Annotated in this window: 43 protein-coding genes, 1 tRNA gene and 3 pseudogenes (1 of these 47 running past the window's edge); 32 read left to right on the top strand and 15 right to left on the bottom strand. The window is 71.7% G+C overall.

All coding sequences use genetic code 11. The features are described 5' to 3' along the window. Positions 1–799 (top strand): annotated as a pseudogene (locus ALMP_RS08920) (rhamnogalacturonan lyase); the annotation flags it as partial. Positions 800–880: 81 nt separating this feature from the next. On the opposite strand, the gene ALMP_RS08925 reads toward ALMP_RS08920, so the two are convergent. Then, on the bottom strand, positions 881–3,535 hold the full coding sequence (locus tag ALMP_RS08925; protein WP_264925736.1) for a cellulose binding domain-containing protein: 2,655 nt from the start codon (positions 3,533–3,535) through the stop codon (positions 881–883). Positions 3,536–3,670: 135 nt separating this feature from the next. Further along, entirely contained in the window at positions 3,671–6,586 is a 2,916-nt protein-coding gene (locus tag ALMP_RS08930; RefSeq protein WP_264925737.1) for a glycoside hydrolase family 48 protein, read from the bottom strand. An 801-nt stretch (positions 6,587–7,387) separates the two neighbouring features. Between ALMP_RS08930 and ALMP_RS08935 the strand changes: the two genes are divergently transcribed. The 3 genes from ALMP_RS08935 to ALMP_RS08945 all read left to right on the top strand — a co-directional run bounded on the left by ALMP_RS08935 (position 7,388) and on the right by ALMP_RS08945 (position 11,237). Continuing rightward, positions 7,388–9,103 carry a glycoside hydrolase family 6 protein gene (locus tag ALMP_RS08935; RefSeq protein ID WP_264925738.1) on the top strand — a complete coding sequence of 572 codons (1,716 nt, stop codon included), beginning with the start codon at positions 7,388–7,390 and terminating at the stop codon, positions 9,101–9,103. A gap of 350 nt (positions 9,104–9,453) precedes the next feature. Then, the gene (locus ALMP_RS08940; protein WP_264925739.1) at positions 9,454–10,428 is read left to right on the top strand and encodes a trans-aconitate 2-methyltransferase; all 975 of its coding nucleotides are present in this window, start codon (positions 9,454–9,456) and stop codon (positions 10,426–10,428) included. A gap of 89 nt (positions 10,429–10,517) precedes the next feature. Next, the gene (locus tag ALMP_RS08945; protein WP_264925740.1) at positions 10,518–11,237 is read left to right on the top strand and encodes an SDR family oxidoreductase; all 720 of its coding nucleotides are present in this window, start codon (positions 10,518–10,520) and stop codon (positions 11,235–11,237) included. Positions 11,238–11,293: 56 nt separating this feature from the next. Here ALMP_RS08945 and ALMP_RS08950 read toward each other — a convergent pair whose 3' ends face one another. From ALMP_RS08950 to ALMP_RS08960, 3 genes are all read right to left on the bottom strand, one after another. Beyond that, entirely contained in the window at positions 11,294–12,130 is an 837-nt protein-coding gene (locus ALMP_RS08950) for an aldo/keto reductase (protein ID WP_309299446.1), read from the bottom strand. 109 nt (positions 12,131–12,239) lie between these two features. Then, positions 12,240–14,066 carry a long-chain fatty acid--CoA ligase gene (locus ALMP_RS08955; protein WP_264925741.1) on the bottom strand — a complete coding sequence of 609 codons (1,827 nt, stop codon included), beginning with the start codon at positions 14,064–14,066 and terminating at the stop codon, positions 12,240–12,242. Between the two features lie 250 nt (positions 14,067–14,316). Continuing rightward, a complete protein-coding gene (locus tag ALMP_RS08960; RefSeq protein ID WP_264925743.1) occupies positions 14,317–15,834 on the bottom strand; it encodes an MFS transporter in 1,518 nt (505 codons plus the stop codon). Between the two features lie 112 nt (positions 15,835–15,946). On the opposite strand from ALMP_RS08960, the gene ALMP_RS08965 reads away from it, so the two are divergent. After that, positions 15,947–16,927: an Lrp/AsnC family transcriptional regulator gene (locus tag ALMP_RS08965; RefSeq protein WP_264925744.1), complete on the top strand. Its 981-nt coding sequence runs from the start codon at positions 15,947–15,949 to the stop codon at positions 16,925–16,927. Between the two features lie 219 nt (positions 16,928–17,146). On the opposite strand, the gene ALMP_RS08970 is transcribed toward ALMP_RS08965, so the two are convergent. Continuing rightward, complete coding sequence (locus ALMP_RS08970; RefSeq protein ID WP_264925745.1) at positions 17,147–18,046, bottom strand: LysR substrate-binding domain-containing protein; 900 nt, start codon at positions 18,044–18,046, stop codon at positions 17,147–17,149. Between the two features lie 180 nt (positions 18,047–18,226). Here ALMP_RS08970 and ALMP_RS08975 point away from each other — a divergent pair, with 180 nt between their 5' ends. Together ALMP_RS08975 and ALMP_RS08980 are read left to right on the top strand one after the other, a co-directional pair. Then, entirely contained in the window at positions 18,227–19,276 is a 1,050-nt protein-coding gene (locus tag ALMP_RS08975; RefSeq protein WP_264925746.1) for a bile acid:sodium symporter family protein, read from the top strand. Between the two features lie 107 nt (positions 19,277–19,383). After that, a complete protein-coding gene (locus ALMP_RS08980) occupies positions 19,384–19,929 on the top strand; it encodes an isochorismatase family protein (RefSeq protein WP_264925747.1) in 546 nt (181 codons plus the stop codon). Positions 19,930–20,030: 101 nt separating this feature from the next. Here the strand turns inward: ALMP_RS08980 and fdhD are convergent, their stop codons facing one another. Beyond that, positions 20,031–20,879: a formate dehydrogenase accessory sulfurtransferase FdhD gene (gene fdhD, locus ALMP_RS08985; protein WP_264925748.1), complete on the bottom strand. Its 849-nt coding sequence runs from the start codon at positions 20,877–20,879 to the stop codon at positions 20,031–20,033. 7 nt (positions 20,880–20,886) lie between these two features. Continuing rightward, positions 20,887–21,033, bottom strand: a pseudogene (locus ALMP_RS08990) (Fe-S-binding domain-containing protein); the annotation flags it as partial. 134 nt (positions 21,034–21,167) lie between these two features. Here ALMP_RS08990 and ALMP_RS08995 point away from each other — a divergent pair. The 25 genes and pseudogenes from ALMP_RS08995 to ALMP_RS09115 all read left to right on the top strand — a co-directional run bounded on the left by ALMP_RS08995 (position 21,168) and on the right by ALMP_RS09115 (position 50,467). Continuing rightward, entirely contained in the window at positions 21,168–22,514 is a 1,347-nt protein-coding gene (locus ALMP_RS08995; RefSeq protein WP_264925749.1) for an OFA family MFS transporter, read from the top strand. Between the two features lie 300 nt (positions 22,515–22,814). Further along, positions 22,815–23,753, top strand: coding sequence for a beta-ketoacyl-ACP synthase III (locus tag ALMP_RS09000; RefSeq protein WP_264925750.1), 939 nt, complete (start codon positions 22,815–22,817; stop codon positions 23,751–23,753). Between the two features lie 143 nt (positions 23,754–23,896). Next, a complete protein-coding gene (locus ALMP_RS09005; protein ID WP_264925751.1) occupies positions 23,897–24,574 on the top strand; it encodes a GntR family transcriptional regulator in 678 nt (225 codons plus the stop codon). Positions 24,575–24,768: 194 nt separating this feature from the next. Then, positions 24,769–25,950, top strand: coding sequence for an ROK family protein (locus tag ALMP_RS09010; protein ID WP_264925752.1), 1,182 nt, complete (start codon positions 24,769–24,771; stop codon positions 25,948–25,950). A 223-nt stretch (positions 25,951–26,173) separates the two neighbouring features. Beyond that, positions 26,174–27,697: a sugar ABC transporter ATP-binding protein gene (locus ALMP_RS09015; RefSeq protein WP_264925753.1), complete on the top strand. Its 1,524-nt coding sequence runs from the start codon at positions 26,174–26,176 to the stop codon at positions 27,695–27,697. Continuing rightward, positions 27,694–28,713 carry an ABC transporter permease gene (locus ALMP_RS09020; protein WP_264925754.1) on the top strand — a complete coding sequence of 340 codons (1,020 nt, stop codon included), beginning with the start codon at positions 27,694–27,696 and terminating at the stop codon, positions 28,711–28,713. The genes ALMP_RS09015 and ALMP_RS09020 overlap by 4 nt, the downstream gene beginning before the upstream one ends. Before the next feature lie 17 nt (positions 28,714–28,730). Next, complete coding sequence (locus ALMP_RS09025; RefSeq protein ID WP_264925755.1) at positions 28,731–29,771, top strand: substrate-binding domain-containing protein; 1,041 nt, start codon at positions 28,731–28,733, stop codon at positions 29,769–29,771. A 221-nt stretch (positions 29,772–29,992) separates the two neighbouring features. After that, positions 29,993–31,204 (top strand): Gfo/Idh/MocA family protein, encoded by a 1,212-nt coding sequence (locus ALMP_RS09030; protein ID WP_264925756.1) that lies wholly within the window; start codon positions 29,993–29,995, stop codon positions 31,202–31,204. Positions 31,205–31,219: 15 nt separating this feature from the next. Next, a complete protein-coding gene (locus ALMP_RS09035; protein WP_264925757.1) occupies positions 31,220–32,218 on the top strand; it encodes a sugar phosphate isomerase/epimerase in 999 nt (332 codons plus the stop codon). Positions 32,219–32,310: 92 nt separating this feature from the next. Further along, positions 32,311–34,842 carry a PQQ-dependent sugar dehydrogenase gene (locus ALMP_RS09040; RefSeq protein WP_264925758.1) on the top strand — a complete coding sequence of 844 codons (2,532 nt, stop codon included), beginning with the start codon at positions 32,311–32,313 and terminating at the stop codon, positions 34,840–34,842. Between the two features lie 12 nt (positions 34,843–34,854). Continuing rightward, positions 34,855–36,198 carry a ThuA domain-containing protein gene (locus ALMP_RS09045; RefSeq protein WP_264925759.1) on the top strand — a complete coding sequence of 448 codons (1,344 nt, stop codon included), beginning with the start codon at positions 34,855–34,857 and terminating at the stop codon, positions 36,196–36,198. 88 nt (positions 36,199–36,286) lie between these two features. Further along, positions 36,287–37,417 (top strand): inositol-3-phosphate synthase, encoded by a 1,131-nt coding sequence (locus ALMP_RS09050; protein ID WP_264925760.1) that lies wholly within the window; start codon positions 36,287–36,289, stop codon positions 37,415–37,417. Between the two features lie 395 nt (positions 37,418–37,812). Then, positions 37,813–38,721: pseudogene (locus ALMP_RS09055) on the top strand (sugar phosphate isomerase/epimerase family protein); the annotation flags it as partial. An 18-nt stretch (positions 38,722–38,739) separates the two neighbouring features. Then, the gene (locus ALMP_RS09060; RefSeq protein WP_264925781.1) at positions 38,740–39,486 is read left to right on the top strand and encodes an EboA domain-containing protein; all 747 of its coding nucleotides are present in this window, start codon (positions 38,740–38,742) and stop codon (positions 39,484–39,486) included. After that, complete coding sequence (locus ALMP_RS09065) at positions 39,486–40,334, top strand: TatD family hydrolase (protein WP_264925761.1); 849 nt, start codon at positions 39,486–39,488, stop codon at positions 40,332–40,334. Before ALMP_RS09060 ends, ALMP_RS09065 begins: the two co-directional genes overlap by 1 nt. 3 nt (positions 40,335–40,337) lie before the next feature. Then, on the top strand, positions 40,338–41,507 hold the full coding sequence (gene eboE, locus ALMP_RS09070; protein WP_264925762.1) for a metabolite traffic protein EboE: 1,170 nt from the start codon (positions 40,338–40,340) through the stop codon (positions 41,505–41,507). A 229-nt stretch (positions 41,508–41,736) separates the two neighbouring features. After that, the gene (locus ALMP_RS09075; protein WP_264925763.1) at positions 41,737–42,783 is read left to right on the top strand and encodes a sugar phosphate isomerase/epimerase; all 1,047 of its coding nucleotides are present in this window, start codon (positions 41,737–41,739) and stop codon (positions 42,781–42,783) included. A 294-nt stretch (positions 42,784–43,077) separates the two neighbouring features. After that, positions 43,078–44,262 carry a serine hydrolase gene (locus ALMP_RS09080; protein WP_264925764.1) on the top strand — a complete coding sequence of 395 codons (1,185 nt, stop codon included), beginning with the start codon at positions 43,078–43,080 and terminating at the stop codon, positions 44,260–44,262. A 386-nt stretch (positions 44,263–44,648) separates the two neighbouring features. Continuing rightward, positions 44,649–44,733, top strand: a tRNA-Leu gene (locus tag ALMP_RS09085). A gap of 449 nt (positions 44,734–45,182) precedes the next feature. Further along, on the top strand, positions 45,183–46,373 hold the full coding sequence (locus ALMP_RS09090; protein ID WP_264925765.1) for an ATP-binding protein: 1,191 nt from the start codon (positions 45,183–45,185) through the stop codon (positions 46,371–46,373). Beyond that, positions 46,370–46,771 carry a roadblock/LC7 domain-containing protein gene (locus tag ALMP_RS09095; protein ID WP_264925766.1) on the top strand — a complete coding sequence of 134 codons (402 nt, stop codon included), beginning with the start codon at positions 46,370–46,372 and terminating at the stop codon, positions 46,769–46,771. Before ALMP_RS09090 ends, ALMP_RS09095 begins: the two co-directional genes overlap by 4 nt. Next, entirely contained in the window at positions 46,768–47,145 is a 378-nt protein-coding gene (locus tag ALMP_RS09100; RefSeq protein ID WP_264925767.1) for a DUF742 domain-containing protein, read from the top strand. Before ALMP_RS09095 ends, ALMP_RS09100 begins: the two co-directional genes overlap by 4 nt. Next, positions 47,120–47,713, top strand: a complete 594-nt coding sequence (locus ALMP_RS09105) for an ATP/GTP-binding protein (RefSeq protein WP_264925768.1) — start codon at positions 47,120–47,122, stop codon at positions 47,711–47,713. Before ALMP_RS09100 ends, ALMP_RS09105 begins: the two co-directional genes overlap by 26 nt. Before the next feature lie 8 nt (positions 47,714–47,721). After that, positions 47,722–49,065, top strand: coding sequence for a cytochrome P450 (locus ALMP_RS09110; protein WP_264925769.1), 1,344 nt, complete (start codon positions 47,722–47,724; stop codon positions 49,063–49,065). Between the two features lie 220 nt (positions 49,066–49,285). Further along, on the top strand, positions 49,286–50,467 hold the full coding sequence (locus ALMP_RS09115) for a tryptophan dimethylallyltransferase family protein (RefSeq protein WP_264925770.1): 1,182 nt from the start codon (positions 49,286–49,288) through the stop codon (positions 50,465–50,467). Positions 50,468–50,580: 113 nt separating this feature from the next. Here the strand turns inward: ALMP_RS09115 and ALMP_RS09120 are convergent, their stop codons facing one another. The 7 genes from ALMP_RS09120 to ALMP_RS09150 all read right to left on the bottom strand — a co-directional run. Further along, the gene (locus ALMP_RS09120) at positions 50,581–51,867 is read right to left on the bottom strand and encodes an NAD(P)/FAD-dependent oxidoreductase (RefSeq protein ID WP_264925771.1); all 1,287 of its coding nucleotides are present in this window, start codon (positions 51,865–51,867) and stop codon (positions 50,581–50,583) included. Between the two features lie 114 nt (positions 51,868–51,981). Further along, positions 51,982–52,692, bottom strand: a complete 711-nt coding sequence (locus tag ALMP_RS09125; protein ID WP_264925772.1) for a GntR family transcriptional regulator — start codon at positions 52,690–52,692, stop codon at positions 51,982–51,984. Positions 52,693–52,919: 227 nt separating this feature from the next. Continuing rightward, complete coding sequence (locus ALMP_RS09130) at positions 52,920–53,921, bottom strand: proline racemase family protein (protein ID WP_264925774.1); 1,002 nt, start codon at positions 53,919–53,921, stop codon at positions 52,920–52,922. 63 nt (positions 53,922–53,984) lie between these two features. After that, positions 53,985–54,881: a dihydrodipicolinate synthase family protein gene (locus ALMP_RS09135; protein WP_264925775.1), complete on the bottom strand. Its 897-nt coding sequence runs from the start codon at positions 54,879–54,881 to the stop codon at positions 53,985–53,987. Beyond that, a complete protein-coding gene (locus ALMP_RS09140) occupies positions 54,878–56,446 on the bottom strand; it encodes an FAD-dependent oxidoreductase (protein WP_264925776.1) in 1,569 nt (522 codons plus the stop codon). Before ALMP_RS09140 ends, ALMP_RS09135 begins: the two co-directional genes overlap by 4 nt. Further along, positions 56,439–56,738, bottom strand: coding sequence for a (2Fe-2S)-binding protein (locus tag ALMP_RS09145; protein WP_264925777.1), 300 nt, complete (start codon positions 56,736–56,738; stop codon positions 56,439–56,441). The genes ALMP_RS09140 and ALMP_RS09145 overlap by 8 nt, the downstream gene beginning before the upstream one ends. Beyond that, positions 56,735–57,671, bottom strand: partial view of an FAD-binding oxidoreductase gene (locus tag ALMP_RS09150; protein WP_264925778.1) — the 3' portion only. 218 nt of this gene lie beyond the right edge of the window; only the last 937 of its 1,155 coding nucleotides appear in the window; the start codon falls outside the window, past its right edge — the gene reads right to left on this strand; the stop codon is at positions 56,735–56,737. The genes ALMP_RS09145 and ALMP_RS09150 overlap by 4 nt, the downstream gene beginning before the upstream one ends.

The raw sequence follows: 57,671 nt of genomic DNA on the forward strand, positions 1-57,671 counted from the left end.
CGGCAAGGGCTACGACGGCCAGGGCAACCACAGCCTGTCCGTCGCGGACGTCGACGCCGACGGCAAGGACGAGATCGTGTACGGCGCGATGACCGTCGACGACAACGGCGGCGGCCTGTGGACGACGAAACTCGGCCACGGCGACGCGGGCCACGTGGGCGACCTCAACCCGTCGAGGGCGGGCCTGGAGTACTTCAAGGTGTCCGAGGACTCCAGCAAGCCCGGCTCCTGGATGGCGGACGCGCGCACCGGCCAGGTCCTGTGGCAGACCGCCTCCGGCGCCGACAACGGCCGGGGCGTCGCGGCCGACGTCTACGCCGGCAGCGCGGGCGCCGAGGCCTGGTCCGCCTCCGACACCACCCTGCGCTCCGCGACCGGCGCCTCCCTCGGCCGGGAGCCGTCCAGCGTCAACTTCGTCAACTGGTGGGACGGCGACCCCGTCCGTGAACTCCTCGACGGCACCCGCGTCGACAAGTACGGCACCTCCGGCGACACCCGCCTGCTGACCGGCTCCGGCGTCCACTCCAACAACGGCACCAAGTCCACGCCGTCCCTGTCCGGGGACATCCTCGGCGACTGGCGCGAGGAGGTCGTCTGGCCGACCTCGAACAACACGGCCCTGCGCGTCTACTCCACCCCGGTCGAAACCACCACCAAGATCACCACCCTCCTCCACGACACCCAGTACCGCACGGCCCTGGCCTGGCAGAACACCGCCTACAACCAGCCCCCGCACCCGAGCTTCTTCATCGGCAACGGCATGCCGACGCCACCACGGCCGACGGTGTACACCCCGTGAGCCGGGACCCGAACGGCGCCTGAGTACCGGACGAGGGCGGCTGCGCACCGACAGGAGCGCAGCCGCCCTTCTTCATGATTGTCAGGTCACCGCGCAGTTCTGGTCACCCAGTCTGAAGGCCGTCGGCTTGGTGTTGGTGCCGGACCAGTTGCCCGTGAAGCCGAAGCTCACGGAGGAGCCGGCGGCCACGTTGCCGTTCCAGGCGATGTTCTTCGCCGTCACGGACGCACCCGACTGGGTGTGCTCGGCGTTCCAGAGCTGGGAGACCGTCTGGCCGTTGGGGAACGTCCAGTTGAGGCTCCAGCCCGACCAGGCGCTCGTCCCCGTGTTGGCCAGCTTCACGTCCGCCTGGAAGCCGCCCGACCACTGGTTGGTGATCGTGTACGTCACCGCGCAGGCGCCCGTGGGCGTCGGCTCGGTGCCACCGTCACCGCCACCGCCGGTGTCCGAGGTGTCGCCGTAGATCACGCCCCGGCCGTTGGTCGCGATGTACACCCGGCCGTAGACCCGCGGGTCACCGGTGATCGCCGCGCCCGTCCAGCCCCACTGGTGGGCATCGTCGTTGATCCGGGTCCAGGTCGCGCCCTTGTCGGTGGAACGGAAGATGCCGCGCACGCCGGCGATCTTCGCGCTGGTGTAGAGCGTCTGGTACGAGGCACCGGACGCCGCCTTGCCGAAGCCGATCGTGTCGGCCTGCTGGACGTTCGACAGCTTGGCGAAGGTCGCGCCGCCGTCGGTGGAGTGCCACAGGCCGTACGCCCCGTCGCTCGCCCCGCCCGCCAGCCAGATGTCGCCCTTCGTGCCGGGCAGCGCCTTGAAGCGCACGCTGTCGCCGCTGGGCAGACCGGTCGCCGCGGACGCCGTGAAGGTCGCGCCGCCGTCCGAACTGACGTAGAACTTGCCCGACTTGAAGCCGTAGAAGGTCTTCGGGTCGACACGGTCGGACTCCACGATCGCCCCCGCCGGGATGCCGCTCGACGCCGTCCAGGACGAGCCGAAGCCGGTGGTGTGGTGGACCCCCGTCCCCGCCGGGCTCCACACGAAGCGGCTGCCGTCCGCCGCCGCGGCCACCGTCCCGCCGCCGCTCACGCCGGAAGGATCACTGCCCGCGAACCAGTTGGCGCCGTTGTCGGTCGAGAACGCCACATGCGGACCGGAGTCCAGGTCGCCGACCCGCACCACCGTGTTCGGGTTGGACTCGGCGTAGTCCAGGCTCGTCGTCGACGTGAAGTTCGGCGAGGTGAACATCATCGACGGGACCTTCGTCAGGTCGGTGTGCCGGAAGCCGCCGATGTCACCGAGCGCGCTGATCAGCGGGGCGCCGGACGGGGGAGAGGCGAGGTCGTTGACCGCGGTCTCCTCCAGCCCCTGCACCATCGGCCGGATGGTGAACCGGCTGCCGCCGTCCCAGTTGGTCAGGTTCTCCGTGCCGTAGATCGTCGCGCCCGTGCCGTACATCATCCGGTTGGAGTTGAACGGGTCGATCTCCAGCGCCTCCGTCATCCAGCCCAGTTTCGGGGTCTGTTCGGGCGGCGTCGGGTTCGCGCCCCAGGTCAGCCAGGGCGAGGAGGACACGTCCATCGTGTAGCGGTTCGCGCGGTCGGGGTACGACGTGTAGTCCCACGCCTTCGTCCAGGTCGCGCCGCTGTCGGTCGAGCGGAAGATCTGCGTGTCCGGCCACCAGGAACTGTAGGCGGTCGCCATCACCGTGCCCGGCTTCTGCCGGTCCACCGTCAGCCCGCTGAAGCCGTAGTACGTGTCGGCCTCCGCCACCGGGCTGATGTCCGTCCACGTGCCGGTCGCCGTCGCGTATCGCCACAGCCGGCCCTTGCCGCCGTCGTACGGACCGCCCTTGTCGCTGTAGGCGAGGTACAGATGGCCGTTGACGGTGTCCAGCACACCCTTGTGCGCCAGGTACCCCGTCGGCTGGCCCGCCAGCCGCGACCAGGTCGCGCCCGCGTCCGTCGACCGGTACACCGCGTTGTCCTTGTCCGCGACCCCGACGTAGATCGTCCTCGTCGCGCTGCCCGCCGTGCCCGTGGACTCGTCGAAGGTGACCCAGACGATGCCCTGGTTGTCGGAGGCGTAACCGGACGTGTCGCTCGGGTCCTGCACGTAGTTGCCGACGTTGGGGAAGTTCGCCACCTGCGACCAGGTCACCCCGGAGTCCGTCGACCGCCACAGGCCCTTGCCGCTGGGCGCGCCCAGGTACAGCACGCTGTTGCGGTTCGGGTCGACGGCGAGCCGCTCGCCCATGCCCCGACCGGGCATGTTCCCGCCCAGCTTGAACGGCAGGTCGGTCTTCTGCCAGCTCGCCCCCCGGTTCGAGGAGCGCATCACGGCCCCGTTGCCCGGGTCCCAGCTGTTGGTGTAGGTGCCGACGGCCGCGTACACCTTGTTGGGGTCGACGGAGTCGGAGGCGAGGCTCACCACACCGGTGTGGCCCCAGTTGTCCCAGCCGACGGAGTCCAGCAGCGGCGTCCAGGTCTTGCTCGTCTCCTGCCAGCGGTAGGCGCCGCCGATGTCGGTGCGCGCGTAGGCGAGGTTCTTCTCCTTGCGGTTGAAGACGATGCCCGGGACGAAGCCGCCGCCGTCGATCCGGGCGTTCTTCCAGGTGTACGACTCTGCGGCCGGCGTCGCCTTGGGACTGCCGTCGGCCGCCAGGACGGGCGGGGTGCCCGCGAGCAGTCCGGCGGCGAGCGCCAGGACGGCCGTGAGGATGCGGGTTCTTCGCACGGTGGGGGTCCTTCCTCGCGAAGCCATGTGAAGTCATGCGGAAGGGGAGTGGTCATGCGTGGGGGGGTGCGACGACCGGGCGGTCCCCTGTGCGGGTGGGGACCGCCCGGCGCGGTACGCGGAGTTAGCGGGGACTTATTCGAGGAGCTCCGCGTACGAGCCCATGGCCGTAGCGATGTCCGCCTGGGCCCAGAACCGGTGGTACGTGAACACGGGCGCGGCTCCGCCCGCGAGGTAGCTCTCGATCTTCGACCAGTTGGGGTCGTTCTTGTAGAAGGACCTCAGCGAGGTGAAGGTCGAGGAGGAGTTGATCGTGTCGCCGTTCGGCATGGTGCCGGTCCAGCCGCTCGGGATGTACACGCCGTCGTCGAAGCGGTTGTAGTCGGCGCGGGTCTCGGGGACCGCGACGCCGAGGGCGTCCTGGTGGTTGGTCCACATGCCGTCCAGCAGCGCCTTGGCGGTCGCCTTGGCCTGCGCGTCACCGGAGCGGTCGGCGTAGTACGTCAGGGTCTTGGCGTACGCGGCCGCCACACCGACGTCGTTGGTGTAGTCGACGACGGTGACGTGCAGTCCGTTGTTGGCGCCCGGACTCGACGGGTTCCAGGTGTCGGGCTGGCCCGACCACTGGAGCGTGGAGGGGATCCGGAAGGTGCCGTCCGGGTTGATCGTGGTCTGGGACAGCGCCCAGTCGACCCACTTGTCGAGGACGGTCTTGGCCTTCGCGTCACCCGTCTGCTGGTAGTACTCGGCGACCCGCTCCATCGACCACGCCTGGAAGCCGAACCACTGGTTGGACGGCGGGTCGTGGTAGACGGGCTGCTGGTCGTAGTACATGCCGTAGAAGGTCGACTTGCCGGCCGGCGGGGGCGCGTAGCGGCCCGCCCAGCTGTTGGTCGCCCCGCCCGCGATGGCGCCCTCGCTCGACTGGAGCCAGCGGTAGAACTCCAGCTGCCGGTCCAGCGACTTCGCCCAGTCCGCCTGGCCCGTCGCCGACTTGGGCTTCAGGTCGGCGTAGTTGCTGAGCGCGTAGGCGGCCAGCGGGTTCTGGTAGCCGCCGTGGGCGTGGCTGGAGCCGATGCGCCAGGACCAGCCGGCGCTGGTGTCGGTGGCGCCGCCCCAGGCGTAGTACCAGGACATCAGGTAGTGGGAGGAGTCCTTGCCGGTACCGGCCGGGCAGGTGGAGGCCCCGACACAGTTGCCGACCTTCTTGAAGTACTTGTCGTACATCGAGTAGCGCAGGTAGTCGCCCATCTTGGCCGCCTTGGCGACCGTCGCCGACACCTGGCCGCCCTTGCCCTGCTGGTCGGCCCAGATGTCCGCCCAGTACGCGGCCTGCACCGCGCGCGCGTCGGCGTCCGGCGCGTTGGTGAACTTCCACTGCTTGGCGTAGGAGGCGTCACCGGTGAACAGATCCAGGTACCCGTTCCTGCCGCCGTACTTGAACGCGTCACAGGTCGGCTGCGGCACGGTCTCCCACACCGACTCCTGCGCACCGCGCTGGAAGGTGTTGATGTACGACGGGCCGGTGTCCGACGGGCCGGCCTCGCACTTGCCGGGCGAGTTGCCGTAGCCGTAGACGTTGTCGACGTCCTGGAGCCAGTGCATGCCGTAGATGTCGTCCGTGCCGTACGCGGTCTTCAGCTCACCGGCGATCGGATCCGATCCCACCGACACCGCCGTGTCCAGCTTCGCCGGGTACTCGTTCGGGGTGTCCAGCTCCGGCGCGTACGTCGCCGGCTTCGAGGCATTGTAGAAGGAGGTCGTCGGCTGGTCGGCGTGCGTGGGGATCATGTACTTCTCCATGATCTCCCAGGCGCCGTTGAACTTGGTCCAGTCGCCCGTGACCTTGCCGTACATCGCCTGGAGCCACAGCAGGTAGCTGTAGGCCTCGGAGGTGGTCTGGTGGCCGTGGTCCGGGGCCTCGACGATCAGCGTCTCCACCGAGTGGTAGGGGATGCCCTCGGGGGAGAAGTAGCCGTTCGCCGGGTTGGTGATCTTGCCGTACAGCTCCAGGAACCGGGCGTCGTACTCCTTGGTGCCGGCGATCTGGGTGGCGGTCACCGAGGCCTTCGCGTGCCCGGTCGCCGTCGAGTCGAAGGTCGCCGCGCCCGTGCCCGTGGCGGCGGCGGTGATGGTGACCTTCTGCGCGGTGTTCCAGTTCGACGGCGTGAAGGTGAGGCTCGCTCCGCCGGTCACCGTCAGCGCGGTGTTCCCGCTCGCGCGGGTGGTCGTGACGGTCACGTTGGCCGACGGCTGCGTCGACAGCCTGACCTCGTACGTCCCCGTCTTGCCCTGCTGCACGGCGAGCTGGTTGGTGGAGGCGACCACGGCCGGTCCCGAGGCGACCGTGATGCCGACCGGCGCCGACGACCCCGAGGCGCCCAGGCTGTCGTAGGCCTTCGCCACCAGGGAGTGGCTGCCCACGGACAAGTTGGAGGCGGACAGGGAGTACGGCGCGCTGGTGTCGGTGCCCAGCAGCGTCGTGTCGTCGTAGAACTCGACCTTGGTGATGGTCGCGCTGTCCGCGGCCGCGGCGGTCGCCGCGAGCGGCACCGCGTCGCCCTGCGTGTAGACGGCACCCGGCTTCGGGCTGGTCAGCACGGTGACGGGGGGCTGGTGGGCCCCGGTGCACGGAGTGCCGTTGACGGTGAAGGTCGTGGGAGCGGCGTTGGTGCCGCTGTAGGTGAACTGCGCGCCCGTACTGACCGCCGCGCCGGCGGCGATCGTCCCGTTGTACGAGGCGTTGGTCACCGTGATCTGCTGACCCGACTGCGACCAGGTGCCGTTCCAGCCGTTGCTCAGCTTCTGGTTGCCGCCGTAGGAGTACGTCAGGGTCCAGCCGCTGATCGGGTCCGTGCCCCGGTTGGTGAGGGTCAGGGCCGCGGTGAAGCCGGAGCCCCAGTCGTTGGTCTTGTAGTCCACGCTGCACTGAAGTGCCGCCGCCTGGGCGGAGGTTGTGCTCGTGCTCAGCATGGCCACGGGGAGAGCGAGGGCCGCCACGACGGCGGTCCACAGCCGTCGCGCCGCGCGACGCCTGCGTGAGGGTTCCATGATGCTGGTTCCTCCTTGCGGCTCGGGGAAGTGGGGGAGGAGCAACAAGCCTTGAACCAGTGGGAGCGCTCCCATAGTGCGGACGGCCTGAAGAAGGGTCAAGGTGCTTGAAGAGTCGAAAAGATTCGACGTCCGGGGTTGAGGAAAAGTCAGTACCTCCCCTGTTCTTTGCCGACACTTGGCGCTAGCTTCGTTGACACCAGTGGGAGCGATTCCATCAGTCGACGCGTCCGTCCCGACGCGCCCGAGCTGCAAGGAGTCGCTCATGCGACACCCCCCGCGTTCAGTACTTTTAGCCGTCGCCGGGACGGCCGCCCTCGTCGAGGGCGCGGCCCTGCCGGTCGTGACGGCGCGGGGAGCGGCGCCCGTGTGCACGGTGGCGTACTCCGTCACCGGCCAGTGGGACGCCGGCTTCCCGGGGGCCGTGCGGTCGTGGCCGGGCTCGCCCACCCCGACGACCTGAGCCGGTGGCCGACCTGCCGGACCATCGGCCCGGTGGGCTGCCTCGCCGCCGCACGGCCTGCGCACAGCCGCAACTCCCGCGTCGGCGACAGCTGTCGGAACTCCACGCCCGCCCCCGTCGCGACCGCTCCTCGGATCCGGCGCGGGTCTCCGACCACGACGGGACACGCACCACCGCGTACGGCACCGGGCCGCGCGGCCGTCCGCGCGCCCTGAACGAATGACACCCGTACCGACCCCGACCCCCGCGGGTGAGTACGACTCCCCACGGACCACACCCGCGGCCGAGAAGGAAAGCGCACCGACCGAAATCCGCAGATGAGAAGGAAACCCGCACTCATGAGCCGTAGCAGAACAGCGATGCTCGCCGCACTGGCGCTGGTCGCCGGTGCCTCCGGGACGGCGCTCGCGGTCGTCCCCGGTGACGCCGGCATCGCCGCCGTGCCCTGCACCGTCGACTACAAGGTGCAGAACCAGTGGGACACCGGCTTCACCGCCAACGTCACCGTCACCAACAACTCGGCCGCCAAGTCGAGTTGGTCGGTGAAGTGGGCGTACGCCGGCAACCAGAGGGTCACCAGCGCCTGGAACGCCAAGGTCAGCCAGTCCGGTACGGCCGTCACCGCGGCCAACGAGAACTACAACGGGACACTGGCGACCGGCGCCTCGGTGAGCTTCGGCTTCCAGGGCAGCTACAGCGGCACCAACGCCGTCCCGGCCACGTTCACCCTCGACGGCGTGACCTGCAACGTGGACGACGGCGGCGGCGGCGGCCCCACCACGCCCGGTCCCGGCACCGGCAGCAGGGTCGACAACCCGTACGCCGGCGCCAAGGTGTACGTGAACCCGCAGTGGTCGGCGAACGCCGCCGCCGAACCGGGCGGCAGCCGCATCGCCAACCAGCCCACCGGTGTCTGGCTGGACCGCATCGCCGCGATCAACGGCGCCGGCGGCAAGATGGGCCTGCGCGCCCACCTCGACGAGGCGCTGCGCCAGAAGGGCTCCGGCGAGATCGTCGTCCAGCTGGTCATCTACAACCTGCCCGGACGCGACTGCTCGGCCCTCGCCTCCAACGGCGAGCTCGGCCCGACGGAGATCGACAAGTACAAGACGCAGTACATCGACCCGATCGCCGCGATCCTCGCCGACCCCAAGTACGCCGGTCTGCGGATCGTCAACGCGATCGAGATCGACTCACTGCCCAACCTCGTCACCAACACCGGCAGCCGGCCCACGGCCACCCCGCAGTGCGACGTGATGAAGGCCAACGGCAACTACCAGAAGGGCGTCGGCTACGCCCTGAACAAGCTCGGTGACGTGCCCAACGTCTACAACTACATCGACGCCGGGCACCACGGCTGGCTCGGCTGGGACGACAACTTCGCCCCCAGCGCCACCGTGATGAAGGAGGCGGCCACCACCGAGGGCGCCACCGTCAACGACGTCCACGGCTTCATCACCAACACGGCCAACTACAGCGCCCTGAAGGAGAACAACTTCACCCTCAACGACAACGTGGGCGGCAAGTCGGCCCGCGAGTCGAAGTGGATCGACTGGAACCGCTACGTCGACGAGCTGTCCTTCGCCCAGGCCTTCCGCAACCAGCTGGTGACCTCCGGCTTCAACTCCGGTATCGGCATGCTGATCGACACCTCCCGCAACGGCTGGGGCGGCACCGCCCGGCCGACCGGCCCGGGCGCCACGACCACCATCGACACCTACATCGACGGCGGCCGCTACGACCGCCGCATCCACGTCGGCAACTGGTGCAACCAGTCCGGCGCCGGCCTCGGCGAACGTCCGCAGGCCTCCCCGGCGGCCGGGATCGACGCGTACGTCTGGATGAAGCCGCCGGGCGAGTCCGACGGCTCCAGCAGCGCCATCCCGAACACCGAGGGCAAGGGCTTCGACCGGATGTGCGACCCGACCTACACGGGTAACCCCCGCAACAACTACAACATGTCCGGCGCCCTGCCCAACGCCCCGATCTCCGGGCACTGGTTCTCGGCGCAGTTCCAGCAGCTGATGCAGAACGCGTACCCGCCGCTGTCCTGACGGCCGGGTGACGCAGCCGGGCCCCGGCTCGGTCGCTGAGGTGGCCTTCCCCGGCCGTGCCCCGGGAGGGACGGGTCAGGCCCGCCCCTCCCGGGTGAGCCCCCGGCGGACGGCGAACTCCACGGCCGAGTAGTACCCGTCCGGCCGCTCCCCGCACGTGGGGGGGGCGGCCGGACTCAGCCATGGCCGCGCCGTGCGCGGGGCCGTGCGGGTGGGGGACAGCGGTGGGAACCCGGCCGGTGAGCGGCTTGCGGCCGGCACCGGCTTTTTTGCCGTATCGGCAACAGTGGTGGCCCTCGGGCGGTGCGTCGTCGCACGCTGGCGGCATTCCGGACGAGAGGCTGACCACCATGGACGACCAGCAGCAGGCACACCACGGCCACCACGGCCACCAGGGCGACGCGCACGACCACGGCCCGGGTCACGGGCATGGGAACGGTCACGGTCACGGCCACGGCCACGGCCATGCGCACGGGCACGGCACCGACATCGACTGGGCCGACATGGCGCCCCACCTGGAGGCCCAGGCCGAACTCTTCACCCCCCTGTACGAGCGGGCCCTGTCCTGGCTGGGCAAGGAGGTGACCGAGCCGGGCCTGATCGTCGACGCGGGCAGTGGTCCCGGGGTCGTGTCCTGTCTGTTCGCCGAGACGTTCCCCGGCGCGCGGGTCATGGCCGTCGACGGCTCCGAGCCGCTCCTGGAGCGGGCCCGGGCGCGCGCCGACCGGCTCGGCTTCGGGGACCGCTTCGGCACCCTCGCCGGTGACCTCCCCGGCGCCCTCGCGGAGCTGGACTACCCGGCCGACCTGCTGTGGGCGGGGCGCAGTCTGCACCACCTGGGCGACCAGCGCGCCGCCCTCGCCGCCTTCGCCGATCGGCTGGCGCCCGGCGGCACCCTGGCGATCATGGAGGGCGGTCTGCCGCCCCGGTACCTGCCGCGCGACCTGGGCTTCGGCCGCCCCGGCCTGGAGGCGCGGATCGACGCGCTGGAGGCGGAGTGGTTCGCCCGCATGCGGGCCGACCTGCCCGGCTCCGTCGACGAGAACGAGGACTGGGCGGCGCTGCTGAACGCCGTGGGCCTCGAGCACCCCCGCACCCGCAGCTTCCTCCTCGACCTGCCCGCCCCCGCCTCCGACCGGGCCCGCGCCCATGTCGCCACCTCCCTCGGCCGGCTGCGCGACGTCGTCGGCGAGGACCTCGACGCGCAGGACCGCGCCACGCTCGACCGGCTGCTGGATCCGCAGGACCCGGGGAGCGTGCACCGCAGGCCGGACGTCTTCGTCCTGGCGGCCCACACCGTGCACACGGCCGTGAAGCCGGCGTAGCCGGTCAACCGCCCCCGCGGGGGCTTGACTTGGAGAGAACTCCAAGTGGTGGACTCCCTCCCGTTCACGTCACACGATGGGGGTGCACCATGACCGACTCTCCGAACGCGCCGACCGCACCGGTCGCGCTGATCACCGGCGGCGGCAGCGGCATCGGCGCCGCGGTCGCGCGGCAGTTGCTGGCCGCGGGGTACCGGGTCGCCGTCACCGGGCGCGGCGCGGAGCGGCTGCGCTCCTTCGCCGCGGAACTGGGCGAGCCGGAGGGGCTGTTGACGGTCGTCGGCAGCACGGCGGAATACGACTCCGTACAGTCCGCGGTCGACCGCACGCTCAAGGCCTACGGCCGACTGGACACAGTCGTCGCCAACGCCGGAACCGCCACCCATGACTCCGTCGCCGAGGGCGACCCGGCCGGCTGGACCGACATGGTCCTGACGAACGTGCTGGGTCCCGCGTTCCTCATCCGGGCCTCCATCGGCGCACTCAAGGAGACCCGGGGCCGGATCGTGCTGGTCGGCAGCGTCGCTGGCTTCGTGCCCACGCCGGGCAACCTCTACGGGGCCACCAAGTGGGCGGTGACCGGCCTCGCGGAGAACACCCGCCGCCAGGTCACCGAGTGGGGCGTCGGCGTGACCCTGGTCGCGCCCGGCCGGGTGGAGACCCCGTTCTGGGACAGCTACGGCAGCCTGCCGCCCGGGCACCTGCTCACCGCCGACCAGATCGCCGACTCGGTGGTGTGGGCGATCCGGCAGCCCGCGGGGGTCGACGTCAACACCGTCGTCGTCCGCCCCCTCGGACAGCCCAACTGACGCGTCGAGGGCGCCCCCCGGGCACGGGGGACGCCCTCGACGGTGTGGTGGGACGCTCAGGCCATGTCGAACGTGGCCGGGTCCGGGCCGATGCGCCGGTCCTCGTTGAGGGCGCTGATCGCGGCCAGGTCCTCGGTGTCCAGGCTGAAGTCGAACACTTCGATGTTCTCCTTGATCCGGGACGGCGTCACGGACTTCGGGATCACCACGTTGCCGAGCTGGAGGTGCCAGCGCAGCACGACCTGCGCCGGGGTGCGGCCGTGCTTCTGGGCGATCGCGACGATCGCCGGGACCTCCAGCAGGCCCTTGCCCTGGCCGAGCGGCGACCAGGCCTCGGTGGCGATGCCCTGCTCCGCGTGGAACTCCCGCGCGGCGTTCTGCTGGAGGTGCGGGTGCAGCTCGATCTGGTTGACCGCCGGGATGACCGACGTCTCACCGATCAGCCGCTCCAGGTGCTCCGGCAGGAAGTTGGAGACGCCGATGGCTCGCGCACGGCCGTCCGCGAGGAGCTTCTCGAACGCCTTGTAGGTGTCGACGTAGGTGTCCCGGGCCGGCAGCGGCCAGTGGATGAGGTACAGGTCGACGTAGTCCAGGCCCAGCTTCCCGAGCGAGGTGTCGAACGCGCGCAGCGTCGAGTCGTATCCCTGCTCGCTGTTCCAGAGCTTGGTGGTGACGAAGATGTCCTCGCGGGGCACCCCGGCGGAGGCGATGGCCTTGCCGGTGCCCTCTTCGTTGCCGTAGATCGCCGCTGTGTCGATGCTGCGGTACCCGGCCTCCAGCGCCGTGGTGACCGCCTGCTCCGCCTCGTCGTCCGGCACCTGCCAGACGCCGAAGCCCAGCTGGGGCATCTCGACGCCGTTGTTGAGGATGATCGGGGGGACCTTGCTGCTCACGAGCTCTTGATCCTTCGGTTGTCCGTCAAGTGGTACTCCCATCGTCAACGATCACGAGGCGCGCCGCATTCCTGACCCCCGAATTCGTGCCCGGGCCGACCCGTACGCCTCAGGAGCGGTACAGCGCGTCGACCTCGTTCGCGTAGGCGTTCTCGATGGCCTTGCGCTTCAGTTTCATCGACGGGGTCAGCAGGCCGTGCTCCTCGGTGAACGGCTGGGCGAGGATGCGGAAGGTGCGGATCGACTCGGCCTGTGAGACCTGGGTGTTCGCGGCGACCACGGCCCGCCGCACCTCCGTCTCCAGATCCGGGTCGCGCACCAGCTCGGCCGGGGTCATCGGCGGTTTTCCGCGCATCTGCAACCAGTGTTCGACGGCCTCTTGATCGAGGGTGACCAGCGCGGCGACGAACGGCCGGTCGTTGCCGACGACGACGCACTGGTTGACCAGTGGGTGGTCCCGTACGCGTTCCTCCAGCAGCCCCGGTGAAACGCTTTTGCCGCCGGACGTGACGAGGATCTCCTTCTTGCGGCCGGTGATGGTGAGGTAACCGTCTTCGTCGAGCGCGCCCAGGTCGCCGGTGGCCAGCCAGCCGTCGTGCAGGGCCTCGTCGGTGGCCTTGGGGTTGTTGAGGTAGCCCTGGAAGACGTTGTCGCCGCGCAGCCAGATCTCGCCGTCGTCCGCGATGTGCACGGTCATGCCGGGGATGGGCTGCCCGACGGTGCCGTAGCGGGTGCGGCCGGGCGGGTTGGCCGTCGCGGCCGCCGTCGACTCGGTGAGGCCGTACCCCTCGTAGATGTGCACGCCCGCGCCGGCGAAGAACAGGCCGAGCCGGCGGTCCATCGCCGAGCCGCCGGTCATCGCCTGCCGGATGCGGCCGCCCATCGCCGCCCGCATCTTGGCGTAGACGAGCTTGTCGAACAGCTGGTGCTGCATCCGCAGTCCCGCCGAGGGGCCGGGCCCGGTGCCCCAGGCCTTCGCCTCCACGGCCTCCGCGTAGTTCACCGCCACGTCGACGGCCTTCTCGAACGCCCCGGCCCTGCCCTCCCGTTCCGCCTTGCGGCGGGCGGCGTTGAAGACCTTCTCGAAGATGTACGGCACGCCCAGGAAGAACGTCGGCCGGAACGCGGCCAGGTCGGGCAGCAGCGCCGCCGCGCTCATCTGCGGCTGGTGGCCGAAGCGGACGCCGCCGCGGATCGCGGCGACCTGCACCATCCGTCCGAAGACGTGCGCCAGCGGCAGGAACAGCAGCGTCGCCGCCTCGTCGCCCTTCCTGGAGTGGAACACCGGCTCCCAGCGCCGGATCACGGTGTCCGCCTCGAACATGAAGTTGCGGTGCGAGATGACACAGCCCTTGGGGCGGCCGGTCGTGCCGGAGGTGTAGATGACGGTGGCGATCGAGTCGGGGGTCACGGCCTCGCGGTGGCGGTGCACCACCTCGTCCTCCAGGTGCGCGCCGGCGTCGTACAGCTCCCGCACGCAGCTCTCGTCCAGCTGCCACAGCCGGCGCAGCCGGGGGAGGCGGTCGATGACCGTGGCGATCGTCATCGCGTGGTCCTCGTGCTCCACGACCGCGGCGGTGACCTCGGCGTCGTACAGCATCCAGAAGCACTGCTCGGCCGAGGACGTCGGGTAGACCGGGATCACCTGGGCGCCGATGGTCCACAGGGCGAAGTCGAACAGGGTCCACTCGTAGCGGGTGCGGGACATGATCGCGACGCGGTCGCCGAAGCGGACGCCCTGGGCGAGCAGGCCCTTGGCGAGCGCGAGGACCTCGTCGCGGAACTCGGCGGCGGTCACGTCCCGCCAGCGCCCCAGCTCGTCCTTGCGGCCGAGCGCGATACGCCCGGGGTCGTCCTGGGCGTGCTGGAAGACGACGTCGGCCAGTCCGCCCACCGGCGGTGCCAGCGCCAACGGAGGGTTGGTGAACTCGCGCAAACCCGCACCCCGCTTCTCATGGCCGGCCACTCGTGGCCGTACAGCGCCGTGAAAGCTACCCCACCCCCGGGCGGGGCGGGAGAGGGCCGGAAAGCGAGCGATGCTCTCGTCTGCGCTGGTCAGGGCGGGAAAATGGGCTCACATGCGGAAGGGTCGGACAGGAAAACTGACGGATGAGTAAGTTTCGGTGCCGTAATCTCCACCGAATCTGCCCGCCGCGCTTACGCTGCCCGGCCCTGCCGCCGAGACGTCAGCGCCGCGTCGGCGCCCTCTCTTCGGACAGCGCCGGAGCCGCCGATTCCGTTACTCCGGCACGCGCGTCCGCTTCGGTGCGCGCCGCGCGCGCCGGGCGGACCAGGGCGAGGACCAGTACGCCGGCCACGACGCCGGTGGCGCCCGCCGCGAGCAGCGCGCCGTCCAGCCCGGAGGCGAACGCGGCGCGCAGGGTCTGCTCGGAGAACGTTCCGCGCAGCGCCCCGGCGCCGCCGCCCGCCAGCGTGTGCGCCGCGTCGTGCGGCAGCGTGTCGGTCATCCGCGAGGTCAGGACGGTGCCGAAGACCGCGACGCCGAGCGCGTAACCGAGCTGGCGGACGGTGTTCACCGCGCCGCCCGCCATGCCGGCCCGCTCGGCCGGCACCGAGGCCAGCGCCGCGCCCGCGACGGTCGGCGCGACGAAGCCCGTACCGATGCCCACCAGCACGAACCCCGGCACCAGCGCCGTCCAGCCGGACCCGGCGTCCAGCACCGCCTGGCAGCAGCAGCCCACGCCGATGAGCAGCAGCCCGCCACTGATCGTCAGCCGCGCCGGCACGCCGTGCAGCAGCCTGCCCACCAGCACCGCGACGACCATCGCGGCGACCGTCATCGGCAGCAGCGTGAGCCCGCCGCGGACCGGGCTCATGCCCAGCAGCGTCTGCATCCAGATCGACAGGTACGGCGTCACCCCGAACGCCACCCCGTTGAAGGCGAGCGCACCCGCCATCACCCCGACGAACGCCGGCTTGCGCAGCAGCGCCAGATCCAGCAGCGGGTGCGCCGCCCGCCGCTCCGCCAGCACGAACCCCAGCAGCGCCAGCGCGGCCAGCCCGAACGCGGCCAGTGCCGCGGGCGCCGTCCAGCCGTCCTTGCCGGCCCGCACCACGGCGTACGTCGTACCGCCCGCGAACCCGGCGAACGTCACCGTCCCCGCCCAGTCCACGCGCATCCCCCGCGGCCCCTTCGTCTCCGGCACGACCCGCAGTGTCAGCCACACGGCGAGCACGCTCACCGGCAGATTCACCAGGAAGATCCACCGCCAGCCCGGCCCGGCGGTGAGCAGCCCGCCCAGCACCGGCCCGACCGCCGCCGCGCCACCGCTGACCGCGCCCCACACACCGAGCGCCGCCGACCGCCGCCGCCCCTGGTAGACCGAGCCGAGCAGCGGCAGCGTCGTGGCGAGCATCGCCGCCGCGCCCACGCCCTGCACGGCCCGCGCCGCCACCAGCGTGCCGGTCCCCGGCGCCAGTCCGCACAGCAGCGACGCCGCCGCGAACAGCACCACGCCCGCCACGTGCACCCGGCGCCGCCCCAGGACGTCGCCGGCGGCCCCCGCCCCCAGCAGCAGCGCCGCGAGGGCCAGTGCGTACCCGTCCACCACCCACTGCAGACCGCTCAGCGACGCGTTCAGCGCTCCCGCCATGTCCGGCAGCGCGACCACCACGATCGTCACATCCAGCAACAACATGAACGTCCCCAGGCACACCGCCGTCAGCGGCCCCCATGCGCGCATCTGTCCAACCCCCTCGTCCGTGGAACCGATTCGCCCCGTACGATGAGCCGGTCGCGGAGAATCGTCGCGGCAATCGCGGGCCGATCGGCGAAATCCGACGAGGGAGAGGCGCATGGCGACGGAATCCAACACCTTCGACCAATTGGACCTGCGGCTGCTCTCGGCGCTGGAACTCGACGGGCGGGCCTCCTTCAGCAGGCTGGGCGCGGTCCTCGGGGTCTCCGACCAGACCGTCGCCCGCCGCTTCCGCCGGCTGAGCGCCGAGGCGGGCGTCAGGGTCGTCGCCGTGCGGGACGCCGAACACCTCGGCCAGGACCAGTGGATGCTGCGGCTGCGCTGCGTCCCCGACAGCGCCACCGTCATCGCCGGGGCGCTGGCCAGACGGTCCGACACCTACTGGATCGGCCTCGGCTCCGGCGGCACCGAGATCATCTGCATGACCCGCCCCCGCCACCCCGTCGACCACGACGACCTGCTCCTCGGCAAGCTCCCGCGCACCCCGAGCGTCGTGGAGATCCGCGCCCAACAGGTCCTGCACCGCTTCTACGGCGGCCCCACCGGCTGGCTGCGCAAGCTCGGGGCCCTGGACGACGACCAGGTGCGGGCCCTGCTGCCGTACCGGGAGCCGGCGGACGGCCCGGCCCGTATCGAGCCCGAGGACGAACCCCTCCTCGCCGTCCTGGAGCGCGACGGCCGCGCCACCTACGCCGAACTCCAGCAGGCCACCGGCCGCTCCGAGTCCGCCGTCAGACGCCGCCTCGCCGCGCTCCTCGCCTCCGGTGCCGTCTACATCGACGTCGAGTACCAGTCGGAGGCCATCGGCTTTCCGCTCGCCGCCGCCCTGTGGATCACCACCACGCCCGCCGCCCTGCACACGGTCGGCGAGGCCCTGGCCGGCCACGACGAGATCGCGTACGCCGCCGCGACGGCCGGCCCCTCCCACATCGTCGTCACCGCCGTGGCCCGGAACACGTCCGGCCTGTACGCCTACCTCAGCGGCCCCCTCGGCCGTCTGGAGGGCGTCCAGCACGTGGAGGCCACGCCGTACCTGCGGCGGGTCAAGCAACTCACCTATCAGCGGCCCGCTCGCTAGACCCTGTCGTTCGGATCATCCCGGCGTCGCGGGGCCTGGCACGCACATCTGCGGCGTTGTCGTCACTCGCCGACTCCCCCACGCTCGGCTTCGCTCGCGCGGGAGGGGCCCCCATCGCGTCGACTCCCTCCTCCGCCTTGCATCTGCACGCACCATGCCCCGCTCGGGCCGGCCGAAAGGCACCGCACCTCACAGCCGGCCTGATCCAAACGACAGGGTCTAGACCCGGGGCGGCGGCACCGGACGCGGGCGGGGGCCCCGGCGGTGCAGCCGGTCGCCGCCCGCCAGGATCGCCGCCGCCAGCGCGTCCGCCGCGCCCTGCGCCGACGTACGGCGCCGCCCGTGGACCAGCACGAAGTCCACCCGGCCCAGCTCGGGCAGGCCGGCCCGGTCCGGGATCCGCACCAGGCCCGGCGGGATCAGGCCCCGCGAGTGCGCCATCACGCCCAGGCCCGCGCGGGCCGCCGCGATCAGCCCGTTGAGGCTGCCGCTGGTGCACACGATCCGCCACGCCCGCCCCTGCCGCTCCAGCGCCTCCAGGGCGAGGGCGCGGGTGATGCCCGGCGGCGGATAGACGATGAGCGGAACCGGGCGGTCCGCGTCCAGGCGCAGCCGTTCCGCACCGATCCACACCAGCTCGTCGTGCCAGACCAGCTCGCCGCGCGGGTCCTCCGGGCGCCGCTTGGCCAGCACCAGATCCAGTTTCCCGGCGGTGAGCTGCTCGTGCAGGGTGCCGGACAGCTCGACCGTCAACTCCAGGTCGACCTCGGGGTGGTCGTGGCGGAAGCCCTCCAGGATCTCCGGCAGCCGGGTGAGCACGAAGTCCTCGGACGCGCCGAACCGCAGCCGCCCGCGCAGCCGGGTGCCGGTGAAGAACGCCGTGGCCTGCTCGTGCACCTCCAGGATCCGGCGCGCGAAGCCGAGCATCGCCTCGCCGTCCTCGGTCAGCTCCACGGAGTGCGTGTCGCGGGTGAACAGGGTCCGGCCGGTGGCGTCCTCCAGACGCCGTACGTGCTGGCTGACGGTGGACTGGCGCAGCCCGAGCCGCCGGGCGGCCTGCGTGAAGCTGAGGGTCTGCGCGACCGCCAGGAAGGTCCGCAGGTGGGAGGGGTCGTACATGGCGTCCACGGTACTGGGCTATCGGCATTCGTGATGACAGTCAGAGCGGTATGACGGATTCCCGATCACGGACGCGGGAAGGACGATGGAGAGGGGCCTTCCGGCCCGGAGAGGGGCCCTGCGCCCCGGTCCCGACGGACCGCCTGTGAACGACGAGTACGAACGAGCAAGTGGAGCACCGTGAAACGCCTGCGCTGGCCGAGTTGGATGCCGATCGACCCGTACATCGTGCTGCTGCTCGGGACAGTGGGCCTCGCGGCGCTCCTCCCGGCGCGCGGCGGGTCCGCCGACGTGGCCTCCGGCGCCTCCACGGCGGCGATCGCCTTCCTCTTCTTCCTCTACGGCGCCCGCCTGTCCACCCGTGAGGCACTGGACGGGCTGAAGCACTGGCGGCTGCACGTCACCGTCCTCGCCTGCACGTTCGTGATCTTCCCGCTCCTCGGGCTGGCCGCCCGCGGCCTCGTGCCGGTCCTCCTCACCGACCCCCTCTACCAGGGCCTGCTCTTCCTCACCCTGGTGCCGTCGACCGTCCAGTCGTCGATCGCCTTCACCTCGATCGCCCGCGGCAACGTGCCCGCCGCGATCTGCGCCGGCTCCTTCTCCTCCCTGGTCGGCATCGTCGTCACCCCGCTGCTGGCCGCCGCGCTGCTCGGCGGCGGTGCCGGCGGGTTCTCCGCGGACTCCCTCGTGCAGATCGTGTTCCAGCTCCTCGTGCCGTTCGTCGCCGGGCAGCTGCTGCGCCGCTGGATCGGCGGGTTCGTCACCCGGCACAAGAAGGTCCTCGGCCACATCGACCGCGGCTCGATCCTGCTGGTCGTCTACACGGCGTTCAGCGAAGGCATGGTCCGGGGCATCTGGCACCAGGTCAGCCCCGCCCGGCTCGCCGGTCTGCTGCTCGTCGAGGCGGTGATCCTCGCCGTGATGCTCGCGCTGACCTGGTACGGCGCCAAGGCCCTGCGCTTCGACCGCGCGGACCGGATCGCGATCCAGTTCGCCGGCTCGAAGAAGTCCCTCGCCTCCGGGCTGCCCATGGCGAGTGTCCTGTTCGGCGCGCAGGCCTCCCTGGCCGTGCTGCCGCTGATGCTCTTCCACCAGATGCAGCTCATGGTGTGCGCGGTGATCGCCAAACGGCGGGCGGGCGACCCGGTGCCGACGGCCGTCACGGAGGGCGAGCCGGAACCGGGGGCGGCGGGGCGGAACGCGGTCGACGCGGGGACGCGGTCGCGGTGACGCGCGGTGACGGCGGTGAAGGAGGCGACGGGCGGCGGCTGACGACGCGGGGCGCCAGGTGCCGTGTGTGGTATGTACGGACGGCTGACGGCGGATAACGTTCCGTCATGACCGCACCTCACGCGCTGGACCCCGCGCACACCGCTCTCGTCCTCGTCGACCTGATGGACCGGATCGTCGCCCTGCCCCTGGCGCCCCGCGCGGGCTCCGAGGTGCTGGCGGTGGCCGAGGAGCTGGCGGACATGTTCCGCTCGGCCGGGGCCCCCGTCGTCCTCGTCCGCGTCGAACGCCCCGGTGTCGCCGAGCAGCCGCCCGGCAGCGGGCTCGTGGCGGGACTGCTCAAGGACGGCGACCTGGAGATCGTCAAGCGGACGATCGGCGGCTTCCACGGCACCGACCTCGACGACCGTCTGCGCGGGCGGGGCGTCACCACGCTGGTGTTCGGCGGCATCGCCACCAACCTCGGTGTCGAGTCCACCGCCCGCTCCGCCGGCGACCTCGGCTACGACCTGCTCTTCGTCGAGGACGCGATGGCCGCCCTCACCGGCCCCGAGCACGAGGCGTCCGTACGGCTGGACTTCCCGCGCCTGGGAACGGTGGTGACGGCGAAGGAGCTGGCCTTCGCGGGGGGCGGCACGCGCTCCGCCGGATGACGTGGGGTGCGGGTGGCAGGACGGCTGAGGCGAGGCCCCCGCGCCGCAGGGGGCGCTCCCCGCCGGTCGGGGCCCCGCCGCCTGTGTCGCGGGCGGTCGCCTCAGCCCCGGGGGGCCGCGGTCCGCAGGGCGATGCGGCCCTCACCCGCGTACACGTTCATGGAGCTGCCCCGCAGGAAGCCCACCAGTGTCAGCCCGGTCTCCGCGGCCAGGTCCACGGCCAGCGAGGACGGCGCCGAGACCGCCGCGAGCACCGGAATGCCCGCCATGACGGCCTTCTGCGCCAGCTCGAACGAGGCACGGCCCGACACCAGCAGGACCGCGCGGGACAGGGGCAGCTCGCCGTTCCGCAGGGCGCGGCCGACGAGCTTGTCGACCGCGTTGTGCCGGCCGACGTCCTCGCGCACGTCCAGCAGCTCGCCGTCCTCGGAGAACAGCGCAGCCGCGTGCAGCCCGCCGGTCCGGTCGAAGACCCGCTGGGCCGCGCGCAGCCGGTCCGGCAGGTCCGCCAGCAGCTCCGGTTCGAGCCGCAGCGGAGGTGTGTCGGCGATGGGCCAGCGGGCCGTCGTACGGACCGCGTCCAGGCTCGCCTTGCCGCACAGGCCGCAGGACGAGGTGGTGTACACGTTCCGTTCCAGCGTGATGTCGGGGATCACGACGTCCGGGGCGGTCTTCACGTCCACCACGTTGTAGGTGTTCGAGCCGTCCACCGTCGCCCCGGCGCAGTAGACGATGTTCAGCAGATCGGATCCCGCGGCCAGTACGCCCTCGCTGACCAGGAAGCCGGCCGCCAGCGCGAAGTCGTCACCGGGCGTGCGCATGGTGATGGCGAGCGGCTTGCCGTTGAGCCGGATCTCCAGCGGCTCCTCGGCGACGAGCGTGTCCGGCCGGGTGGAGACCGCTCCGTCGCGTATGCGGAGCACCTTGCGTCGTTCGGTGACTCGTCCCATGTCGTGATCAGCCCCGGTTCTGTAGGTGCTGGTAGCCGAAGCGGCCCTTGCTGCGGAGGTTGCCGTGGGTCACCGGGTTGTCGTGCGGCGAGGTGACCTCGACGATCTCATTGTCCTGCACGTGGAGGGTCAGGTCGCAGCCCACACCGCGGTAGCGCACACCGTCGCGACGACTCTCCGGGGAAACGGGTCGGTACGACCGCTCGGCGCAGCCCGCGTACCGCTCACCGCATACCGTCGACGCGCCGCCTTCTCAACGGCGGTGATCCTTCCTACCGTTCGGGACTCATGAGTCCCCCCATCGCACCGCCCGGCTGGAGCCGCTGGCTCGTCCCCCCTGCCGCCCTCTCGGTCCACCTCTCCATCGGCCAGGCCTACGCCTGGTCCGTATTCAAGCCGCCGCTCGAGTCCGCGCTGGGCCTCAGCGGCACCCAGAGCGCGCTGCCCTTCCAGCTCGCCATCGTGATGCTCGGCCTGTCCGCCGCGTTCGGCGGCACGCTCGTCGAGCGCAACGGGCCGCGCTGGGCGATGACCGTCGCCCTGATCTGCTTCTCCTCCGGCTTCCTGATCTCCGCGCTGGGCGCCGCCACCGAGCAGTACTGGCTGATCGTCCTCGGCTACGGCTTCGTCGGCGGCATCGGCCTCGGCATCGGGTACATCTCGCCCGTCTCCACCCTGATCAAGTGGTTCCCGGACCGGCCCGGCATGGCCACCGGCATCGCCATCATGGGCTTCGGCGGCGGCGCGCTCATCGCCTCGCCGTGGTCGGCGCAGATGCTGGAGTCGTTCGGCGCCGACCACTCCGGGATCGCGCTGGCGTTCCTCGTCCACGGACTCTCGTACGCGGTCTTCATGACGCTGGGGGTCCTCCTGGTGCGGGTGCCGCGCGCCCCGGAGCCGGTCGCGGGCGGCGGGCCGAGTGCCGTGCAGGGGGTGCAGGTCTCGGCCCGCAGCGCGGTGCGCACCCCGCAGTTCTGGTGTCTGTGGGTCGTGCTCTGCATGAACGTCACCGCCGGCATCGGCATCCTGGAGAAGGCCGCCCCGATGATCACGGACTTCTTCGCCGACACCTCCACGCCGGTGTCCGTGACGGCCGCCGCCGGTTTCGTCGCCCTGCTGTCCGCCGCCAACATGGCCGGCCGGATCGGCTGGTCGTCCACCTCGGACCTGATCGGGCGCAAGAACATCTACCGGGTCTACCTGGGCGTCGGGGCGCTGATGTACGCGCTGATCGCCCTGGCCGGGGACTCCTCCAAGCCCCTGTTCATCCTGTGCGCGCTGGTGATCCTCTCCTTCTACGGCGGCGGCTTCGCGACCGTCCCCGCCTACCTCAAGGACCTGTTCGGGACCTACCAGGTCGGCGCGATCCACGGGCGGCTGCTCACCGCCTGGTCCACGGCCGGTGTGCTCGGCCCGCTCATCGTGAACTGGATCGCCGACCGGCAGGAGGACGCCGGCCGGCACGGCTCCTCCCTCTACACCCTGTCCCTGTTCATCATGATTGGGCTGCTCGCCGTCGGCTTCGTCGCCAACGAACTCGTCCGGCCCGTCCACCCCCGCCACCACCACGTCCCCGCCCCGAGGGAGGCCGCCGATGTCGCTGGACCCCGACCCCAGCAGCCCGAGTCCGCCTGACCGACGCCCGCTGATCGCCTTTGCCTGGCTGTGGGTGGGGGCACCGCTCGCCTACGGGCTCTACGAACTCGTGCGCAAGGCGACCCAGTTGTTCACCGGATAGCGCACGGAACGCGTCGCCGGCGCACCGGACCGCGGGCCACCGGGCGGATGTCCGCCGGTGGCCCGCGGGTCCGACGGCTATGGGGAAGCCGACAAGCCCGGGACCCGTTTCCTGTCGCTTGTCGCGCCCTCGTACCCGTGAGTCACTGATCAGACTGGTGGATCCCGCTACCCAAGGCTCCGAGGGGGACCACCCGCATGAACGGCTCGCGCATCGCCGCCGTCGGCCACTACCAGCCCGCCAAGGTACTCACCAACGAGGACCTGGCGGGCCTGGTCGACACCAGTGACGAGTGGATCAGGAGCCGGGTGGGCATCCGCACGCGCCACATCGCCGGACCGGACGAGCCGGTGGACGAGCTGGCCGCGCACGCCGCCGCCAAGGCCCTCGCCACGGCCGGGCTCACCCCCGGCGACATCGACCTGGTGCTGGTGGCGACCTCCACCGCCGTGGACCGCTCGCCCAACATGGCCGCCCGGGTCGCCGCCCGCCTCGGCATCCCCTCGCCGGCCGCGATGGACGTCAACGTCGTGTGCGCCGGCTTCACCCACGCGCTGGCCACCGCCGACCACACCGTGCGCGCGGGCGGCGCCCGCCGGGCCCTGGTCATCGGCGCCGACAAGATGTCCGAGGTGACCGACTGGAGCGACCGCACCACCTGCGTCCTCGTCGGCGACGGGGCCGGCGCGGCCGTCGTCGAGGCGTCCGAGGAGCCGGGCATCGCGCCCGTGCTGTGGGGATCGGTGCCCGAGATGGGGCACGCGGTGCGCATCGAGGGGCAGCCGGCCCGGTTCGCGCAGGAGGGGCAGAGCGTCTACCGCTGGGCGACCACCCGGCTGCCTCCGCTCGCGCGGCAGGCCTGCGAGCGGGCCGGCCTCGCCCCCGAGGACCTCGCCGCCGTCGTCCTGCACCAGGCGAACCTGCGCATCATCGAGCCCCTCGCGGAGAAGATCGGCGCCGTCAACGCGGTGGTCGCCCGCGATGTCACCGAATCGGGCAACACCTCCGCCGCCAGCATCCCGCTCGCCTTCTCCAAGCTGATCGAACGCGGCGCCGTCTCCACCGGGGATCCGGTCCTGCTGTTCGGCTTCGGCGGCAACCTGTCGTACGCGGGGCAGGTCGTCCGCTGCCCCTGACGCCCCTCGCCGGGCCGGATACGCGACGCGGCCGACGGTCGACTGCCCTGGCTACTGTGGCCCGTAGCCTGTAGACGAAAGACAATCGACACCGGCTTTCCGGCTCGCAGGCGCCCGGCGCTGCCCAGGAGGGGGACCGACCGATGTTGTCGAGGGGACTGCCGCAGGGTTCGGTACCCAAGCTCGAACGCCCCGGCCCGCTGCGGGAGCGCGTCTACGAGGCGCTGCTCGAACTCATCACCACCCGCGCCCTGCGACCCGGCCAGCACCTGGTCGAGAGCGAACTCGCCGGGCACCTCGGTGTCTCCCGTCAGCCGGTGCGCGAGGCGTTGCAGCGGCTGAACAGCGAGGGCTGGGTCGACCTGCGGCCCGCCCAGGGCGCGTTCGTGCACGAACCGACCGAGGAGGAGGCCGACCAACTCCTCACCGTGCGCACGCTGTTGGAGGCGGAGGCGGCACGCCTCGCCGCCGCCCACGCGGACCGGGCCGGCATCGACGCCCTGCGCGAGCTGCTCGCGCAGGGCGATCTCGCGGTCGCCTCCGACGACGTGGACGCCGCCGTCGCCCTCAACGCCCGCTTCCACGCGAAGATCATGGAGCTGGCGGGCAACGCGGTCCTCGCCGAGCTGGCGGCGCAGGTCGACCGCCGGGTGCGCTGGTACCACGCGCCGGTGGCCCGCCGACGCGGACAGCAGTCCTGGATCGAACACCGGGACCTGATCGCCGCGATCGCGGACGGCGACGAGCAGCTCGCCACCCGGCTCATGCGCGAGCACACGGAACACACACGCCGCTCGTACCACGCCCGTCAGCGGTCGTAGCACCGGCCGGGTGGACACCAGTGGGAGGGCGGCGGCGCGCCCGCCCCGTCATCGCCACGGCTTTGTCCTGCGAGTGGAGAAAGTCCGCGGCAATTCCCGCAGGACTTCTTCCCAGCCCCGGCAACCGCTGCTACGTTCCCCTCGAAAGCCCGACAGCTGGCGGCCGATCGAGGCGGGAGGGGCTCGTGAGACGGATGACGGCACGACCCGCGAACGCGCATCAGGCCCGCCTGCTCAAGTTGTTGCGCGACGGCGGCCCCAACTCCCGCGCCCAACTGGGCGACCAGGTCGAACTGTCACGGTCCAAGCTGGCCGTGGAGGTCGACCGGCTGCTGGAGACGGGACTGGTGGTGGCCGACGGACTCGCCGCCTCGCGCGGCGGCCGCCGCTCCCACAACGTCCGGCTCAACCCCCGACTGCGCTTCCTCGGCGTCGACATCGGCGCGACCTCGGTCGACGTCGCGGTCACCAACGCCGAACTGGAGACCCTCGGACACCTCAACCAGCCCCTCGACGTACGTGAGGGACCGGTCGCGGTTTTCGAGCAAGTCCTCGCCATGGCAGCGAAGTTGAAGGCGACGGGACTGGCGGAGGGCTTCGACGGCGCCGGCATCGGGGTGCCCGGCCCGGTCCGCTTCCCCGAGGGCGTACCGGTCGCGCCGCCGATCATGCCGGGCTGGGACGGCTTCCCCGTGCGGGAGGCGCTCAGCCAGGAACTCGGCTGCCCGGTCATGGTCGACAACGACGTGAACCTCATGGCGATGGGGGAGCAGCACGCGGGCGTCGCCCGCACCGTCGCCGACTTCCTCTGCGTCAAGATCGGCACCGGTATCGGCTGCGGCATCGTCGTCGGCGGCCAGGTCTACCGCGGGACGACCGGCAGCGCCGGCGACATCGGGCACATCCAGGCCGTGCCCGACGGACGACCCTGCGCCTGCGGCAACCGGGGCTGCCTGGAGGCCCACTTCAGCGGCGCCGCCCTGGCCCGGGACGCGGTGGACGCCGCTCAGCAGGGACTCTCGGCGGAACTCGCCACCCGGCTGGAGACGCACGGCGTCCTCACCGCCGCCGACGTCGCCGCCGCGGCCGCCGCGGGTGACGCCACCTCCCTCGACCTGATCCGCGAGGGCGGCAACCGCGTCGGCCAGGTCATCGCCGGACTCGTGTCGTTCTTCAACCCCGGCCTGGTGGTGATCGGCGGCGGGGTCACCGGCCTCGGCCACACCCTGCTCGCCGCCATCCGCACCCAGGTCTACCGCCAGTCGCTGCCCCTGGCGACCGGCAACCTGCCCATCGTCCTGGGCGAGTTGGGCCCCACCGCCGGCGTGATCGGCGCGGCCCGCCTGATCAGCGACCACCTCTTCTCACCCGCCTAGCCACCGACCCACGCCCGACACCCCCTTTTTCCGTACGGCGCATCGGTACGGCACATCGGTACGGCGCATCCGTACGGCACTTTGTACGGCGCATCCGTACGGCACTTCGGTACGGCACATCGGTACGCGACACCAGCACAGCGCCCCTGCCCTGCCCTGCCCTGTCCTGCCCTGCCCCGTTCCGCCCTGACTCCGGCCCGCACGCCCGCCGAGGGGAACCCACATGGCACCAGAAGCACCGCTGCTCAGCATGTCCGGCATCACCAAGTCGTTCCCCGGAGTCCGGGCCCTGGACGGCGTCGACCTCGACGTCCAGGCCGGTGAAGTGCACTGTCTGCTCGGCCAGAACGGCGCCGGCAAGTCCACCCTCATCAAGGTCCTGGCCGGCGCCCACCAGCCCGACTCGGGCACCATCCGCTGGCGCGGCGAACCGGTCACCCTGCGCTCCCCGATCGCCGCCATGCGCCTCGGCATCGCCACCATCTACCAGGAACTCGACCTGGTGGAACACCTGTCCGTGGCCGAGAACGTCCACCTCGGCCACGAGCCCACGGCCGCCGGTTTCGTCATCCGCACCAGAACGGCGCGCACCGCGACCGCCGCGCTCCTGCGCCGACTCGGCCACCCGGAGATCGATCCCACGCGCCTGGTGGGCGAGTTGTCGGCCGCCCAGCAGCAGATCGTCTCCATGGCCCGGGCCCTCTCCCACGACGTGCGGCTCATCGTCATGGACGAACCGTCCGCCGCCCTCGACCCCGACGAGGTCGACAACCTCTTCCGCATCGTCGGTGACCTCACCGCCGACGGCGTCGCCGTCGTCCACATCTCCCACCGCCTGGAGGAGATCCGCCGCATCGGCGACCGCGTGACCGTGCTGAAGGACGGCCGGGCCGTGGCCGGCGGACTGCCCGCGAAGACGACGCCGACACGGGAGGTCGTCGCGCTGATGACGGGACGCAACGTCGAGTACGTCTTCCCCGAACGGCCGGTACAGGACGCGGCGGCCACCGGGACACCGCTGCTGGAGGTGCGGGGCCTGGCCCGAGAAGGCGAGTTCGAACCCCTCGACCTGGTGGTCCACCCCGGGGAGATCGTGGGCCTCGCCGGACTCGTCGGCTCCGGACGCTCCGAGATCCTGGAGACGATCTACGGCGCCCGCAAGCCCACCGCCGGCCACGTGCTCGTCGACGGACGGCCGTTGCGTCCCGGCAGCGTACGGGCCGCCGTCGCCGCCGGACTCGGCCTCGCCCCCGAGGAACGCAAGGCCCAGGCCCTGCTGATGCTGGAGTCCGTCACCCGCAACGTCTCCGTCTCCTCCCTCTCCCGCTTCTCCCGCGCCGGCTGGATCGACCGGGGCGCCGAACAGGGCGCGGCCCGGGCGGCGACCCGCGAGCTGTCCCTGCGCCCCGACAACCCGTCCGCGCCCGTGCGCACCCTGTCCGGCGGCAACCAGCAGAAGGCCGTCCTGGCGCGCTGGCTGCTGCGCGGCTGCCGGATCCTGCTGCTCGACGAACCGACGCGCGGAGTCGACGTCGGCGCCCGCGCCGAGCTGTACGCGGTCGTCCGGCGACTGGCCGCCGACGGCCTCGCCGTGCTGCTGGTCTCCAGCGAGGTGCCCGAGGTCCTCGGCCTCGCCGACCGCGTCCTGGTGCTCCGCGAGGGCCGCGTCGTCCACACCGCGCCCGCCCGGGAGCTCGACGAACACCGTGTACTCGACCTCGTCATGGAAGGAAGCCCGGCGTCATGACGCAGCATGTGTCCCCGCCCCGGGGCGGCACCGACAAGACGGCCCCACCGGACCGGCTCCCCGCCTGGCGGGGGCTCATGGCCCACGCCGACGTCCGCACCCTGTCCCTGCTCGGCGTGCTCGCCGTGCTGATCCTCATCGGCGGCATCACCAGACCCGACGAGTTCCTCGACACCCGCAACCTCCAACTCGTCCTCACCCAGGCGTCGGTGATCGGCGTCGTCACCGTCGGCATGACCTTCGTCATCACCTCCGGCGGCATCGACCTGTCCGTCGGCGCGATCGTCGCCCTCGCCTCGGTATGGGCGACCACCGTCGCCACCCAGGAGTACGGCTTCGGCGGCATCCTCTTCACCGCCGTCGCCGTCGGCCTGGGCTGCGGCCTGGTCAACGGCCTGCTCATCGCCTACGGCGCGATGGTGCCGTTCATCGCGACGCTCGCCATGCTGGCCTCGGCCCGCGGCCTCGCCCTGCAGATCACCGACGGCAGGACGCAGATCGTCACCGTCGACGGCATCCTCGATCTCGGTGAGCGCGACGCCTACGTGCTCGGCGTACCGCCCCTCGTCATGGTGTTCGCGGTCGTGACGATCATCGGCTGGCTGGTCCTGAACCGCACCACCTTCGGCCGGCGCACCGTCGCCGTCGGCGGCAACGCGGAGGCCGCCCGCCTCGCCGGCATCGACGTACGCCGCCAGCGCCTCTACCTCTACCTGCTGTCCGGGCTGTGCTGCGGCATCGCCGCCTTCCTGCTGATCATCCTGTCCGGCTCGGGCCAGAACACCAACGGCAACCTCTACGAACTCGACGCCATCGCGGCCGCGATCATCGGCGGCACCCTGCTCAGCGGGGGCCGCGGCACCATCACCGGATCCGTGCTCGGCGTGCTGATCTTCACCACGATCACCAACATCTTCGCCCTGAACAACCTGCAGAGCGACGTCCAGCAGATCGCCAAGGGCGCGATCATCGTCGCCGCCGTGCTGGTCCAGCGCCGTACCGCGAGCACGACCTGAGGAAAGGGTTCACCGCCATGCCGCACACCACGAGTCGCAGAGGGCTGCTCTTCGGGACCGCCGCCGTCGGGGCCGGTGCCCTCCTCGCGGGTTGCACCAGCAACGATCCGAAGGAGGAGGAGCCGGCCGCGAACGACCGGCCCGCCGCCGACGACCAGCCCGGCAAGCAGGTCACCATCGGCTTCGCCGGACCGCAGGCCGACCACGGCTGGCTCAACGCCATCAACGACAACGCCAAGAACCGCGCGAAGAAGTACTCCGACGTGACCCTCGAGATCACCGAGGGCTCCAACGACACCGCCCAGCAGATCGGCCAGATCGAGACCCTGATCAACAAGAAGGTCGACGTCCTGGTCGTGCTGCCCGCCGACGGCAAGGCGCTCACCCAGGTCGGCCTGAAGGCGATGCGCGCGGGCATCCCGGTCGTCAACCTCGACCGGATCTTCAACTCCCCGCAGGCCTACCGGTGCTGGATCGGCGGCGACAACTACGGCATGGGCCTCAACGCCGGCCACTACATCGGCGAGAAGCTCAAGGGGAAGTCCGGCGCCCGCGTGATCGAACTGGCCGGCCTGGACAACCTGGAGCTCACCCAGCAGCGCACCCAGGGCTTCGACGACGCCCTGAAGAACTACCCCAACATCAAGAAGGTGGCCCGCCAGGCGGCCGACTTCACCGTGGAGTCGGGTCAGGCCAAGATGGCGCAACTCCTGCAAGCACAGCCCAAGTTCGACGCGCTGTGGAACCATGACGACGACCAGGGCGTGGGCGCGCTGCGCGCCATCGAGCAGGCCGGGCGCGACGACTTCCTGATGGTCGGCGGGGCGGGGGCCCTCTCCGCCTTCCAGGCGATCAAGCAGGACAACGGCGTCCTCAAGGCGACCGTCCTCTACCCGCCCACGATGGCGGCCTCCGCCATCGACCTGGCCCGCGCCCTCGGCCAGGGCAAGGGTGTCGGCGGTCTCGCCGAGTACGAGATCCCCGCGTCGATCACCCTCTACTCGGCGGTCGTCGACAAGGGGAACGTCGACCAGTACATGTCGACCGGGTTCCGGTGAGCGGGTGCCGCCGGCCGCCGGCAGGAGCCGTACCGGCCGTGGACCGGGCACGGGCGTCGGCTTGAACCCGAGCCGCACGCCGGTCGCGCACGGACGCGGAGCCGCTCATCGGGCGCGACGCACCGGCGTTCCCTGACCCGGCCCGCCCGATACGCCCGCACTCTCTCCTGCCGGGCAGGACCCACCCCCCACCGCGCCACCACGACGAGGAGGACACCTGCATGGAACAGCCGCAGCAGTCAGCGGGACCGCAGGCCGCGACGCCACCGCTGCGCGTCGGCATGGTCGGCTACGCGTTCATGGGCGCCGCCCACTCCCAGGGCTGGCGCACCGCGGGCCGCGTCTTCGACCTGCCCCGCAGCCCGGTCCTCGCGGTGATCTGCGGCCGGGACGCGGCCGCCGTGCGCACGGCGGCCGACCGGCACGGCTGGGCGGCGACCGAGACCGACTGGCGGGCGCTGATCGAACGGGACGACGTCGACCTCGTCGACATCTGCACACCCGGCGACAGCCACGCCGAGATCGCCGTCGCCGCGCTCGCCGCGGGGAAGCACGTCCTGTGCGAGAAGCCCCTGGCGAACACCGTCCAGGAGGCGGAGACGATGGCCCGCGCCGCCGAAGCCGCCTACGACAACGGTCAGTTGGCGATGGTCGGCTTCAACTACCGCCGGGTGCCGGCCACCGCCCTGGCCCGCCGGATGGTCGCCGAGGGACGGCTCGGCACCCTGCGGCACGTACGGGTGACGTACCTTCAGGATTGGCTGGTCGACCCGGAGTTCCCGCTCACCTGGCGGCTGCGCAAGGAGCTGGCCGGCTCGGGTTCGCTCGGCGACCTGGGCGCCCACATCGTCGACCTCGCGCAGCACCTGGCGGGGGAGCGGCTGGCCGGTGTCTCCGCGCTCACCGAGACCTTCGTCCGCCGGCGTCCACTCGCGGACGGGGCGACCCGCGGCCTCGCCGGTACGGGGGCCGGCACCGCCATGGGCACGGTCACCGTCGACGACGCCGCCCTGTTCACCGCCCGCTTCCCCTCCGGAGCCCTCGCCTCCTTCGAGGCCACCCGCTACGCCACCGGCCGCAAGAACGCCCTGCGCATCGAACTCAACGGCGAGCGTGGCTCGTTGGCCTTCGACCTGGAACGCCTCAACGAACTGTGGTTCCACGACGCCACCGAGCCCGGCGCCCACGCGGGCTTCCGCCGCATCCTCGTCACCGAACCCGACCACCCCTACCTGGACGCCTGGTGGCCGCCGGGCCACGGCCTCGGCTACGAGCACACCTTCGTCCACCAGGCCCGCGACCTCGTCCACGCCATCGCCGAGGGCCGCAGGCCCGAACCCTCCTTCGCGGACGGACTCCAGGTCCAGCGGGTCCTCGCGGCGGTGGAGGAGAGCGCCGAGAAGAACTCCGTCTACACCCCGATAGCCGACTGAGGAGGGCTTTCGACAATGCCGCGCAGGTTCACGCTCTTCACCGGCCAGTGGGCCGACCTCCCCCTGGAAGAGGTCTGCCGCCTCGCCCGCGACTTCGGCTACGACGGACTCGAACTCGCCTGCTGGGGCGACCACTTCGAGGTCGACAAGGCCCTCGCCGACCCGGCGTACCTCGACTCCAGGCGCACGCTCCTCGACAAGTACGGTCTGAAGTGCTGGGCCGTCTCCAACCACCTGGTCGGGCAGGCGGTCTGCGACGCCATCATCGACGAACGCCACTGGGCGATCCTGCCCGCCCGCATCTGGGGCGACGGCGAACCGGAGGGGGTCCGGCGGCGGGCCGCCGCCGAGATCGCCGACACCGCCCGCGCGGCGGCCGCCTTCGGCGTCGACACCGTCATCGGCTTCACCGGATCCGCCATCTGGCATCTGGTGGCGATGTTCCCGCCGGCCCCGGAGACGATGATCGAGCGCGGCTACGAGGACTTCGCCGAACGCTGGAACCCGATCCTCGACGTGTTCGACGCCGAGGGTGTGCGGTTCGCTCACGAGGTCCACCCCAGTGAGATCGCATACGACTACTGGACGACCGTCCGCACGCTGGACGCCGTCGACCGCCGGCCGGCCTTCGGCCTCAACTTCGACCCCTCCCACTTCGTGTGGCAGGACCTCGACCCGGTCGGCTTCCTGTGGGACTTCCGCGACCGCGTCTACCACGTGGACTGCAAGGAGGCCCGCAAGCGTCTCGACGGCCGCAACGGCCGCCTCGGCTCCCACCTGCCCTGGGGCGACCCGCGTCGCGGCTGGGACTTCGTCTCCGCGGGACACGGCGACGTGCCCTGGGAGGATGTCTTCCGCATGCTGCGCTCCATCGGCTACCAGGGCCCGATCTCCGTCGAGTGGGAGGACGCCGGCATGGACCGGCTCCAGGGCGCCCCCGAGGCGCTGGCCCGCCTCAAGGCGTTCGACTTCGAGCCACCGTCGGCCTCCTTCGACGCGGCGTTCGGCAACTGACCGTCACGCGCCCCGCTTCAGCCCTCCGGGATGACGGCGCATCCCGGCGTACGCACCCACCCGCACAACCGGCCCCATCCCTGGAGGCACCCGTGCACGGGAACGAACGCACCACCCGCACCGGCAGAACCGAGAACCACCGACGACGCCCGTCCCTCCGCAGAGCCGTCGCTCTTCTGAGCGGCGCCCTGCTGGCCGGCGCGTCCCTCACCCTCACCGCACCCCAGGCCGGCGCAGCCGTCGCCGACCCGGCGGCCGCGGCCGCGACCGCGTCGACGGGTGCCGCCGCGGAGGACTTCCAGCAGGTCACCCTCGCCAAGGGCGAGGCCGAGGTCGGCGAACCCATGTCGCTGGCCGTCCTCCCCGACCGCTCGGTCCTGCACACCTCCCGCGACGGCGAACTGCGCCTCACCGACGCGGCCGGCAACACCCGCCTGGCCGGCAAGCTCGATGTGTACTCCCACGACGAGGAAGGCCTCCAAGGCATCGGCGTGGACCCGCAGTTCACCATCAACCGCTTCATCTACCTCTACTACGCGCCCCCGTTGAACACCCCGGCGGGCGATGCGCCGGAGACCGGAACGCCCGCCGACTTCGCCCCCTTCGACGGCGTCAACCGCCTCTCCCGGTTCGTCCTGAAGGCCGACGGCACACTGGACACCGCCAGCGAGACGAAGATCCTCGACGTGCCCGCCTCACGCGGCCTGTGCTGCCATGTCGGCGGCGACATCGACTTCGACGCGGCGGGCAACCTGTACCTGTCGACGGGCGACGACACCAACCCCTTCCAGTCGGACGGCTTCACGCCCATCGACGACCGCGCCGACCGCAACCCCGCCTTCGACGCCCGGCGTTCCTCCGGCAACACCAACGACCTGCGCGGCAAGATCCTGCGCATCAAGGTCAACCCCGACGGCTCGTACTCCGTCCCCGACGGCAACCTCTTCGCACCCGGCACGGACCGGACACGGCCGGAGATCTACGCGATGGGCCTCCGCAACCCGTTCCGCTTCAGCGTCGACCAGGAGACGGGCATCCTCTACGTCGGTGACTACGGTCCCGACGCCGGTGCCGCCGACCCGGCGCGCGGACCGGCCGGGCAGGTCGAGTTCGCACGGGTCACCGGCCCCGGCAACTTCGGGTGGCCGTTCTGCACGGGCGACAACGACCCGTACATCGCCTACGACTTCGCGACGGGTGTGTCCGGTGCGCCGTTCGACTGCGCCGCCCCGAAGAACACCTCACCGCACAACACCGGCCTCACCGACCTGCCCCCGGCCCAGCCCGCCTGGATCCCGTACGACGGCGCGTCCGTCCCCGAGTTCGGCGACGGCTCCGAGTCGCCGATGGGCGGCCCCGTCTACCACTACGACCCCGCGCTCGACTCACTGGTGAAGTTCCCGGAGGCGTACGACGGCGACTTCTTCGCCGGCGAGTTCGGCCGCCGCTGGATCAAGCGCGTCAGCAGCGACGCGGACGGCACCGTGCAGTCGATCGACGACGTGCCGTGGACCGGCACACAGATCATGGACATGGCCTTCGGCCCCGACGGCGCCCTGTACGTGCTCGACTACGGCGTCTCCTGGTTCGGCGGCGACGAGCACTCCGCCCTGTACCGCATCGAGAACGCCACCGACGGCCACTCCCCGGTCGCCCAGGCCGCCGCCGACCGCACCTCCGGGCAGGCACCGCTGAGGGTTCGTCTCTCCTCCGCGGGCACGACCGACCAGGACGGCGACACGCTCACCTACAGCTGGGACTTCGGTGACGGCACCACCTCCACGGCGGCCGATCCGACGCACCGCTACAAGAAGAACGGCACCTACACGGCGACCGTGACCGCCACCGACCCCAGCGGCCGCAGCGGCAGCGCGAGCGTGCGGATCGTGGTCGGCAACACCGCCCCCAAGGTGACGCTCGAACTCCCCCAGGACGGAAAGCTGTTCGGCTTCGGCGACGTGATCCCGTACAAGGTGCGGGTCACCGACCCCGAGGACCGCACCATCGACTGCGCCAAGGTCAAGGTCACCTTCATCCTCGGCCACGACAGCCACGGCCACCCCGTGACCTCGGCCAACGGCTGCACCGGCACCCTACGGACCAGCGCCGACGGCGGCCACGACGACGACGCCAACATCTTCGGCGTGTTCGACGCCGAGTACACCGACGGCGGAGGCGGCGGCCAGGCCGCGCTCACCACGCACGACCGGCACGTCCTCCAGCCCCGCCACCGCCAGGCCGAGCACTTCGGTGACTCCTCCGGCGTCACGGTGACCCCCCGCGAGTCGGCGCACGGCGGCCGGACCGTCGGCGAGATCTCCCACGGCGACTGGGTCTCCTTCACGCCGTACGTCCTGGCCGACGCCCGCAAGTTCACCGCGCGCGTCTCCTCCGGCGGCGCCGGCGGCACCCTCGAGATCCGCGCCGGCTCACCGAAGGGCACCCTGCTCGGCAAGGTGACCGTGACGCCGACCGGCGGCTGGGACACCTACCGGGACATCGGCGCCGACCTGTCCCGCGCCCCGAGGGGCACCACCACGCTGTACCTGGTGTTCAAGGGAAGCGGATCCGGCGCCCTGTACGAGGTGGACGACTTCACCTTCACCACTTCCCCGACCAGCTGAGCGGAGGCTCTCATGCGCTCAACAGGGCGACTGGCCACAGCGGTCGCGGGAGCCGCGCTGCTCCTCGGCAGCCTCTGCCAACCCGCCGTCCCGCACTCCCCGTCCCCACCGCGCGAACGGGTGCTGGTCTTCTCCAAGACGGCCGGCTTCCGGCACGACTCGATCCCCGACGGCGTCGCGGCGCTGCGACAACTCGGCCGGACCGACGGCTTCACGGTCGACGCCACCGAGGACGCACGCGCCTTCACCCCGTCCAACCTGCGCCGCTACGACGCGGTCGTGTTCCTCTCGACGACCGGGGACGTCCTCGACGCCCCCCAGCAACGCGCCTTCGAGGAGTACATCCGGCACGGCGGAGGGTATGTCGGCGTCCACGCCGCCGCCGACACCGAGTACGACTGGGAGTTCTACGGCGGCCTCGCCGGCGCCTACTTCCACTCCCACCCGGCGATCCAGCCGGCCACGGTCGTCGTCGAGGACCGCGCCCACCCGGCCACCTCGGCGCTCGCCCGCACCTGGCCCCGCACCGACGAGTGGTACAACTACCGCTCCAACCCCCGGGAACGGGCCCACGTCCTGGCCTCCCTCGACGAGTCCTCGTACACCGGCGGCACCATGGACGGCGATCACCCGATCGCCTGGTGCCAGAACTACCGGGGCGGCCGCGCCTTCTACACCGGGGGCGGCCACACGAAGGAGTCGTTCGCGGATCCAGCGTTCCGCCGGCACCTCGCAGGCGGAATACTGTATGCGGTAGGCAGGATCCACGCGGACTGCCGACCGGAGACCGGATACCGCCCGCTCTTCGACGGCACCTCCCTGGACGGCTGGCGGCAGGCCGGCCCGGGCTCCTTCACCCTGGACGACGACGGCACCCTCACCTCGTCGGGCGGCATGGGCCTGCTCTGGTACGCCGCATCGGGCTTCTCCTCGTACTCGCTGAAGCTGGACTGGAGGATGTCCAGTGCCTCCGGCGACGACAACTCCGGTGTCTTCGTGGGCTTCCCGCCCTCCGAGGACCCCTGGTCGGCCGTGCACAACGGCTACGAGATCCAGATCGACGCCACCGACGTACCGGAGAAGACCACCGGCTCCGTGTACGGCTTCCGCTCCGCCGACCTGGCCAAGCGCGACCGCGCACTGAACCCGCCGGGGGAGTGGAACACCTACGAGATCCGGGTGGAGGGCGAGCGGCTCCGCGTCTGGCTCAACGGCGTGAAGATCAACGACTTCACCAACACCGATCCGGCGCGCAGCCTGCGCGACGGGCACCTCGGTCTCCAGAACCACGGAGCCGACGACCGGGTGTCCTTCCGCGACGTCCGGATCAAGGAACTGCCCGTTCAGGGCCACTGAACGGCGGCGGGCGGGGGACGCCGGACCCCCGCCCGCCGTCACCACCACCGTTTCCGCGCCGAGGTGCGCGCACGACAAGGAGGCCGCCATGTCCGTGCCCCGCTCCGTCCCCCCTCGCGTCGGCGTCTGGCTGGTCGGGGCCCGCGGTTCCGTCGCCACCACCGTCGTCGCCGGGTGCGCCGCCGTGACCGCCGGCCTGCGTCCGCCGACGGGCCTGGTCACCGAGACGCCGATGTTCGCCGACAGCGGCCTGCCCGCCCTGTCGTCGTTCGTCTTCGGCGGACACGACACCGTCGACTGCCCCCTGCCCAAACGGGCCGAGCAGCTGGCCTCGGGCGGCGTCCTCCCCGCGGGCCTGCCCTCCGCCGTGGCGGCCGAACTCACCGCCGCCGAGCGGGAGATCAGGACCGGCGGCCCGCTCCCCGGGGACACCCGGGAAGAGGAGCAGCTCATCGCCGCCTTCACCGATGACCTGCGGGGCTTCGTACGACGGCACGGCCTGGCGCGCGCGGTGGTCGTGAACGTCGCCTCCACGGAACCCGCCCCGGCCGGTCCCGCCTTCCCGCCGAGCACGCTCTACGCGGCGGCCGCCCTGCGCGCGGGCTGCCCGTACGTCGACTTCACCCCCTCCACCGGCCTGCGCCACCCGGCACTGGCCGACCTCGTGGCGTCGAGCGGCCTGCCGTACGCGGGGCGCGACGGCAAGACCGGGCAGACCCTGCTGCGTTCCGTCCTCGGGCCGATGTTCGCCCAGCGCGCGCTCGCCGTGCGGGCCTGGTCCGGCACCAACCTCCTGGGCGGCGGCGACGGCGCGGCCCTCGCCGACCCGGCGGCCGCCGCGGCCAAGAACGCCGGCAAGGAACGCGTCCTCGCCGACACCCTCGGCACCACGCCCGAGGGCCAGGTCCACATCGACGACGTACCCGCGCTCGGCGACTGGAAGACCGCCTGGGACCACGTCGCCTTCGACGGCTTCCTCGGCACCCGCATGGTCCTCCAGACCATCTGGCAGGGCTGCGACTCGGCCCTCGCCGCCCCCCTGGTCCTCGACCTCGCCCGCCTCCTCGCCCGCGCCCACGAACAGGGCCTGTCCGGCCCCCGCCCCGAACTCGCCTTCTTCTTCAAGGACCCCGAGGGCGACGCGCCCTCCTCCCTCGCGGAGCAGTACGCACAGCTGGAGCGGTTCGCCCGACGGCTGAGCGGCGGGGCGGAGGAATGAGCGGGGGAGAGGGGGGAGCGCGACGGACTGCCGGGCCGGGGTCTGGGGCGGGGCCTGAGACCGGGCCTGCGTCCATGCCGACGACGCCAGGGGCCGGTCCTGCGTTCATTCCGACGGAACCAGGGGCCGGGCCGGCGTCTGCGGCGGCGGGGCCTGCGACCGGGCTGGCGTCCGGGGTGGCGGGGCCCGGGGTCGGGTCGGTGTCCAGGGTGGGGAGGCCCGAGGTCGGGTCGGTGTCTGGGGTGGCCGGTTCCGGGGGCGGGTCGGTGTGTGGGGTGGCGGGGCCGTCGGTGTCTGTGACGGCCGGCTCCCGGGCCGGGTCGGTGTCCGGGGTGGGGAGGCCCGGGGCCGGGGCGGCGGCTGTGGTGGCCGGCTCCCAGGCCGGATCGGCGTCCGTGGCGGTCGGCCCCGAGGCCCGGTCGCTCTCGGGCGGAGCCGCCGGCCTGCGTTTCGGCTACGGCACCAACGGCCTCACCGACCTCCGCCTCGACGACGCTCTCACCCTGCTCGCCGACCTCGGCTACGACGGTGTGGGACTCACCCTCGACCACATGCATCTCGACCCGCTCGCCCCGGACCTCGCCACCCGCACCCGGCGCCTCGCGCACCGCCTGGACGCGCTGGGACTCGGCGTCACCGTGGAGACCGGCGCCCGTTACGTCCTGGACCCGCGCCGCAAGCACGGGCCCACCCTCCTGGACCCGGACCCCGACGACCGGGCCCGCCGCGTCGACCTGCTGATCCGCGCCGTCCGGGTCGCCGCCGACCTCGGCGCCCACGCGGTGCACTGCTTCAGCGGAACCGTCCCGCCGGGCACGGACCGGGACACCGCCTGGAAGCGCCTCACCGAGAGCCTCCTCCCCGTCGTGGACGCCGCCGCCACCGCCGGCCTGCCCCTCGCCGTCGAACCCGAACCCGGCCACCTCCTCGCCACCCTCGCCGACTTCCATCACCTGCGCCTCCTCCTCGGCGACCCCGAGCCCCTCGGTGTCACCCTCGACATCGGCCACTGCCAGTGCCTGGAACCCCTCCCGCCCGCCGACTGCGTACGCGCCGCCGCTCCCTGGCTGCGCCACGTCCAGATCGAGGACATGCGCCGAGGCGTCCACGAACACCTCCCGTTCGGAGACGGCGAGATCGACTTCCCGCCGGTCCTCGCCGCGCTGGCCGCCACCGGCTACCAGGGCCTGACGGTCGTCGAACTGCCCCGCCACTCCCACGCCGGCCCGCACCACGCCGAACGGTCCCTGCCGTTCCTGCGCCGCGCGGCGGCACCCGCACGACCCGGCGAGCCCTCCGCCACCTCGGAAGGAGGCACCACCATGACCCACCCCCACGCCACGCCGACGACCTCGGCAGCGGCGCCCCAGGGCACCACGCCGGCCCTGCCCTCCCTCGACGCCCAGTACACCCACCTCGCGACCCACCTCCCACCACCCGCGCTGGTCTGGCTCCGCCGAGCTCTCGACGAGGCCGCCGCACAGCCCGGCACCCACGGCCCCATCTCCGTGTGGGAGCTACGCCTCGCCGAGGCCGGCCGCCGCTGCGGCAGCCGGTACGCCGACGCCGCCCGCCTGCTCATCCTCCACGCGGCCCGCGCCGACCCGGCCGCGCTCACCCGGGTCTACTTCCAGGGCACCGCCGACGAACGCCGCGCCGTCCTCCAGGCGCTGCCCCACCTCGTGCCCGGCCCCGAGGCACTGCCGCTCGTCGAGGACGCGCTGCGCACCAACGACACCCGGCTGCTGGCCGCCGCCGTCGGCCCGTACGCCGCCCGCCATCTCGACGCCCACGCCTGGCGCCACGCCGTCCTGAAGTGCCTGTTCACCTCCGTGCCCGTCGACGAGGTGGCGGGCCTGGAGGACCGGGCGCGCGGCGACACCGAACTCGCCCGCATGCTCCGCGACTACGCGGCCGAACGCACCGCCGCGGGCCGTCCCGTGCCCCCCGACCTGGACCACGTCCTGGCCCTGACCATCCCCACCACGCCGGTCGTACCCCCACCGCACGCTCTCCCCCTCCGCACGGACCTCCACCGCCCCGCCGACCCCCACGGCAAGGAGTCCTGATGCGCATCCTCGACCCCCACATCCACATGACCTCCCGGACCACCGACGACTACGAGGCCATGTACGCGGCCGGTGTCCGCGCCGTCGTCGAGCCGTCCTTCTGGCTCGGCCAGCCCCGCACCTCGCCCGCCTCCTTCTTCGACTACTTCGACTCCCTCCTCGGCTGGGAGCCCTTCCGCGCCGCCCAGTACGGCATCGCCCACCACTGCGCGATCGCCCTGAACCCCAAGGAGGCGAACGACCCGCGCTGCGTCCCCGTCCTGGACGAACTGCCCCGGTATCTCGTCAAGGACCAGGTGGTGGCCGTCGGGGAGATCGGCTACGACTCCATGACGCCCGCCGAGGACACCGCCCTGGCCGCCCAGCTCCAGCTCGCCGCCGACCACGGGCTGCCCGCGCTGGTGCACACCCCGCACCGCGACAAACTCGCCGGCCTGCGCCGCACCCTCGACGTGATCCGGGAGTCCGCCCTCGACGAGGAACGCGTCCTGATCGACCACCTCAACGAGACCACCGTGAAGGAGGCCAAGGACAGCGGCTGCTGGCTGGGCTTCTCCGTGTATCCGGACACCAAGATGGACGAGCGCCGCATGATCGACGTCCTGCGCGCCCACGGCCCCGAGCGGATCCTCGTGAACTCCGCAGCCGACTGGGGGAAAAGCGATCCCCTCAAGACCCGCGCCGTGGGCGACCTGATGCTGGCCGAGGGGTTCAGCGACGACGACGTCGACCGCGTCCTGTGGCGCAACCCGGTCGCCTTCTACGGCCTCAGCGGCCGGCTCGACCTCGACGTCACCCCTCCCGGCGCCACCCATGAGGGCAACTCCGTGCTGCGCGGCGGAGAGTGACCGATGCGCTTCCGCCACCCCGACGGCACCACCGTCCATCTCGCCTACTGCACCAACGTCCATCCCGCCGAGACGCTCGACGGTGTCCTCGCCCAACTCCGCGACCACTGCGAACCCGTCCGCCGCCGCCTCGGCCGCGACCGGCTCGGCATCGGACTCTGGCTCGCCAAGGACGCCGCCCACTCCCTCGACACCGACCCGGCCGCCCTGCGCCGGCTGCGCACGACACTGGACCGGCACGGACTGGAGGTCGTCACCCTCAACGGCTTCCCCTATCAGGGGTTCGGCGCCGAGCAGGTCAAGTACCGCGTGTACAAGCCGGACTGGGGCGATCGGGAGCGGCTCGACCACACGACCGCGCTGGCCCGCGTCCTCGCCGCACTCCTCCCCGACGACGTCACCGAGGGCAGCGTCTCCACCCTCCCGCTCGGCTGGCGCACCACCTGGGACGACGCCCGCGCCAAGACCGCCCACACCGCCCTGCTGACCCTCGCCGAGCGCCTGGACGCGCTCGCGGAGCTCACCGGCCGCTCCGTCCGGGTGGGTCTCGAACCGGAACCCGGCTGCACCGTCGAGACCACCCGCGACGCCCTCGCCCCGCTCACGGCCGTCGGCCACCCACGCATCGGCGTCTGTGTCGACACCTGCCATCTCGCCACCTCCTTCGAAGACCCGCACACCGCCCTGGACGCGCTCGCCGCGGCAGGCGTCCCCGTCGTCAAATCGCAGCTGTCGGCCGCCCTGCACGCCGAGCACCCCCGACGCCCCGACGTCCGCGCGGCCCTCGCCGCCTTCGACGAACCGCGGTTCCTGCACCAGACCCGCACCCGGACCGCCGCCGGGCTGCACGGCACCGACGACCTCGGCGCGGCCCTCGCCGGCGGCGCCCTGCCGGACTCCTCGCCCTGGCGCGCCCACTTCCACGTCCCGCTGCACGCGGCCCCCGCCGCGCCCCTCACCTCCACGCTCCCCGTCCTGCACGCCGCGCTGGCCCGCCTGGTCGGCGGCCCGCACCCGCTCACCGGCCACCTCGAGGTGGAGACCTACACCTGGCAGGCCCTCCCGCCCGAGCTGAGGCCCCGCGCCCGCGCCCAGCTCGCCGACGGCATCGCCGCCGAACTCGCGCTCGCCCGCGACCTGTTGACGGACCTCGGTCTCAAAGAACTGCCATGACCCCTCCCACACCCGAGCCAAACACACCACCCGCGACCACCACCGGTCACCCACCCCGGCCGCACGGCCGCCGACATCCGCCGGTGGTACGCCCTCGGCGCCGACACCGACCGCACGCCTGATCCACCCGGCCGGCCCGTCCTGACAGCCCCCCTGCCCCGACGGGTCCGACTGGTCACCAGTGAAGCACCCGCCACTGACACCGCCCTCCGACCCGAGGAGTCCACACATGAGCCGCCGCTCGCAGCCCGACCCCGAACTCACCCACCGCCTCACCAGACGAGGCATGCTCGGCGTGGCCGCCGGCGCCACCGCAGCCGCCCTCCTGGGCGCCGCCGCAGGCCCCGCCACGGCCTCCACCACCGGCGCCACCGCCACCACCACGGCCGGCCGCGGCCGCCCCGTCCTGCCCCCCGGCCGCCTCGGCATCCAGCTCTACAGCCTGCGTGACAAGGTCTCCACCCTCGGCTTCGCCCCCGTCTTCGCCGAACTGGAGAAGTACGGGTACGACGAGGTCGAGTTCGCCGGCTACACCCAGGGCTCCGCGGGCCCGATCACCCTCGCCCGGCTCAGGAGACTCGCCCGGGACCACGGCCTGAACCCGATCGGCAGCCACGTCGGCTACTACTCCAGCGACCCGAACGCCTACACCTTCGCCACGAACCTCACCAAGGTCCTGGACGACGCCCAGGCCCTCGGCCTCAAGCACATCGGCACCGCCGCGGGTCCGTTCCGTTACGGCTCCACCGTCGACGCCTGGAAGCGTGCCGCCGAGGACTTCAACACCTACGGGGCGGCGGCCAAGGCGCGCGGCATGAAGTTCTACCAGCACAACCACTCCGAGGAGTTCTCGTTCGCCACCGACAACCCCAGGGTCCGCCTCTACGACGTCCTGCTCGCGGAGACCGACCCCGACCTGGTGTTCCTGGAGATGGACATCTTCTGGGCGTACGTCGGCCAGTTCCGCTTCTCCACACGGCCCGACGGCACCCCCGCGCCGTTCGAACCACTGGACTACGTCCTCAGGCGGCCGCACCGCTACCCGCTCTTCCACGTGAAGGACGGCGTGAGCGACCCCGACAACCAGTTCGGCTACCGCATGGTCGACGTCGGTGACGGCGACATCGACTACCAGCGGTTCATCTCCGCCGTGACCCGGCTGCGCGGCCACCGCTTCGCCCACCACTGGCAGGCCGAACACGACAACCCGGCCGAGTCGTTCACGTTCGCGCGGCGGTCGAGTGCGCACCTGCACTCGCTGCGCGAGAAGTGCTGAGCGCACGCGCGCGTGCGGCGGCCCTCCCCGCGTCCGAGTCCGGGGAGGGCCGCCGCGCAGACGGGCAGCGCCTTTTCCGGACCAAGGAAACGATCAAGGTTGAGGCTCCTTCGACAAGAGAGCGGTCCCGTCCGACGGCGGGACCGCTCGGTGGTACTGAGTTCGCGAACCGTCACACCGCGCTCGGCAGATCGGTGCCAGACCGGCGACGGCCCGCCCTCGGGGGTTATCCCCCGTTCCGATCTTGGGGTTCGCCGGATCGCGCCCCGGTGGGGGCGAAACTAGCGTCCAGCCATGACTTCTTCTCTGAGAAAGCACCTGGTCATGGCACTCGGTGTCGCTACGCTGCTCACCGCCGAGGTGGTTCCCGCCATCGCTCAGCCCGCCGGTCCCTCCCCTGTGGAGCAGTTGCGCCGGGACACCGAGGCGATCCACGCCCTCGGTGTGAGCGGTGTGCAGGCCCGCGTGATCGCGCCTGACGGTCGGCAGTCGGTCGCCAGCAGCGGTACCGCCGACCTGAACACCGGCCGCCCGGTCTCTTCCGGCGGCTACTTCCGCATGGCCAGCACGTCCAAGACGCTGGTCGCCACCGTGGTCCTCCAGCTGGAGGCCGAGGGCAGGCTGTCCCTGGACGACACGGTCGACCACTGGCTGCCCGGAGTGGTGCGGGGCAACGGCAACGACGGCAGCCAGATCACCATCCGCCACCTGCTCCAGCACACCAGCGGCATCCGGGACGCCCTGCCCGGATACACCACGCCGAAGGAGTACTACCAGCAGCGCCACAACGTCTACGAACCCAAGCAGCTGGTCGACCTCGCCATGGCCCATGAGCCGGAGGACTTCCTGCCCGGCAAGGGCTGGGCGTACTCCAACACCGGCTACGTCCTGCTCGACATGATCATCCAGAAGGCCACCGGTCACCCCGCTCACCAAGAGATCAAAGACCGCATCTTGCGCCCGCTGGGCCTCGACCAGACCCGGTGGATGGGCACCTCCCCCACCCTGCCCCGGCCCCATGCCCAGGCTTACCAGCTCTTCGGCCCCGGTTCCCGGGTGGATGTCACCGACCAGATACCGGTGGACTACGCGAACCTTTCGTGGGTCACGACCACTCGGGATGAGAACCGCTTCTTCCGCGCGCTGCTCGACGGCCGCCTCCTGCCGGCACGGCAGCTGGCCAAGATGAAGCAGACCGTCCCTGTGAGCGCGGAGGTCCAACAGCTGTGGCCCAAGGGCCGATACGGGCTCGGCCTGGTCGAACGCCCCCTGGGATGCGGAGGAACCTACTGGAGCCATGAGGGCGGGGACGGCGGCTACATCACCCTCAACGGCGTCACCGATGACGGGCGTCGAAGCGCCGTGGTCTCCATGTCCGAGGCCCGCGGCGACACCAAGGAGCACATACTGGAGCAGGAGAACGCGGCCAGCGCCCTGATCGACCACGCACTGTGCGCCAGGCACCCCAGCACCCCGTGAGGGGAGGTGCCGTCGCCGTGGGCGGTGAGCTCACCCCGGCGATGGCCCGTCTTCGCCGTCCACGCTGCCCCTGTCAGCCCTGACGACGCGCCCGTCCAGGTGAGGCGGCGGTGTGTCGTCGGTGAAGACCGGCATGCCGAGGTCCTCCGCGTCAGCCGCCGGCGCACCACCCCGCCGCGACCACGGTGGAGCCGAAGCCCGTCACCCCGTCTCCTCACCGAGAGGCTGCGGGTCGGGGACGACACCCCGGGCGTCCGGCCTGATCGGCTGCGTCTCCGTCGCCCAGCCCACGCGCAGGCGGATACGCAGGTGAAACGCACTCCGAAAGCTTGGTATTGTTGTCCATGTCGCTGCGGGGAACACCCCCGCCGAGCGGCAGACACCTGGTCCGGGTGGCGGAATGGCAGACGCGCTAGCTTGAGGTGCTAGTGCCCTTTATCGGGCGTGGGGGTTCAAGTCCCCCCTCGGACACTCATCACTCCAGGTATCCAGTGTTATTCACTCGGTGAGTGAAGGTCTCACACGGACCGAGCGACACGCACCCGCATCCGGGATTCCCCGGTTGCGGGTTTTGTCATTTCTTTGCACATCGTTCCCGGAAAACGTTCCGTACGTCGCGATTACCTACCGAATGTGGCGGAAGCCCGTTTATCGGTTGTCCCCGGGCTGCCCGCCGCAAGGCCCGTCGCAGCGTTACTGACGGGCCGTCAATGTTCTCCGCGGTGCACGATGTTGGCAGTCGTTGATCGCATCTTGTGGTGATACGATCACGGCGCTTGTAGAGCGGGCGGATGGGTGCAAGACGACATCCCCGACTACGGGGACAGTCCGGGCGGAGACCCCGGTGCGGGCGGTCCCGCCGGTCCACCCGCATTGACGGGAATTCAGCAACTGGCCGTCAGTCGCCTGAAGAGAGTCTTATGACTGATTACATACAGAACCCGGTACTCTGGGCTCTCCTCGTCGCCGTGTTCGTCGCGATCGCCATCATTGTTCGTCAGCGCAGGGCGACGCGGACGTTAAGGCAGGAGTTCGCAGATCTCCGGGCTCGGCACACCGAGCTGGAGAACGGGTACGCGAAATCCGTCGAGGCAGCTCAGGAAAGAGCCGAAGAGGCAACCAAAACGGTCCTGAAGTCCGCGATGCGTACCCTTCAGGGTCTTGCCGCGGAACAGCAGCTGATCGTCTCCCGACTGCAGAACAAATACGGTGAGTCGGTCATCCTCCAGGACCTCCTGGAGATCGACCACACGAACTCCCAGTTCGGCCGCCGCGCCCAGTCCATCGCGGTCCTCTGCGACGGCTGGCTGGGACGTCAGCGCGATGTCGCGTCGGTGTACGACGTGGTCCGCAGCGCGCAGGGCAGGATCCGGCACTACCGGCGCGTGGAAATTCTGTCGCAGGTCGATTTCGGCATCACCAGCCGTGCCGTCGAACCGGTGGCGCTGGCCCTCGCCGAACTTCTCGACAACGCGACCAGCTATTCCAGCCCGGATACCGTTGTCGAAATCAACATTCGCACCGTGCCCAAGGGAATTTGCATCGTCGTCGACGACGCCGGTGTCGGCATGAACGACGAGGAACGGGCCCGCGCCGACAAACTCCTTTCGACCGAACGCGTCTCCGGCGTGTCCTCCCTCGGCAATCCGCCGCAGTTCGGCTTCGCGGTGATCGGCGTCCTCGCTGAACGCTTCGGTTTCGAGGTGTCCGTCGACTCCACCTCGCCCTACGGCGGCGTACGGGCGGTCCTCCTCCTGCCGCACGACCTGCTCACCACCGCACCCGAGCAGAAGGACCCGACCCCGGTCGTTCCCGCCGCAGCCACTCCCGCCCCCGCACCCGCACCCGCCCGCAGCGGCCCCGAACCGGCGGGTGCCGTGGCCACCACCGCCGACGGCCTGCCCAAGCGGCGCCGCAAGCGGCCGATGGCCATCGTGCCCGGCAGCGCCTCCAACGCCCCCACGCCCGCCCGCTCCGGCGCGGAGACGGCGGCGATCATGGGTGCCTTCCAGCGTGGCACCCAGTCGGGCCGGCGGGCCATGCCTGCGGATCCCGCGGAACAGTCGAGCAGCACACGTGGTGCAAGCAGCGAAGGGCATGAGTTCTCGTGAACGACGATCTGTCATGGATGCTTGACAGCGCCCTGGAGATTCCCGGGGCCCTGCACGCCGTCCTGATCTCCGCCGACGGCCTGTTGATGGCCCGGACGCAGGACTTCGACAAGGACGACGCGGACCGGGTGGCCGCAGCGATGAGCGGTGTGCAGTCGCTCAGCCGCTCCCTCGCCTTCTTCTGCGAGGACGCCCAGCAGCGGTGGCGGCAGACACTCGTCGAATTCGACGGCGGCTGGGTCTTCCTGATCTCGGCCGGCGAGGGCGCCTACCTGGGCGTCTCCGCCTCCCCCGACGTCGACATGGCGGACATCACCTTCCGGATGCAGCAGCTCGTCGGCCAGCTCGGCAAGGCGCTGACGACGCCGCCGCGCGAGAACCTCGGCGTACGGTCATGACCGGTTTCGACGAGCTGGAGCCCCAGACACCGGAGTTAGTGCGACCGTACGTCATCACCAAGGGGCGGGGACTGCCCGACGAGGAGCAGCTCTCCCTGATCACGCTGGTCACGGCGGCCGCCGACCGCCAGCAGCGGCCCACCCGGCTGTCCCCGGAGGAACAGAAGCTGCTCGACCTGTGCTCCGCCGGCTACCTCTCGGTGGCCGAGATCGCGGGCCACACCCAGCTGCCCCTCGGCGTGGTGAAGATCCTCCTCGCCGCCCTCACCGAGGGCGGCTACCTCATCACCCGCCCGCCCGTCCAGCGGGCCCCCCTCGCCGACCGGGAGATCCTGGAGGAGGTGCTGAATGGTCTCAGGGCCAAGTTTGGATGAGACGGCGTACGTCCGCGGCGGCGCGACACAGACCGCCGTGAAGATCCTCGTCGTCGGCCACTTCGCGGTGGGCAAGACCACGTTCATCGGGGCGATCTCCGAGATCGAGCCGCTGTCCACCGAGGAGACGATGACCCGGGCCGCCGAGTCCGTCGACGACCTCAAGGGCGTCCAGGGCAAGACCACCACCACGGTCGCCATGGACTTCGGCCGCCTCACCATCAGCGACCGCGTCGTGCTGTACCTGTTCGGAACGCCCGGCCAGCAGCGTTTCGTGCAGATGTGGGAGGACATGGCCCGCGGCGCGCTCGGCGCCCTGGTGCTGGTCGACCCCGAACGACTCGCGGACTCCTTCGCCGTGATCGACCTCATCGAGCAGTACGGACTCGACTACGCCATCGCCGTCAACCACTTCGACGGCAGCCCCCTGCGTGACGAAACGGCCCTGCGTGAGGCGCTGGACCTGCTCGACGACACCCCCGTCGTCACCTGCGACGCCCGGGACGAGCGGTCCTCGGCCGAAGCGCTCATCACCCTCGTCCGCCACTTGCAGGACCGTGCCCACTAGGAGCAGACATGGACCAACCCACCGCTCCGGTGCCCCCGCCCGGGTGCCCGGCGCACCACACCGGCGGCCGAGTGCCGCTGCACGGCCCGGAGTTCGCGGCCGATCCGCAGGCCTACTACACCTACCTGCGCCACTACGGGCCGACCGCCCCGGTCGAACTCGCCCCCGGCGTCGAGGCCACCCTCGTCACCGACTACGCCACCGCCCTCCAACTCCTCCAGGACTCCGCTTCGTTCCGCAAGGACGCGCGCCGCTGGCGGGACTTCAACGACGGCAAGGTGCCCCCGGACAGCCCCGTCGCACCGCTGCTGGCCTACCGTCCCAACTGCATGTTCAGCGACGGCGCCGAGCACCTGAGGCTGCGTCAGGCGGTCACGGACAGCATGGCGCGCGTGGACTCGCGCCGACTGAGCCAGTCCACCGAGCGGATCTCCGACTACCTCATCTCCCAGTTCAGCGCCCGCGGTTCGACCGACCTGCTCGGTGACTACGCCAAGCAGCTCCCGCTGTTCGTCTTCAACGAACTCTTCGGCTGCCCCGCCGACATCGGCGACCGGGTGCTCTTCGGCATCTCCGGCATGTTCGACGGCATCAACGCCGAAAAGGCCACCGAGGTGCTCTTCCGCGCCGTCGGCGAGCTGATCGCCCTCAAGCGGAACAGGCCCGGCGACGACGTCACCTCCTGGCTGATGCAGCACCAGGCGAAACTGACCGACGAGGAGATGACGCACCAGCTCGCCCTGCTCCTCGGCGCGGGCGCCGAGCCGCTGCGCAACCTCATCGGCAACACCCTGCACCGGCTGCTCACCCACGACCGGTACGCCAACGAGGGCGGACTCATCGAGGAGGCGATGGACGACACCCTGTGGGAGAACCCCCCGATGTCGAACTACGCCCCCCACTACCCGGTGGCCGACATGGAGTTCGCCGGGCAGAAACTGGACGCGGGTGACCTGATGCTGGTCAGCTTCGCCGCCGCCAACACCGGCCCCGCGCTCTCGGCGGCACGTCAGGCCGGCAGCAACAGGGCGCACCTGGCCTGGAGCGCCGGACCCCACGCCTGCCCCTCCAAGGAGCCCGCCCGGCACATCGCCGTCACGGCCATCGAGAACCTGCTCAACCAGCTACCGGACATCGAACTCGCCGTGCCCGAGGACAGTCTTGCCTGGCGTCCGGGACCGTTCAACCGCGCGCTGGCGACGCTGCCCGCGCGGTTCACCCCGGTCCAGCCGGTCCGCCGCGCGACCCAGCAGTCGCGTGTGGAGACACCCGCGTCCGAGGCGGCCGACACGGCGCGCAGGACCGAACGCAGCGGACTGTGGAGCCAGTTCCTCAACTGGCTGACAAGGTGATTCTCACAACACCGACCAACTTCCGCCACCTGTATGAAATTTCAAGCTCAGGGGTAGTGAGCCAGCGGTATTGCGCTGGCTCACTAGTTGAAGGAGGTGTCATGGACCACATATCCGTCGACACCACTGACAGAGAACACCCCACCCTGTCGCACCCCCCGATACCCGCCTCCCCAGGCGGGTATCTTCTTGCCCGGCCCGTCCTGCCGGGGGAGGCCCGGTGATCGCGCATCGGCCCGACTCCCGAGGACTGCCGGACGACGACACCGTCGGCGGGCGCACGGCACGCCAACTGCTGCGCCTGTGCGAGGTCGCGGGCCTGGACCCGACAGCCGCCGAGGCCTACGCGCATACGCTGACCGAGGCGCTGGGCCCCGTCGCCGAACGGCCGCTGGACCTGCCACCCGCCTCCGAGACCTTTCTCTCCGACGACCACACGCCGGTGGAATTCTCCCTGGCCTTCGTCCCCGACGCGCCCCCGACCCTGCGGGTGCTGATGGAGCCGGGCAGCGGGGCGGGCAGCCTGAAGAAGAGCGGGCGCACCGGGCTGAAAATCCTCCGCAGGCTGGCACGGCGGTGGCATTTCACCACCGACCCGCTGGATGACCTGGAGGACCTGTTCTTTCCGCCGTCCCCGCACGGGCCCCTCGCCCTCTACTGCGCGCTGGAACTGCACCCCAGCGGCGTACCGAGGGTGAAGGTGTACCTGAACCCGGCCGCCCGTGGGGAGGAACGTTCCGCCGAGACCGTACGGGAAGCCCTGCGCCGGCTCGGTCTGCGTCGGGCGTTCGCGACCCTGCCCGAAGCCGACGGTTACCCCTTCTTCGCCCTGGACCTGGGACAATGGGAGACCCCCCGGGTCAAGGTCTATCTGCGCCATGACGGCCTCGCCGCGGCCGAGGCACCCGGCCTGTGCCGTATGGATCCCGGTCCCGACGCGGCGGAGATCGAGCGGTTCTTCCGCACGGCCGCCGGACTCGACGCCGAGACCCCGGACGCCGACGCCTCGCCGTCGAGCGCCTTCACCGACGACGGCCGCGGACGGCAGCGGCGGCTCACCGGGCGACCCGCCCTGACCTGCCACGCCTTCACCAGTACGAAGACCGAACGCCCCAGCGGCTTCACCCTCCACATCCCCGTCCGGGCCTACGCACGGGACGACGCGGAGGTCATGTCCCGGGCCACGACCCTCCTCGGCCGCTACGGCATCGACCCCGAGCCGCTGCTCGCCGCGTCGGCCGCCGTCACCTCACGTCGGCTGGAGGACGGCGTGGGCCTCATCGCCTACCTGGCACTCGCCCACCAGCAGGGTCACCCGCCGCGCGTGACGGCGTACGTCTCCTCGGAGGCGTACCAGGTCCGTCCGCCCGCCGCCCTCCGGCCCGCCGAGACCGCGCGGTAGCGCGGCGGCACCGCCGGGAGACCCCCGAGGGGAGCCGTACGCCACCGCCGTCGAACCGCTCCCCTCGCACACGAGTCGCCCCGCCCACCCGCCGAGGCGGCTCTGACCTGCCGTCATTCACTCAGCAGTTCTTGCAGATAGGGAGCGACGTCCACGTTGATCGACGCGCTCCCCGCCTGGCCGTACTGGCCCGCGATGCCGCTCAGGTAGGCGGCTATCTCCTTGTGCATGACCTCCGGCTCCGGCAGGACGGCCTCTCCCGCGACGAGCCGGGCGACCCAGCGCGACTGCGCTTCCACGAGACGGGTGATGGAGCCGTGCGGACGGACCAGGCCGACGAAGTACAGACCGGGACGGCCGGGTGCGACGACCCGCTTGTACAACTCCACCGAGCCCCGCGCCCCGACCGGGCAGCCGGCCGGCAGGAACGGGAATGCCATGCGGTAGCCGGTGCAGTGGACGATCGCGTCGGCGTGCGCGGAGGTGCCGTCGGTGAACGCGACCCGGCTGCCGTCCAGGAAGTCGATGGCCGGCTTGGGCACGATCCCACCGTGACGGATCCGGGGAAGGATCTCGTCCGAGACGGTCACCGCCGAGGCGAAGAGGGGGTGGTCCGGCTCGGGCAGGCCGTAGTCCGAGAGCTTGCCCCGGGCGACCAGCAGGGCCTGGTCGATGAAACGGCGCTGCTCCTCCAGCGACATGCTCGTCCACCACGGCGCCTCGGCGATCTCGTCCAGCGCCATGCCGAAGAGCTGTTTGGGCAGCACGTGCCGGCCCCGGCGCACCGAGAGCAGCGTCCGCTCCGCGTGCCGGGAGAGGTCCACGGCGATGTCCACGGCCGAGGCGCCGAGCCCCACGACGACCACGCGCTGTCCGGCGAAGTCGCTGCCGTCCCGGTAGTCATAGGAGTGCAGAAACGTTCCGGTGAAGGTGTCGGAGCCGCGGAGCGGAGCGGGCAGGGAGGGCTCGGTGTTGGAGCCGGAGGCGACGATCACCTGGGTGAAGCTCCGGGACGCGCGGGTGCCGCGGGCGTCCACGGTCACGACCGTCCAGGAGCCGTCGCTCTCCTGCCGCACGGACGCGACGGTCGTCTCCAGCTCCAGGTGGTCCACCAGGCCGGCCCACTCGGCGAACGACCTCAGATAGGCGGCGAACTCGCTGTGCCGGGGATGGACGGGACAGGAGGCCGGCATCGGATAGTCGGCGTAACCGGTGAGCTGTTTCGTGGTGTTGAGGTGGAGCGCGAGGTAGCCGGGGCCGGGTTCACCCGCCTGCGGCAGCCGCCAGATCCCGCCGACGTCGGAGGCCTTCTCGACGCAGACGAAGTCGATGCCCGCCGACTTGAGGGCGTGCGCCATGGCCAGTCCCGACAGACCCGCACCGATGAGGCACACACTCACGGTTCCCCCCACAGGAAAGACACCATCCCTTCATGCACGGGCATTGACTGCCCATCCGGAACTACGCTCACACCAGGACGAAGATCACAGGGGAGTGCAGTGGCGGTGGGGCGCTCAGGTGTGGGCCGACGCCCACAGCCCCCGCACATGCCCCAGATGCCGGGTCATGACCTCGCGCACGGCTCTTTCGTCGCGGGCCAGCAGGGCGTCGAGCAGCTCCAGGTGCTCTTGGGCGGAGGACAGCAGACGACCGGAGGCGGAGAGCGCCGTCAGGCCGTACAGACGGGCGCGTCCGCGCAGGTCACGGACCACTTCGACGAGGTGCGCGTTGCCGGCGAGGGCGAGCAGGCCGAGGTGGAAACGGGTGTCGGCCTCGACGTAGGCGATGAGGTCGCCCGCCACCGCGGCCGTGACGATCTCCCGGGCGGCGGGCCGCAGCGCCTCCAGTGACACCGGGTCGGCGGTCGTCGCCAGCGCCACCACCGTGGGGATCTCGATCAGCGCGCGGAGGTGGGTGTACTCGTCGAGCTGCTGGTCGGAGACGTCGGTGACCCGGAACCCCTTGTTGGGCACCGCGTCGACCAGGCCCTCCTTCGCGAGATCCAGCATCGCCTCGCGCACCGGCGTCGCGGAGACACCGAAGCGGGCGGCCAGGGTCGGCGCCGAGTACACCTCGCCGGGCCGCAGTTCGCCCGCGATCAGCGCCGCCCGCAGGGCGTCGGCGACCCGCTCGCGGAAGCTGCTCCGGTGGCCGCCGAGCACGGGGAGCACCGGGGCGGGGGCGGGGGCCCCGGACGAGGGGCTGCTGGTGCGGGGGGCGGGCATGGAGGGTCTCCTCAGGGCGGGTGGTGCCGTGTCACGTGCCACCAGTATCGGCGTGGCCGGGTACGCCCGTTCCGGCCTGTGGAAAACCGGCGTCCGACGTGGACCGGGTGGTGTGGACAGGGAACGGGTGGCTTGAACCGTGGACGTGTGGGCCGTGTGGCCTGGGCCGGGGACGGTGTGGCGCGGAACGAGGGGCGGCGGAGGCGGTGACGTGTGGCGGACGGGTGTCAGAGCACGAATCCGGCCGGGAAGGGGTCCGCCGGGTCCAGCAGGTACTGGGCCGTGCCGGTGATCCAGGCACGGCCGGTGAAGCTGGGCAGCACCGCGGGGATGCCGGCGACGTCCGTCGTGCCGAGCAGCCGGCCGGCGAAGCGGGTGCCGATGAAGGACTCGTTCACGAACTCGGTGTGCAGCGGCAGTTCGCCCCGCGCATGCAGTTGCGCCATGCGCGCGCTGGTGCCCGTGCCGCAGGGGGAGCGGTCGAACCAGCCCGGGTGGATCGCCATGGCATGCCGCGAGTGGCGGGCGGTGGAGCCGGGCGCGTACAGGTGGACGTGGTGGCAGCCGCGGATGGACGCGTCCTCGGGGTGGACCGGCTCGGCCTCGGCGTTGATCGCCTCCATCAGCGACAGACCGGCCCGCAGGATGTCGTCCTTGCGCGCCCGGTCGAAGGGCAGGCCGAACTCCTCCAGCGGCAGGATCGCGTAGAAGTTCCCGCCGTAGGCGAGGTCGTATGTCACCGTACGGCCGTCGGGCAGGGTGGCCTTGCGGTCCAGGGCGACCGCGAAGGACGGGACGTTGTGCAATGTCACCGCGGTGGCCGCGCCGTCCTGGACGGCGACCTCCGCGACGACGAGTCCGGCCGGGGTGTCCAGCCGGATGGTGGTGACCGGTTCCACGACCTCGACCATGCCGGTCTCCACGAGCACGGTCGCCACGCCGATCGTGCCGTGCCCGCACATCGGCAGATAGCCGGAGACCTCGATGTAGACCACGCCCCAGTCGCAGTCCGGCCGGGTGGGCGGCTGGAGGATCGCGCCGCTCATCGCGGCGTGACCACGGGGCTCGTTCATCAGCAACTGCCGTACCTCGTCGCGGTGTTCACGCAAGTGCAGCCGCCGCTCGTTCATCGTCGCGCCGGGGATGGTGCCCAGCCCGCCGGTGATGACGCGGGTGGGCATGCCCTCGGTGTGCGAGTCGACGGCGTGCAGGACGAGTTTGCTGCGCATGGCATCCCTTTCCGGCGGCCGGTGTGACACGGGCCCCCGCAGGTGCGGGGGTCCCTGGGGGTGTTACGCGAGGCCCGCGGCGACGGCCTTCTCGGTGGCCGCGCGGACGGCCGCCTCCTGCTCCGGCAGCAGCGGGACGCGCGGCGGCCGGCAAGGACCGCCGTACCGGCCGACCACGTCCATCGACAGTTTGATGGCCTGGACGAACTCGACACGCGAGTCCCAGCGCAGCAGCGGGTGCAATTGCCGGTACAGGGGCAGCGCGGTGGTGAGGTCACCGGCGACGGCGGAGCGGTACAACTCCACCGACGCGCGGGGCAGCGCGTTCGGGTAGCCCGCCACCCAGCCCTTGGCGCCGGCCACCGCCAGCTCCAGCAGGACATCGTCGGCACCGATCAACAAGTCGAGTTCCGGGGCGAGTTCGGCGATCCGGTACGCGCGGCGGACATCGCCGGAGAACTCCTTGACGCCGTGGATGTGGCCCTCGCCGTGCAGCCGGGCCAGTGTCTCGGGCACCAGGTCGACCTTGGTGTCGATCGGGTTGTTGTACGCCACCACCGGCAGGCCCGCCTTCGCGACCTCGGCGTAGTGGGCCAGCACCGCTCGTTCGTCGGCGCGGTAGGCGTTGGGTGGCAGCAGCATCACCGCACCACAACCGGCCTCACGGGCCTGCTCGGCCCAGCGGCGCGACTCCGCCGAGCCGTACGCCGCGACGCCGGGCATCACCCGGTCGCCGCCGATCGCCGCCACCGCCGTCTCCACCACCCTGGCGCGCTCCTCGGGCGTGAGCACCTGGTACTCACCGAGCGAGCCGTTCGGTACCACGCCGTCGCAGCCGTTCGCCACCAGCCAGGCGCAGTGCTCGGCGTACCGGTCATGGTCGACGCGGAGGTCGTCGTCGAGGGGGAGGGCGGTGGCGACGAGGACGCCGCGCCAGGGGCGGTGCTGGGGGGTCGTCATGCGAAGGGCCTCTTCTCGTCCGGGTCTTCGTCAGGTCCGACGTGTGGTGGTGGTACAGCGTCCAGTGATGTGTGACATGGCACTGGCGCGTTCATGAGCGGTGCTGTGGTGGGGGCCGGGTCGGCGGCCAGTACGCCGAGGGGGACCGGGCGGGCCAGCAGCCTTCTGGTGGGGGTGGCGTCGCAGCCCGCGACGCCGGCGACCCCGGGCTCGCACATCCGGCCCTGGCACCAGCCCATGCCCGCCCTGGTCAGCAGTTTCACGGTGCGCAGGTCGCCAGCCCCGAGTGCGACGGCCTCGCGGACCGCCCCGGCGGTGACCTCCTCGCACCGGCACACGACCGTCGCGTCGTTCACCTGCTCCACCCACCGCACGGGTGCCGCGTACACGCCGTCGAGCTCCGCGAAGAACGCCCGCAGTCGGGTACGGGCCCGGGCGGGCGCGGCCCAGGTCCGCGGGTCGGGTGCGGTGCCGTGGAGGCGCGCGGCGGCGGAGCGTCCGGCGATGTGCCCCTCGGCGAGGGCGAGGGCCGCGCCGCCGACGCCCGTGGCCTCCCCGGCGGCCCACACGCCGGGCACGTCGGTGCGCTGCTCGTCGTCGACGTGCACCCGCGGTCCGTCGAGCCGGCAGCCGAGCCCTTCGGCGAGGTCGGTGTGCGGCAGGAGGCCATGACCGACGGCGAGGGTGTCGCAGGGGATGCGCCGTTCGGTGCCGGGGCGAGGGCGCCCCGCGGCGTCGAGCGCGGCGACGGTCACCGCCCCGAGACGGTCGCGACCATGGGCCTCCAGCACCGTATGGCGGGCCAGCACCGGAACTCGGTGGCGCAGGAGCCGAGCCGCGTAGCCCGCGCCTTCGGCGAGCTTGCCGGGCTCGCCGGCGAGGGCGCGGGCCCGGCGCGGGAAGGCGTTCGGAGCGGCAGGGGAACGGCGTACGGCGTGGACCGGGTCCGCCCACTCGACCAGGGCCGCGACCCGGGCGCCCGCCGCCGCGAGACCGGTCGCGACGGGCAGGAGCAAGGGGCCCGTGCCGGCCACCACCGCCGTCCGGCCGGGCAGCACCAGCCCCGCCTTCAGCATGGCCTGGGCGCCGCCCGCCGTCACCACACCCGGCAGGGTCCAACCGGGGAACGGCAGGACCTTCTCGTATCCGCCGGTCGCCAGCAGCACGCCGTCGGCGCGGACCGTGACGGACTCCTCCTGACCGGGACCGAGCAGGGCGTGCACACGGAAGCCGGGGCGTGCCGAACCCGGGTCCGCACCGTCCGCCGACTCCGCCGAGTCCGCTTCCACGCACCACACATGATGGTCACTCAGCAAGGTCACACGCCCGGCGGCGAGGTGGCCGGCGAGCCCCTCACGCAGTCGTTCCCAGGTGCGCCACTGGTGATGGAGCGCCTGCGGGCGGCGGGCGCCGAGTGCGGAGGCGGGCTGCCGGTAGAACTGCCCGCCCGGCTCCGGGGCGGAGTCCACCAGGACGACGCGCACGCCCCGCGCGGCGGCGGCCAGCGTGGCCGCGAGCCCCGCCGGACCGGCCCCGATCACCGCGAGCACCGGCCAATCAGCCATCGTGGCCCGTCCCTTCCTGCGTACGGATGTCCGCGCCGGGCGCGGCCGGCACCAGGCAGGCGCGTCGGTTGGGACGGCCGTCGACGGTCACCAGGCAGTCGAAGCACACGCCGATCCCGCAGAACACCCCGCGAGGCCGGCCCTCGCCGCGCGTGACGCGCCAGGAGGTGATGCCCGCCGACCAGAGCGCGGCGGCCACCGTCTGCCCCGGCAGCGCCTGGATCTCCCGGCCGTCGAAGGTGACGGTGAACGGCGCTCCGGGACAGGCCCGGACCAGCTCCAAAGGGTTCACGGCGCGGCCTCCTCGGGGAAGCGGTCGGGACGGAACGGCGTGAGGTCCAGGTCGGGGGTCTTTCCGGCCAGCGCCTGGGCGATGAGATGGCCGGTGCCGGTGGCCAGGCCGATGCCCGCGCCCTCGTGCCCGCAGGCGTGGAACAGGCCGGGCACCCGCGGGTCGGGCCCGACGGCCGGCAGGTGGTCCGGCATGTAGGGGCGGAATCCGAGATAGGCGCGCATGACCCGGACCTGCGCCAGGAAAGGGAAGAGACGGGTGGCACCGGCCGCCAGCGCCCGGACGACCGGCAGGGCGAACGACCGGTCGAAACCCACCCGTTCACGGCTGGCGCCGATCAACACGGGCCCGGCGGCGGTCCCTTCGACGACCGGCGAGGTCTGGAGCGCGGCCGAGTCGCTGGCGACGTCGGCCACGTAGCCGGCGGCGTACACCTTGTGCCGTACCCGGCGCGGGAGCGGTTCGGTGACCAGGACGAAGCCGCGGCGAGGGAGAACGGGCAGATGGACTCCCGCGAGGGCGGCCACCTCCGCGCCCCAGGTGCCGGCCGCGTTCACCACGGCCGGGGCCGAGATGTCACCCCGGTCGGTCCGTACGCCCCGCACCCCGCCGTCGGCCCCGCGCAGCACCCGGGTCACCGTCCGCCCGGTCTCCAGCCGGGCACCCGAGGCCCGGACGAGGTGGGCGGCGGCCAGGGTGGGCATGACCTGCGCGTCCTGCGGATAGTGGACGCCCCCCGCGAGACCGGGCGCCACATACGGTTCGAGCTCGGGGAGTCGAGCCGCGTCGACGGTGACCGTCTCGACCCCGGCGGCGCGCTGGTCGGCGGCCAGGTCCCGGAGAGCGGTGAACGCCTCGGGGGTCGTCGCGACGACGAGGCCGCCCTTGGGCTCGTACTCGATCGTCCCGCCCAGTTCCTCGGCCAGGTCGCTC

It is taken from the genome of Streptomyces sp. A012304, from assembly GCF_026008495.1.
In the GTDB taxonomy this organism is placed as follows: domain Bacteria; phylum Actinomycetota; class Actinomycetes; order Streptomycetales; family Streptomycetaceae; genus Streptomyces.

What these genes read in the sequence shown, in the direction of transcription:
- ALMP_RS09090 (WP_264925765.1), top strand. Translation starts at nt 45,183, where the DNA reads ATGACTGATTACATACAGAACCCGGTACTCTGGGCTCTCCTCGTCGCC.
- ALMP_RS08935 (WP_264925738.1), top strand. Translation starts at nt 7,388, where the DNA reads ATGAGCCGTAGCAGAACAGCGATGCTCGCCGCACTGGCGCTGGTCGCC.
- ALMP_RS09025 (WP_264925755.1), top strand. Translation starts at nt 28,731, where the DNA reads ATGCCGCACACCACGAGTCGCAGAGGGCTGCTCTTCGGGACCGCCGCC.
- ALMP_RS09015 (WP_264925753.1), top strand. Translation starts at nt 26,174, where the DNA reads ATGGCACCAGAAGCACCGCTGCTCAGCATGTCCGGCATCACCAAGTCG.
- ALMP_RS09135 (WP_264925775.1), bottom strand. Translation starts at nt 54,881, where the DNA reads ATGACGACCCCCCAGCACCGCCCCTGGCGCGGCGTCCTCGTCGCCACC.
- ALMP_RS08970 (WP_264925745.1), bottom strand. Translation starts at nt 18,046, where the DNA reads ATGTACGACCCCTCCCACCTGCGGACCTTCCTGGCGGTCGCGCAGACC.
- ALMP_RS09010 (WP_264925752.1), top strand. Translation starts at nt 24,769, where the DNA reads ATGACGGCACGACCCGCGAACGCGCATCAGGCCCGCCTGCTCAAGTTG.
- fdhD (WP_264925748.1), bottom strand. Translation starts at nt 20,879, where the DNA reads ATGGGACGAGTCACCGAACGACGCAAGGTGCTCCGCATACGCGACGGA.
- ALMP_RS09110 (WP_264925769.1), top strand. Translation starts at nt 47,722, where the DNA reads ATGGACCAACCCACCGCTCCGGTGCCCCCGCCCGGGTGCCCGGCGCAC.
- ALMP_RS08980 (WP_264925747.1), top strand. Translation starts at nt 19,384, where the DNA reads ATGACCGCACCTCACGCGCTGGACCCCGCGCACACCGCTCTCGTCCTC.
- ALMP_RS08995 (WP_264925749.1), top strand. Translation starts at nt 21,168, where the DNA reads ATGAGTCCCCCCATCGCACCGCCCGGCTGGAGCCGCTGGCTCGTCCCC.
- ALMP_RS09005 (WP_264925751.1), top strand. Translation starts at nt 23,897, where the DNA reads ATGTTGTCGAGGGGACTGCCGCAGGGTTCGGTACCCAAGCTCGAACGC.
- ALMP_RS09045 (WP_264925759.1), top strand. Translation starts at nt 34,855, where the DNA reads ATGCGCTCAACAGGGCGACTGGCCACAGCGGTCGCGGGAGCCGCGCTG.
- ALMP_RS09065 (WP_264925761.1), top strand. Translation starts at nt 39,486, where the DNA reads ATGCGCATCCTCGACCCCCACATCCACATGACCTCCCGGACCACCGAC.
- ALMP_RS09050 (WP_264925760.1), top strand. Translation starts at nt 36,287, where the DNA reads ATGTCCGTGCCCCGCTCCGTCCCCCCTCGCGTCGGCGTCTGGCTGGTC.
- ALMP_RS09030 (WP_264925756.1), top strand. Translation starts at nt 29,993, where the DNA reads ATGGAACAGCCGCAGCAGTCAGCGGGACCGCAGGCCGCGACGCCACCG.
- ALMP_RS09105 (WP_264925768.1), top strand. Translation starts at nt 47,120, where the DNA reads ATGGTCTCAGGGCCAAGTTTGGATGAGACGGCGTACGTCCGCGGCGGC.
- eboE (WP_264925762.1), top strand. Translation starts at nt 40,338, where the DNA reads ATGCGCTTCCGCCACCCCGACGGCACCACCGTCCATCTCGCCTACTGC.
- ALMP_RS08965 (WP_264925744.1), top strand. Translation starts at nt 15,947, where the DNA reads ATGGCGACGGAATCCAACACCTTCGACCAATTGGACCTGCGGCTGCTC.
- ALMP_RS09075 (WP_264925763.1), top strand. Translation starts at nt 41,737, where the DNA reads ATGAGCCGCCGCTCGCAGCCCGACCCCGAACTCACCCACCGCCTCACC.
- ALMP_RS09140 (WP_264925776.1), bottom strand. Translation starts at nt 56,446, where the DNA reads ATGGCTGATTGGCCGGTGCTCGCGGTGATCGGGGCCGGTCCGGCGGGG.
- ALMP_RS09080 (WP_264925764.1), top strand. Translation starts at nt 43,078, where the DNA reads ATGACTTCTTCTCTGAGAAAGCACCTGGTCATGGCACTCGGTGTCGCT.
- ALMP_RS08945 (WP_264925740.1), top strand. Translation starts at nt 10,518, where the DNA reads ATGACCGACTCTCCGAACGCGCCGACCGCACCGGTCGCGCTGATCACC.
- ALMP_RS08930 (WP_264925737.1), bottom strand. Translation starts at nt 6,586, where the DNA reads ATGGAACCCTCACGCAGGCGTCGCGCGGCGCGACGGCTGTGGACCGCC.
- ALMP_RS09020 (WP_264925754.1), top strand. Translation starts at nt 27,694, where the DNA reads ATGACGCAGCATGTGTCCCCGCCCCGGGGCGGCACCGACAAGACGGCC.
- ALMP_RS09035 (WP_264925757.1), top strand. Translation starts at nt 31,220, where the DNA reads ATGCCGCGCAGGTTCACGCTCTTCACCGGCCAGTGGGCCGACCTCCCC.
- ALMP_RS09125 (WP_264925772.1), bottom strand. Translation starts at nt 52,692, where the DNA reads ATGCCCGCCCCCCGCACCAGCAGCCCCTCGTCCGGGGCCCCCGCCCCC.
- ALMP_RS09100 (WP_264925767.1), top strand. Translation starts at nt 46,768, where the DNA reads ATGACCGGTTTCGACGAGCTGGAGCCCCAGACACCGGAGTTAGTGCGA.
- ALMP_RS09130 (WP_264925774.1), bottom strand. Translation starts at nt 53,921, where the DNA reads ATGCGCAGCAAACTCGTCCTGCACGCCGTCGACTCGCACACCGAGGGC.
- ALMP_RS08960 (WP_264925743.1), bottom strand. Translation starts at nt 15,834, where the DNA reads ATGCGCGCATGGGGGCCGCTGACGGCGGTGTGCCTGGGGACGTTCATG.
- ALMP_RS09000 (WP_264925750.1), top strand. Translation starts at nt 22,815, where the DNA reads ATGAACGGCTCGCGCATCGCCGCCGTCGGCCACTACCAGCCCGCCAAG.
- ALMP_RS09060 (WP_264925781.1), top strand. Translation starts at nt 38,740, where the DNA reads ATGACCCACCCCCACGCCACGCCGACGACCTCGGCAGCGGCGCCCCAG.
- ALMP_RS08940 (WP_264925739.1), top strand. Translation starts at nt 9,454, where the DNA reads ATGGACGACCAGCAGCAGGCACACCACGGCCACCACGGCCACCAGGGC.